Raw genomic sequence first — 45,612 nt, 5'->3', positions numbered from 1 at the left:
CCGCTTTCCGCGCTGGACAGCTTTCTCAGATGGAAGCTCGAGATACGCCTCTCGCGGCTTTTGCGCGAGTTTTCGGGCACTACGCTCTTTGTCTCGCACAACCGCGACGAGGTCTACAGGCTATGCGACAAGGTATGCGTGATAAACGAAGGGCGTTCGGAGCAGGTGCGCTGCGTAAAGGAATTTTTTGAGCGTCCGACAACGATAGCCTCGGCCATTCTTTCTGGCTGCAAGAACTATTCGCGCGTAGAACCGCGTGCAGACGGCCTGCTGCGCGCGCTGGACTGGGGCGCCGATTTCAGATATGACGGGACGGCGCCGCAAGAGACGCGGTATATAGGCGTGCGCGCGCATAATTTCGTCATCGAACACGGCCATGAATATGGTTTGAATATCATAAGAGGAGAGATATCAGAGATACACGAGGATCTTTTTTCTGCGGTGATAAACGTGACGCCGTCCCGCGAAGGCGGAAACGACGTCTATTCTGTGATACGCGCGGAGACTGCGAAAAAGACCGCGGCACAATTCCGCGAGGGAGAGAGCGTCTCCCTCACGGCGCCGGAGCATGCGGTGATGCCGTTATTGGGGTAGTTCCTGAACTATCTCCAGTTCTTCCTGTACGGTCTGGTTGATAGAGGCGTCAGACCATTTCTGCGCGGTCGATGAGAGGTATCCGCTGAAGGCCGAGTCGATAGAGGAGAGGCCCCTGCGGTTCGCTGTCGAGAGCGTCTGGACGTTGACCATCATCACTATCACGGAAACGATCATCAAAAGAGTAAAATGCACCTTATCTTCGTTAGACATAAAAATAAAACCTCCAAATAAAGCGAATAGGATAAATTTGTCGAAGCATAAATTATAAAATAGGTAATAATACTGATTGCTGACGACGTGTCTATTTTATCATCCTTTACTTCTATTCACAACCGTAACCGCACGGCATTTTTGCGCGGGCGGCGCAAAAAGCTCCCGAAGCTCGCGCGGTTGACGCGCGGAGCTCGGGAGCTTTTTTAATTGCTGCAAATGGCGGGAAGAACTACTCTTCGTTAAGCATCTGCGAGATGCTGTCGCTGTAGGCCTTTGTTCTGAGGAAGCCCTCTTCGTAGCATTCCTTGACCGTCGCTTTGAAGGCGTTCTGCTCGAGGTTGTAGAGCTGGCGCACGGAGATGCCGCCGGGGGTGCTTGTCTCTGCAAGCAGGCCGCCGATGTTGTCCTTGTTGTTCTCCCAGACTTTGAGGCATCCTTCGATTGTGCCGAAGGCCATCTTAGCGGCGTTCTTGTGGTCTATGCCAAGAAGCAGCGCGGATTCCACGATGCCCTGGAAGAAGGCGTAGACGGGCGCCGGGCCTGTGAGAGAGGTGATGGCGTTGATCTTGTCTTCGCCGAGCGCGACGCAGACGCCCATGCTCTCAAAGATCGTCATGAGGTCGGCCTTCTGGGCGTCGGATATTTTGTTGTTGAAGGCGACGGCTACGACGCCGTGTCCGATGCGGCTGGGCGGGTTCGGCAGCGCGCGCGCTACCGCGGCTCCCGGGACGTTCTTCTCATAGAGCGCCATGGGAATGCCGGAGGAAATCGAGACTATCGCCTTGCCGGAGAAGTCGTAGGCGGACAGTGTGCGCGCCATTTCGATGGCGTTGTCAGAGCGGACGCACATAAAGACATAATCCGCCGCCGCAACCATGTCGCCCGGCTTCGCGCAGGTCGAAAGGCCGTACTTCTCGTTCATATAGGCAAGACGTTCCGTGCTTACGTCATAGAGGAAAATATCTTTCGCCTTGGCGGCTCCGCTTGCCGTGATCTTCTGGCTCAAAATCTCCGCGATGGCGCCTGAACCCATGAATCCTATCTTCATAATAACCACTCCTGTTTTTAGATTTTAATTTGATCTATAAACCCTCGCGCTCACTGGAACGAGTGCTGAGGATATTACGAACACCGATAAATATAAGAGCCTGTAGGCGGGCCCTGCGCCGCCGGTCAGCTTTATCAAAAATTCCATCGCCACCGGCGTAAGGAAGAAAAGTCCCGAATAGATGAGGCCGAATATGACCGCAAGCCGCGTCACGTTTTTTCTGCCGCCCAAATCAAGCGTCATGCACATAAAGGCGGGGTAGCCGAAGCCCATCCCAACGCCGAAGAGGAAGCCGCATATCATAAGCGCGGCTGGCGTAGAGGCGAATGTCATCGTAAACATCATAGCCGCCGTAAGAGCGCATGCGCCCGAGGCGCATATCTTTCGCGGAAGCAGGTCTATCAGCCGTCCGCAGAAGATCCTGAAGATGAGCGCCGTAGCCGCAGATACGCTGAAAAAATATGAGGCGGCCATCCCTATCTCCTTCGCCAGTTGGACGAACGTGAGCTGGCCCGCGTCCGTCAGGGCAAAGAGCGCGGCGGAGAGCGCAAAAAGCTGTATCTTCGGCTCTTTGAGCAGCGCGGCGTAGGAGAGCGCCTTTTCCTCATTTTCCTGCGCGCCGCCGCCTTTTATGCCGGGCAGCCTCAGAACCGCCCAAAAGCCAACTGCTACGAGAAGCGGGAAAAAGAAGATATATGTCTTAAAAAAGCCGTGTCCTATCAAATATTCCATCGGAGGCACGACGACGAGCGACGGCAGGCTGTACGCGGTGGTGATGAGCGCGATGCTGTAGCCCCTTATGTGCTCCGGTATAAATTCTCTCTCATAGGCGGTGAGCGAGACGCCCACCATGCTCAGCCCTAGGCCCGCAAGCCCCCGCCAAAAAATAACCTGATTTATCGAAACAGCGGCGGCTGCCACGCCTGCGGCGCTTATAAAAAAGCAGATATAGCCGCAGCGCAGCATCCATTCGTCCCCGATCCTCTGTTCCACCGCAGGTATAAACGGACGGATGACGAAAGAGACGCCGTAACAGACCCCCATCGCAGCGCCTCCAAGAAGCCCCGCCGCTATCCCGCTGCCTTCAAGGTACGGCAGCAGAAAGTAGTAGCCGCTCTCCAAAGAGGCGCTAATGAAGGTGATGAGGAAAAATATCAGTATATATTTATAAGCTCTTCGGATATCTCCGAAGTTGTCCGTCATTTTGCCATTTCCCAGATGGCGTAGGCCATGAGCCGCGTGCTCTCCATCAGGTTTGTTATGAGCAGACGTTCGTTCGCGCCGTGCGCGCGGTCGTCCTCGTCGTCAAAGGTGGCGCCGTAGGGGACCATGTTCGGCATTCTCTTTGAATACGTGCCGCCGCACATGCTGACCAGCGTCGCCTCTTTGCCCGTGGCGTTGGAATAGCCCGCCTGGAGCGTCTTTATGAGCGGATGGTTCGGCGAGTAGTACATAGGCGCGGTCTCGGCGAACGGTTCAAAGCTCGCGCCGGCCTGCGTAAAATTATCGCACATGACGGTGCGCACCTGGTCGAAGGTAATGGTCTCCGCGGGGATGTATATGCCGCAGGTGACGGTCATGCCGGAGGCGTCGCCCTCGATCATGGCGAGGTTCACCGTGATGTTGCCGCAGTGCAGATGCGAGGCCTTGATGCCTAAAGAGGCGCCGTCGGACTCAACGCCGAACTTTGTGGCGAGAAATTCGATGAAAGCGCCCGCTTCGCCTTCAAGCTTCGCTTTGTTAAGCAGAACAAGGAGCCTGCCCGCGGCGTTTGCCCCAAGTGACGGAAGCGTCGCGTGTGCCGCTTTGCCGGCGACTGCAAGAGTGAGGCGCCCCTCTTCTGAACGCAGCGAGATTTCCCAGCCCTTTGTGCGCGCCGCCTTGGCAAGAATGGCCGCCGCCGCGTCAAGCGCGGAGCGCGCGCCAACAAGCACCGCCTCCGCGTGCGCGGGAACGGAGCCAAGGGATTCTCCACCCGAGACGCTCTCTAGCCGAAGCGGCGCCTCGGTTCCGTCTGAAAAGCTGGCGCGGCCTTTGAACTTTATAGTTCCCTTTTCGGTGTTGACGACGGGGTAGGCCCCGTCCGGCGTAAAGGCGTAGAGGGGCGGCTTTTCCGACGCGAGATAGGCCGCGACGTCGCGCATCTTGCCGCTTTCCTCGTCCATGCCGAAAATTATACGCACCCTCTTTGAAAGGGGGACGCCAAGCTCAGCCACCGCCTTCAAGGCAAAGAGCGTTGAAAAAAGCGGCCCTTTGTCGTCCTGCGTGCCGCGGCCCAGAATGTAGCCGTTCTTCACCTGGCCGCAGAAAGGATCGAAGACCCAGCCCTCTCCCGGGGGTACGACGTCGAGATGGCCCATCGCCGCCACGTATTCGTCGCCCTCTCCGTACTCGGCCCAGCAGACTTTGCCGTCAAGGTCGCGCACGGTAAAGCCTAAGTGTTGCGCGCAGCCCATCGCGTGGTCGGCGGCGCGCGCTATTTCAAGCCCGTAGGGAAAGCCGCTTGCGTCCTCTTTATAGAGGCTAGCTATCTGCGTGCTTTCGCAGACGCATTGAACCAGCTTCGGAAGATATGACTTTACCAGTCTGTCCAGTTTGGCGTCCATTTTTTTCTACAGGAAATCGCAGACGTATTCCGATATTTCGGAGCAGCGCACCTTAAATACTGTGTTTTCTGGAACGTCGTAGGATTCGCCGGTCTTCACAAGACGCCAGCAGTTCTCCTGCGGGAAAAATACTTCGACCGCGCCCGCCGTCATGACGACGGTTTCCGCGCCGTCCGAATGGAACTCAAACTCGCCAGGAAGATATACGCCCAGCGTCTGGAGCCTGCCGTCGGGGTATCTCAGAGTGCGGCTCTGCACCTTGCCCTCACAATAAATATTAACCAGCGTCTTTACGTCAACAGATTTAACAAACTCACTCATAGTCATTCTCCTTTGCAAAAATGAGGAGAAGAAAAATCCTCTCCCCATTGAAATTATATTTTCTTAAAATTCTTCGCCTATTCTTCCGGCAGCGCGTCTTTGGCGCCTGAAAGTTTCGCAGCCTTGCGGGCGGTCTTTTCAGGGTCAAGATAGTTCGTTTCAAATTCGCGTACAAGCTTGAAGATGATCGGCGAAAGCAGCGTCAGCGCTATCACGTTTACGTAGACGGGAAGAGCTGACTGTATGTCGAGCATCATCCACACCACCGAAGGAACCGTTCCGTGATAGAAGAAGAACATGGAGACGCAGAGGGGTACCAGCGGGCCGGTGTAGCGGACAAACTTCACATACTTCATGCGCTCCTCGTGCGACTTTTTGGAGACGCAGTAGACGATGAGCGATTCAAGATATGAGAACCAGCCCGTAGTCGTCGTCAGCGAGAAGATTATCATGAAGAAGGCGAGCATGTGGGGAGCGTATCCGCCGAAGGCCATTCCAAGAGCTTCGCCGACAGAGCCCGCGCCGCCGCGTCCCGTTTGCCACGCGCCTGTGATGATGACCATGAGCCCCGTCACCGTGCAGACGACCATCGTGTCCATGAATACTTCCATCGCGCCCCAAAGTCCCTGACGTCCGGGATGGTCTACGTCAACCGCCGCGTGGATGATGGGCGAGCTGCCCCAGCCGGCTTCGTTGCTGTAAACGCTTCTTGCGACGCCGACCTGCACTACCTTCATGACCGTGACTCCAGCAAATCCGCCGATTGCCGCGTATGGGTTAAAGGCATAGTAGAAGATGGATTTTATCGCGATGATCGTTTCCGGGATATTTTTGAAGATGATGAAAAGTCCGGCTGCGAGATAGGCGAGCACCATTGCGGGGACCGCGCTTTCTGCGAACTTTACGATGCGCGGGATGCCTCCGAGGACGATTATGTAGCATACGCCCGTGTAGGCGATGGCGCAGCAGATCGCCGCGGTGCCGGAGAGCTTAAAGGCGCTCTGCAAAGCTTCGACTATCGTGTAGGGGCCAGGCGCGAAATAGAAGGAGCCTATCATCGTGGCTGTGAAGAGTCCTGAGAGTATCTTGCACCATTTCCAGCCCTTGCCTTCGATGAGAGCCTTCTGTATATAGAAGGCGGCGCTGCCGTAGGAGGTGCCGTCTTCATAACGCTGTTTGTACTGCTGAGCCAGGATTATTTCGCTCATCTTCGTAACCATGCCGACGACTGCCGCCATCCACATCCAAAAGAGAGCGCCGGGGCCGCCGATCGCGATAGCGCTTGCTACGCCCGCGATGTTGCCGTTGCCGACCGTTCCGCCAAGAGCTGTGGCGAATGCGCCGAATGATGAAACCTTGCTTACCTTTGCGTTTGGATCTTTTTTACGGAAAAGTCCGCCGAGTGTGTTTGAAAAAATGTCTCCGAACCTTCTGATCTGAAAAAAACGAGTTCCGATAGTAAGATAAAGGCCGAGCAAAAGGAACATTATCGCAAAATATTTATTCCATAATACCGTCCATGCCACGTACTCCAGTGCTGCTTCTATCTGCTTTGCTACAGTTGCATCCATGCCGTTCAGACCTCCTAGATTTTTGAAGAAGAAAAGAAAAGATGTTCCTACGCATTTCAGTAAATAATTTGTAAAACAATTACCAGGGACAGAAGTTACAATTTATTACACTTACATTATTAATAATGTGATATAGTAGAGACGCAAACGTTACTGCTTTATTAACAAAGCGCAGACGAGAAGTTGCCTCTTCCCGTCTGCGCGTCGTTTATTCTATTTTTCCCAGAGAGCTACGTTCTTTTCGACTTCGACCTTTTCTTTGTAGAAAATGCCGCGCTTTGCCTGCTCCGCCATGACCCAGTTGTAGAACTCGTCATCCTTCGCAAGATGCTCTGCGGAGAGCATTCCCTTGCCGGTCAGCTTGCCTTCGACCATCGCGCGCGCGAATATTCCGCAGGTGCAGGCCGTCGTCCATGCCATTGAGGTGTAACCGGTCTCGGGGATCTCTTTCTGCGCGATCTCCCATGTGTAGGTGACGCGGTCGCCGTCTTTGATGCCCTTTACGACGATCTTCATGACAGACATGTCGACTTCGCCGGGCTGACGCTCATAGGCCTTTGAGAATACGTCGATGAGGATGTCGCGGGGGACCTGCTTCACTTTGCCGAGCATTCTCTCTTCCTTGTCGAAGAGGTTCAGCTCGTTGAGGAGGCGCATCTGCGCGGCGAGTCCGGGCCAGCGTACGGTGTAGGCCGCCATCTCGGGCACGTCGTGGAAGCTGCGGAAGAGGCTGCCCAGTCCGTTGCTGGTGAAGCACTCAAGGTGCTTGAAATCTTCTATTGCAAAGTCCATAACTTCGCTGAGCGCGGGGATGACCATCTCTTTGCCTTCGCGCACAACTGTTGTGGGCTGGTTGAACTGGTTGAGGTTGTCAGAGATCGACCATGTTGTGAAGTAGTTGAACGGGGGGCGCGGATCAACGGGAAGACCGCCGCCGACATATACGTACATCTCTTCGCATTTGTCGAGCTTGTAGTAGCCGCGGCCGCCGAAGAAGTTGCTCATTCCGGGCTCGAAGCCTATCATGGAAATGCCAAGTCCGCCCGTTTCCAGTCCGATCTCATGGAAGGGGGCGTCAGCGCGGCCGTGCATGCTGGAGACGTTGGCAAGTTTCTTTCCAAGCTCCATAGCGATCTGCGTCACTTTGTAGCCAACGGTGCCGGGCATTGCCGCTGTGATGATGTCGCAGTCCTCAGAAAGTTTAGCAATAAGTTCCTTATCGGTGGCGGAACCCTGTACAGTCTGGACTCCCGGGAAAAGACGTCTTGCCTCCGCAAGATTGTCCTCGCTCATATCCAGTACAACGAAATCAAAATCGCTGATCATATCATGGATGATGCAGCGTCCTACCATACCCGCGCCGATCTGTAGTGCCTTTTTCTTTGATGCCATGTGAACTCCCCCTATTTGAGTAATAGATTATAAATACAGAGCTTTATGGATACGCTGTATACCTTTTGCTGAAATTTGGTAGTACCATAGGTTCAGCCAGCGTGGATAGAATATAGCATCTGATTCAACGGACGTCAAGTATTTAAATTTTGAGTTGAAACTGTACAATTTATTTATATAGACAGAGGTGACATTCTTATTTAAAAGTGATATAAACCTACTGGTATTGCCACTGGCTTGTTTTTAAAATTCAGCTATACTTATATGGCAACAATTATGCTTTACTGGAAAAAATTAGCGGATAATCTTTCCCTGAAACGGGATGAGCGGGGGGCGCCATGTTCAATATCAACGCTGCGGAGAAAAAAGATAGCAAAAAGACGATCGTTCTGGAAAAACTGCGCGAACTGATAGATTCCAACACTCTTAAAGAGGGCGACAAGCTCCCCTCGGAGAGGGAGCTGGCTCAGATGCTCAGCGTGAGCAGAAACGTTCTGCGCGAAGCGGTCATCTCTCTTGCGGCGGAGGGCATCATCGAGGTGCGCGAACGTCAGGGCATCTTCATAAGGAGCCTCAAGGAATTTGGGATGCTGGACTCCCTTCAGAGCCTGCAAATGCTGCCGGCGGATTTTGTGTCGTATCAGCTTGAGGTGAGGACGATAATCTCCGTGCCGGCGGCGCGCCTTGCAGCGCAGCGCAGGACGGACGAGGATATCGTAAAACTGCATGAATGCTACGAGAATTTTGCCGCCTGCCCGTACGGCACGCCGGAGGAGCTTACGCAGAACGGAAAGTGGGAGGCGCTCCTTCACAACCTCGTCACAGAGGCGGCGCACAATCCGATTCTTTCGCGCCTCAACGAAAGCATCAACAGCCTCGTCGAGCGCAACAACATGCTGGTCCACCCAAACCTTATGCACGAAGCGGGCTGGATGCAGAAGCTTCAGTCCGACCACGCGGTCATAATAAAGGCCATTGAGGATAAAAATTCCGCACTGGCCGGAGATACTTTGCAGAGGCACATGCTTGAGTCTGTCCAGGTGATGATAAAAAAACATCCCGAGATGATCAAGGCAATTTCCAGCCCCTATTGGTCTATGGTAAAAGAGTAGGCCGCAGGCCACAGCCTCCATTTGTTTTATGAGCTGCCGCATTCGGGCGCAAAGGCGTTTTGACAAGCGCATTTCGCAGCCGCGCGGCAGCTTTTTTGATTCTTTTTTGCTCCCTGCGCGCGGCGTCGAGGCACGACCCGGCCTTCCGTGCTGAAAAGGCGGTTTAAGGTCATACACAGACGGCCCGTTTACGCTTTTTCTTCTTGTCGTTATTGCTTGACAATCCAAACGATTGTTTTATAATGATTTTATAAAACGCTGGTAGTGCCTATGGTACTACCAAAAAAGAAAAGAGGGAAGCTAATGGCGGAAGGGTTGATCTTTAATATTGCTCGATATGCCGTCCACGACGGGCCGGGCATAAGGACCACGGTATTCCTCAAAGGCTGCCCCATGCGGTGCCTCTGGTGCTGCAGCCCTCAATCTCAAAGTTTTGAAATAGAAAAATCAAAAAGTGGGAAGGTCTTTGGAAGCGTCGTCTCTGCGGACGAACTTTTTTCAAAGGTGAGTCGCGACGCTCCGTTTTGGCGGCGCTCTGGCGGCGGTATTACGCTGTCAGGCGGAGAGGTCTTCTCTCAGCCTGAATTTGCCGCTGAGTTTCTTGATATATGCCGCGCGCATTACGTGCACACGGCTATAGAAAGCTGCCTCTGCGCGCCGCTCGCTGACTTAAAGCGCGTCGCGCAAAAGGCCGACCTCATCCAGTTGGACATAAAGGCGATGGACCCGTCGCTTCATAAAAAGCTGACTGGGTTTGACAACGAGGGGATACTGAGCGGCGCGGAATATATTTTGAAGAGCGACGCCGCGGCGCTGCTTCGTTTTCCGCTTGTGCCAGGGTGCAATGACGCGAAGGAGGAGCTTGAACGCCTTGGTGCCTTCGCAGCGGCTGCGCGTCCCGGCGCGTCGGTTGAAATATTGCGTTATCACCGCCTCGGCGTCGGGCTTTATGAGGAGCTGGGCAGGAACTACGCGCTCGCCGACACGCTGCCCCCAAGCGACGCTCAGTACAACGACGCGGTAACTATCCTAAAAAAATACGACCTTAATATAATTGAACAAAAATAGTGGGAGGATGCAGCATGAGAGCCAGCAGAGAAGAAACCATATCACGTATTTCCGGCATGAAAAAGAGAATGATAACGGAGCGCCCGACGGAGCTTTTGCCGGAACGCGCTCTGCTTGTCACAGAGGCCTACAAGCTCTGGGCAGCGGAACCGCCTGTTTTGAAACGCGCCTATACGCTGCGTCATGTGCTCGAAAATATGACGCTCTTCATCGACGAGCAGGAGCTTTTCGTCGGGCACAATTCGCCTAAGCCGCGTTCGCCCATCGCCTGCCCTGAGCTTGGCGCGCGCTGGATTCTGGCGGACCTCGACAATTTCGCAAACCGTCCCGCGGACTCAATAGGGCTTACAGATGAAAATAAGGAGATACTGCGCAAGTGCCTCGAGGGCTGGCAGGACGCTTCGCTTGACTCAGTGACCAACGGCCTCGTTTCCGATGAGACGAAAGAGGCCATCGCCGACCACATGATCACGGTGGGCGCGCAGGGAACGGCGCACGGCAATATTGCGATAAACAATAAAAAGCTGCTTGAAAAGGGGCTTCGCGGCATCATTGAAGAGGCTGACGCAAAGCTTTCCACGTTCCGTCCCGCCTGCGCGGCGGACGGCGCGAAGGTGGATTTCTGGCGCGCGGCTAAGATCTCATGCGAAGCGGTCATCGCCTTTGCGCATCGTTACGCGGACGAGGCGGAAAAGCTCGCCGCCGAATGTGCGGACGACAAGCGCCGCACGGAGCTTGCCGACATTGCGGCTATGCTGCGCCGCGTGCCCGAGCATCCCGCGCGCAGTTTCCGCGAGGCGCTGCAAAGCGTATGGCTCATCTATGTCGTCACTCAGATAGAAGCGGACCCGCACGCCATGCTGCTGGGGCGTTTTGACCAGTATATGTATCCGTTCTATAAAAAGGACAAAGAAGACGGCGTCCTCACTGATGAAGAGGCTGTGGAGCTTCTCGCGCATATATGGATAAAATGCACTGCGATAATAAAGCTGATGGATTCAGTGACGACGCGCACCTTCGCCGGTTTTCCGCTATTTCAGAATATAACGCTGGGCGGTCAGGGGCCGCGCGGCGAGGACGTCTGCAACGAGCTTACGCAGCTCGTCATGGAGGCGGCGGGCATCGCGCGCGTTCCGCAGCCGTCGCTTTCGTTCCGCTACCACAACAAGGTCGACCAGGGCGCGCTCATCAAGGCCTGCGAGACGATAAAGCTGGGGCTCGGCTATCCGGCGGTGATGAACGACAACTGCATCATCCCAAAACACCTCATCCGCGGCGCTACTCTCGAAGAGGCGCGCGGCTACTGCATGAACTGCGTGGAGTCGGACATAGAGGGCGCCTGCGACTCGCGCTCAAACGGCGGCTACGTGAACCTGCCCAAGGCATTCCTGCTTGCTTTGAACGACGGCGCGGACCCCGAGAGCGGAAAGCAGGTTGGGCCGCATACGGGACGCCTTGAAGATTTCAAGGATTTCGACGGGTTGTTTGGCGCCTTTGAAAAACAGGTGGCGCACTTCGTCGAGCTTATAGTACGCGCCTATGACCTAATAGACGGGGCGCACGCCTCGCACGCGCCGGAACCCTTCACCTCCGCGATGCTGGACGACTGCATCGCGACTGGCGTAACGCGCCAGGCGGGCGGCGTCCGTTACAACTTCTCCGGCATCTTCGGAGTAGGCCTGGCCTCGCTTGCGGACGCGATGGCCGCCGTGAGAAAGACCGTCTTTGACGACGAAAGCGTCGGCCCCAAGGCGATGCTTGCCGCGCTCAAAAATAATTTCGCGGGAGCGGAGGCCGTTAAAAAACTCTGCGAAGCCGCGCCAAAGTTCGGCAACGACGACGATTACGCAGACCTGCTTGCGCGGGACGCGTCGCATATCTTCTGCCGCGAAGTGACGCAGTATCCCTGTATGCGCGGAGGCTTCTACATACCGGAGCTGCATTCAGTCTCTACGCACGTCTATTTCGGCGAGCTGACTGGAGCCACGCCCGACGGAAGAGAGGCGGCCATTCCCTTCTCGGACGGAGCCTCTCCGGCTGGCGGACGCGACACAAACGGCCCTACCGCGGCTGTGCTTTCCATGAGCAAGATAGACCACATGGAGGTGCTCCAGGGCGTCCTTTATAATCAGAAATTCTCGCCGTCGCTTCTGTCCGCACCAAACTCCGCCGCCATCCTCGCGGATTACGTGCGCACATGGTGCGATTTGGGCGGCCATCATATACAATTCAACATAGTCTCGTCCGAAGATCTTCGTGAGGCGCAGAGCCGCCCCGAGGAGCACAGAGACCTCATCGTTCGCGTCGCAGGCTACAGCGCCTATTTCGCGGAGCTCAACGAAAACACTCAGAACGAGATAATTTCAAGAACAGAATACGAAGAGATGAACTAGGGAGGCTGACTGTGATGGAAAATATGGAAGAAAAAAGCCCGAAATACATGGAACGCATAAACAGGCTAAAGGCGAAAGTCTTTGAGACCTATCCCGAAATAGACCTTGAGGACGCGAAGCTGCTGACGCAGAGCTTTGTAGAAACTCAGGGGGAGAACCTCGTCACGCGCAAGGCGAAGGCCTTCCTGAAGCAGTGCCGCGAAAAGAGCGTCAAAATATGGGACGACGAGCTGATCGTTGGAAACGCCGGCAGCAAGATACGCGGCGGCATACTTTCCGCGGACGTCTGCTGGTCGGTGCTCGACCGCGAGCTTGAAACTATAAATACGCGCAGCTACGACAAGTTCAAACTGCTGCCCGAGGATAAAAAAGACTTTGAAGAGATAATCCGTCCCTATTGGAAGGGGCGTTCCAACTACGAAGAGTGGCTTGCGCGCATCCCGCAGGACGTGGCGGCGCTTCGCGACAACGGAGCGCTCTACATCGACAAAAAGGCCGTGCGCGGCTGGGGCGAGGTGACGGCGGGCTACGAATGGTTCATCAACAACGGCGTGGAAGGCCTGCGCAAGAGGATACTTGATCGCAAAGCGAAGCTGGACGCCACCATTCCAGGAGACTACGAAAAAGAGGTCTATCTTGACGCGCTGCTTGTCGTCTGCGAAGGCATGGAGACGCTTGCCGAACGCTACGCCGCTGAAGCCGACAGACTTGCCGCGGCGGAACCCGTGGCCGCGCGCAGAGCGGAGCTTCGCGAAATAGCGCGGATATGCCGCCGCGTGCCAGCCTACCCTGCGCGCACCTTCCGCGAGGCGATGCAGTCATTCTATTTCTATCAGATATGCATATTCATGGAACAGAACGCCGCCGCCTACAATCCGGGGCGCATGGACCAGTACCTCTATCCGTTTTACAAGGCGGACGTAGCGGCGGGACGCCTTACGCCAGAACAGGCGCAGGAACTTTTCGGCTGCCTCTGGGTAAAATTCTCCGAGCCGTGCCTCTTCCAGGATGAAAAGTCCGCGGAATACGCCTCTGGATACCCGATGTTCCAGAACCTCTGCGCCGGCGGCGTAGACAAGATGGGACGAGACGCGGTAAACGACCTTTCATACATGATACTTCAGGCCACGATGGATACGCAGCTTTACCAGCCCTCGCTTTCCGTGCGCTACAACATGGCCAAGAACCCCAACTCCTTCCTGCGCAAGATAGTAGAACTCATGGCGATGGGAACGGGCTTCCCCGCCTTCCACAACGACGAGGTTGGCATCCGTATGCTGATGAACAAGGGCATCCCCATCCGCGAGGCGCTTGACTGGAACCCCGGCGGCTGCGTCGAGACGAACCTCGCAGGAAAAGTGCGCGGATATTCGGCGCTTGCGGACATAAACCTCGGCAGCGTCGTAGAATTTGTGCTGCTTAACGGAAAATGCAGAAAGAGCGGAAAACTGGCTGGCGCGCAGACGGGCGACCCCACGAGCTTTGGAACATTTGAAGACTTTATGGCGGCGCTCAAAGCGCAGCTCCATTACGTGATAAAGGTCGTCGTCAAGGCAAGCCACATCATCGACGAAATATGCCTTGAACGCCCCGTGCCCGCGCTCTCTGTAAGCTTCGAAGAATGTATCGAAAACGCGAAAGACTACGCCTGGGGCGGTGCGAAATACAACACCGGAAACGGCATAATCTGCATCGGCGTATCTGACCTCATAAACAGCGTGGCCGCGATAAAACATCTCGTCTACGATACGAAGAGCGTCACGATGGCGGGCCTTCTGAACGCGCTCTCCTGCGATTTCGAGGACTCCCCCGAAGTGCTCAAAGCCTGCTGTGAAGCGCCGAAATTCGGCAACGACGACACAGCCGTCGACGGCCTTGCGGCGGAGCTCTTCTCCTATATTGCGGACGAGATAGAAAGCTACAGGAGCAAATTCGGCGTCATGACCCCAGGCATCCTGCCAGTCTCCGGCAACACCCCATTTGGCGTCGAAGTTGGGGCGCTCCCGTCGGGACGCCGCGCTGGAAAGCCGCTCGCCGACGGCGTAAGCCCAAGCGGCGGCACGGACCTCAACGGCCCCACCGCTGTGCTGAAATCGGTGGCCAACATCCCGCACGACCGCTTTGTGCAGGGCACGCTTCTTAACATGAAGCTCGACCCGGAGATGATAAACAACGAAAACGGCATTCGTCAGGTAATGGCGATGCTCAAAAGCCTCTGCTCGCTTGGCGTCTATCACGTGCAGTTCAACGTCGTAGACCAGAAGAAACTGCTTGAGGCTCAGGCGCGCCCGGAAGAATACAGAAATCTCCTCGTCCGCGTCGCCGGCTACACTGCCTTCTTCGTAGAGCTTGGCAAAGAGGTGCAGGATGACATAATAGCGAGGACCGTCCAGCACGACAACTGCGTCAGCTGCGGCTAAGGCGATGGCGTCAAAGGGAAGCGTCCTAAGAATAGAAAAAAGCTCAATATACGACGGGGACGGTCTTCGCACCGTCCTCTTCCTGAAGGGCTGCCCGCTGCGCTGCCTCTGGTGCTCGACGCCGGAGTCTCAGCGCGTGGAGCCGGAGCGAGGCATAAACCGTGACAAATGCACCGGCTGCGGCAAATGCGCGCAAAGCTGCGCACGCGCGGCTATAACGATGCGCGGCGGACGCCCTGAAATTGACGCTGCGAAGTGCGTCGGCTGCCTTGAATGCGTCAAAATTTGTCCGTCGGCCGCGGTCGCCGGATACGGTTTTCAGATGACGGCGGACGAGGCCGTGCGCGAAATAGCAAAAGACGAGCTTTTTTACTTCCACTCAGGCGGCGGCGTCACAATAAGCGGCGGTGAGCCGCTTATGCAGAGCGCCTTCGTGCGCGAAGTCTTTGAAGGCTGCGCAAAACGCGGCATCGACTGCGCGATGGAAAGCAGCTTTCACGCGCCGTGGAGCGAGATAGAACCGCTTCTGCCGCTTCTGTCGCTTCTGCACGTTGACATCAAACACCCAAACAACGCCCGCCACAAAGAACTGACAGGCATAGGCAACGGCCTTATTTTAGAAAACATCCGCCGCGCGGACGCCTCCAAAAATAACATAGGCATTGTGACGCGCACCCCGCTCATCCCAGGAATAAACGACGCGGACGAAGATATCGCGGAGCTTGCCGAAATAGTAAAAGGCATAAAAAAACTGCGCTTCATGGAATTTCTGGCATATCACAAACTAGGCGCCGAAACCTACAAACGCCTCGAAAAAACCTACCTCCTGCCCGACGTAAAGACCCCCGAGGCCCACCACATGCGCCAAAAAGCGCAGCTATTCAAAAAATTGTCCGGAGTAGAGGTGAAGGTGAACGGGGAGAGGGTGTAGGAAGGCGTTGAGTTGGGTATAATGGAGTAATAAACAAGCGGCGCTCAATGAGCGCCGCGATTTGTCTTTAGCATTGTTCCCGCAGCAACAGAATTGCAAAACTCCAAATAGTGCAGCGTGTAAATGTCTTTTCAAATAACGTCTATGTATTATAATACAGCGGATGCGAGGGACAGGCCAATAGAAACTTCGCTGTCGCGGCCCGTATGGACTGCGTGGATTAAAATATATAATGTTGAAGATGTATTAAATCTTAAATGAAGAGCGCGCGCCTACTATTGTAGGTGCGCGCTCTTCATTTAAAATGCGGTATTTATAAGGTCCTACAACATTAAAGATAATTAAATTATAATAGTCATATAATGTTGAAGTTTATTAATCTTATTGACGAGGAGCCGTTCTTGTGTTATATTGACCTCGTCAATCAACGAATCATTTTTTGAAGGCAGGAGCCCCCGTCGTCTTGCCTTTAAAAAATAAATAATATGTAGAAAGGAGGCATTTACACAATGCAAAAAATCTACGAGATCTCTTGCGAAATCAGCGGCCCCTGTGCTATGTTTACGCGCCCTGACACGGGAGATGTTCCTGTCAGCTACACTGTCCCTACTGCGTCTGCGGTGCGCGGAATATTCGAATCAATAAATTGGGGGCCTGCTGTAACCATTATACCGCAGAGGGTCGAAATATGCTCGCCAATTAGGTTTGAAAATTACATTACCAACTATGGCGGCCCGCTGAGACATTCCAGCGCAATATCCAGCGGCTCAAACTATCAGCTGCTGGCGACCATTCTTGTCGACGTCTGTTATAAATTGTACGCCGAGGCGCGCCCTCTAGCTTGCGGCAGGGAAAAAATGACGGACAAGGCAAAGCAATGGGACGCCAATACGACGTCGCCCGGACACGCTTACAAAGCGATATTTGAACGCAGGCTGAAGAGAGGCCAGTTATATCGGATGCCATCGCTTGGGTGGAACGAATTTGCGCCGGACTATCTGGGGCCGTTGCGGAGTGAGACTCATCGCTGCCGCGATATCAATATGGTCATTCCCAGCCTTCTTATGGAAGTTTTTCCCGACGGATTTGATTCGCAGCCGCGTTTCTGCTTTGCTCAGAACGTCCCGATCAAAGAGGGAGCACTAAGTTATCCACAGCGAGAAGGTGACAGCTATGCTCAATGAACTTTATCCAGCCGGAGTCAATCCGGCGTTCAAAAACATCGCAACGCAGGAGTGGGATCAGAGGCTGAAACCGATGGCAAAGGGCGACCTGTATAAAATCACGCTCTGCGTCGGGTCGCCCTGCGTTGACGGCATCACTCGAATAAAGGCAGAAAACGCCGCCGGTCTGAGAAAATATGAAGAATCAAACGGATTTTCGTTCCCGGGGTTCAATCTGCCGCCCAGCGTCCCGTTGGAGATCAACGAATTTATTAGAGGATATATACTGGCCCGGTTCCCTGAAGAAAACGCAATGCTGAATACGATCCCAGAAAAACAGCGTCCAAAATATTTGCTGCAAAAATTTAAAACGACCTTCGACGCCCAGTCTCTTCGTCAGGCTATATATAACGCGCCATCAGGCGCGGATGCTGCGATGCCGCAATACCGTGAAAAGGTAACTGCCAAGGTCAAAAAATGTATCAAGGATACCGCCGCAAATCTTTGGCAGCAAATCAAGCCAGAAGATGCTGAGGGCAGATGTTCCAGTTATTGCACGCTGCATGAACGCATCGAAAAAATAAATGCGGAACAATTCATGGACGCGGTCTTTACTTTTGCACTGTCAAGAATCGAGAGCTTCGAAGACTGGGAGTTCTATTCGCCGTTATTATTTTTGACGAAACCGATCAGCTCAACCATTCCCAGTGAGATGGTCTATCTGGATATTATGGACTACGGCCCGGAGGGCAACTCTGTTGCGCATCGAAATACCGTAGGCTGGATCAACCGCCGCCTGCTCGCGGCTTCAAAGGCGCCGGAAGCGGACGAGCTGCCCAAGGCGCGGGACGCCTTCAATAATCCTGCGTATAAGATGAATGAAAAAATGCCCAGCGTAAGAGTGCCGGTGCTCGGTGATGTTATCCTTCGTTCAATGGTGAAGGAGGCCCCGTGCCAGCTGCGTTACGGGGTAGCCGATTATGAGTCATTTCCAATGGGGGACGAGAGCCGCCGCAGCGCTAAACTTGCTTTGGAGTCGCTCTCTCAGGATGACCTCAAGGGAAAAACGTGGGACGTCATGGGCGACAAAGAACTCCTCTTTGCTTATCCTCGCCTTATTCCCAAAGAGGTGGTAGACGAAGATGAATATGACGAAGTTATGTCGTTTGATGCGTCGCCTACCACCGCCGCGATGACGGGCAACGATTTTGAGACAGATCGAGCCACCTTTGAAGAACTCTCAAAACAGGTGATAGAGACGCTGCAGGGACGCTGCCGAAGTATCTCTGAGATAGAGATACTTATATTCGCGATCAAAAAAATGGACAAGGCGCGCACTAAGGTCGTTTATTACACCAACTTTTCCGCCGAACAGTTTATGCACGCAGCCGAGGAATGGACGGCGGCCTGCAAAAACCTCCCGGATAAACTGCTTGTAATGCGGGACTGGGGCGACAGCAAAGGCGAGGTGGTAATATCGCACATGAGAGCCATTTTCCCCAAAGAATTCGCTCTGTACGCAAATAAGGTGTGGCGTCAGAATGGCACAGAATATTCTCCGTCGAAGAGGGTAGACCCACTTGAGGGGCTTGTCCTGCTGCTCAAAGAAAAAGAGACGGGATACCTGAACAATCTGCTTTCAATTTTTATGTCAAACACTGCGCCCTTTTTTGCGCATTTGGGAGAATCGATGCACCGAGGCGTCATACTCTCCGGAAAAAAGGGCGGAGACAAGATAGCAAATCCGGCCATTCTTGCGCTGCTTCTTTACAAGCTTGGCTGTAAAAAGGAGGATTACATGAACAGTTCAATATTTAAGATAGGGACGCTTCTGGCGTTGGCGGACAGTCTTCAGTATCAGTACTGCAAATATATTAGGACGCCCAAGGACGCTAGATCAAAGACCGTTAATGTGCCCATGCAGCTGGTGGGAAACGCCATGCTTGCCGAAGCGGAGCTTCATCCGAGGGAGGTCATAGGTACGCTGGGGCAGCGTATCAGGCCATACCTGACATGGAGTAAAACAGACCAGGACGAAGACTGGCGGCTCAGCCGCTGGTTGGACCGGCAGTTTAACACAATAAGTAAAGAATTGGATTATGATTCTCTTCCCACCAGCCGTCTGAATCCGGAGGAGACGGCACAGCTCTATTTAGGATACATGGCAGGCTGCTCAGTAAAGAGTGAAAAAGAAAACGACACGTCAGATCCGCAGGTCAATCTGGAAGCAAACATATCAAAGGGAGGACTGGAAAATGAGTAGTGAATTTCTCAACCGCGTTACCGGACTTTTAGTGCTGGAGGTAATAAATTCAAATCCCAATGGAGATCCTGATGTGGATGGCGCCCCACGCAGGCGGTATGACGGACGCGGGGAGATCTCCCCTGTCTCTTTTAAGAGGAAGCTCCGCGATCTTGTCGAGGATAAAGAGGGGCCAGTCTGGAATTATATGAAGGCAAAGCTGAAGCTTGAGGACGAGAAGTTTATGATCCTTGAGTCCAGGGGCCGCAACAGAAAAGAGATACAAAAGGAAATCGCTGACGGTTCTTTTAAGGATAAATACTGGGACGGCAGAATTTTTGGAAATACCTTCCTTGAGGATAATATGGACAAAGCCAGCATCAAAACCGGCGTCGTTCAGTTCGGCATGGGCATCTCCCTCTCTCCGATCCAGTATGAGGCGCAGACGAACACAAATAAGGCGGGCGTCCAGGAGGGTAAAAATCAGGGAATGGCTCCAATGGCCTATAAAATAGTGACTCACGGCCTCTATGTCATGCCGTTTTTTGTCAATCCAAACTGTGCGCATAAATCTGGATGCACGGCGATGGATATTGAGGTGATGAAGGCGCTTATCCCTTACGCCTATTCGCACAATCGTTCCGCCATACGTCCATTTGTGGAGGTGCGTCAGGCGTGGTTCTGCGAACATAAAAACCCGCTTGGCAGCTGTTCCGACTTTGCGCTTATTGATGCCCTTACGCCGAAAAGAAAGGGTGATATCGCCGCGCCCTCTTCGGCGCTTACAGATTACGAACTTGCTGCTGGACTGCCTTCAGAGCTGAAGGATAAAGTCACATGCACGGACCTGATTGCCCAGTAAGCACCTTTCTTGCGCACAGCGCGCGTCCTGAGCAGGATATTCCTGCTCAGGACTATTGCGTCCATGTCCTCAATGTCTGTGAGCGATGCTCACGCTTTGCTCTCGCAATAAAGCCGGTGAAAGGGGAGCGGCCGCGCTACAAGTTTATGACCGCACGGCTTATGCTTGCCGCTGAATTTCATGATTTAGGAAAACTGAATGCTTTAAATCAGGATGTTCTTAATGGACGTCGTGCTGCAAGGAGCCTGCCTATAAAACATTGGGATGCGGGCGCACTTTACATGACGCAGAAAAAAGCTCCCTTAAGCGCCCTTATGATATATGCTCATCATAAAGGGCTGCCCAACTTGCCTGCCATGCCTACGGCGCAGGATCTTAAATATCGTTCTGAAGATGAAAATAGCTGTGCCGACAGCGAACGCAACCTTGAACAATATCTCACCTTCCACGACACCGCGTTGCAAAGAGAGCGAAAAAATATTCTAAAACAGCGTTGCGAAGATGAAGTCAAGCTTCCCGTGACGATGCGTCTCTTGTTCTCGTGTCTTGTGGACGCGGATCACTCGGATACGGCGGTAAATTATAACGATTTGGAGGAAAAGGAATTTCCTCCCCTGCGCGCTAGAGAAAGACTTGAGGCGCTTGATCGGTATATCGCGTCACTTCAATCTCCGGGGACGAAGCACTCTGAAAGAAATGAAAATAGAAACCAAATGTATGTACATTGCCGTAGTGCGGATACAGACCACGAAATCACCTTCTGCGACAGCCCAGTGGGAACGGGAAAAACTACCGCGTTAGCGGCCTGTCAGCTTAAAACGGCGGCGGATAGGAACCTTCGGCATCTTTTTATCGTTCTGCCCTTTACCAACATACTAAACCAAACAGTCGACATTTTGAGGGAAGCTCTTCGCCTGCCGGGTGAAAGTGAAGCGGAGATGAAGCGTGTAGTCAGCGCCATACACCATAAGGCTGAATTTGAAGACGAAAACAGCAGAAAGCTCTCAGTGCTGTGGCGCGCTCCAATAGTGGTGACTACCGCTGTTCAGTTTTTTGAAACGATGGCCGCGGCGTCGCCTTCCGCGCTTCGCAAACTTCATGAGCTTACAAACAGCAGCGTCTTTATTGATGAGGCCCATACGGCGCTTCCCATAAAATTGTGGCCGCTTGCATGGAAATGGATCAAAGAATATTCCAGTATATGGAATTGCCATTTTATACTTGCTTCCGGTTCCCTTTATAAATTATGGAAACTGAAGGAGATAGACGAAGGGCAGCCCGATATCCCCTCTTTACTGCCCGAGGATTTTCGCAGGGGGCTTTATAACGCAGAAAAGCGCCGTATACGTTATCGCTGTATGAGGGGAAAAATGAAAGAAGAAGAGCTGTGTGACTGGCTGCTCTCTTTGGAAGGCCCCAGATTAGTCATTCTCAACACTGTCCAATCCGCCGCAGTCATCGCGCAGATGTTGAAGGAACGGTGTGGCGCGGATGCCGTGGAACATATCTCGACGGCGCTCGCTCCTGTCGACAGAGAACATTTGGTGGATAAAATAAAAGACCGCCTCAATGATAAAAAAGACACGAACTGGACGCTGGTCGCGACCTCCTGTGTTGAGGCCGGCGTCAACTTTTCTTTCAGAACTGGCGTTAGAGAGGCTGCCGGCTTGGTCAACCTGCTGCAGCTTGCAGGACGGATACGGCGAAACGACGAGCAAGAATACACTGATTCGACCGTCTGGACAATAGAGCTCAATTTTGACGGACTGCTCAAACGCCATCCCAGCTTCGACACATCTTCACAAATATTGATGGAACTCTTTTCTAAAAATGAAAATCTATGCGAAGAAAATGCAGATCTTTCAAAGATGTGCACAGACGCATTGAGGCGTGAACTGAACGAGTTGAACCAAACGGCAAGTTTGGAAAATGATCTTGTCAAACATGAGGGAGCGCTTGAATTTAAAACAGTCGAAGAGAAGTTCAAAGTAATTGACACGCAGACTGTTACCGTTATCGTTGACGCTCAGCTTAAAGAACGGCTTGAAAACCATGAACCTGTAGACTGGAGGGAGCTTCAGGAATATAGCGTGCAGATTTTTTGTCGTTCTGCCTCAAAATTGGGAGTGGAAAAGTTAAAGAGCCATCCTGATATATTCTTCTGGCCCTATAGGTATGATAAGTTTATAGGTTACATGGCAGGTGTGTTAGACAATAGGAGGATCGACATGGCAGGCGGAGCCTTCATTTAAGACGGCTTAACTCACGCGTGGAGGGAAATAAAAATGTATGACGAAGAAGAACTTGTCTCCATTTCGCTGCTTCAGCATTACACTTTTTGTAAAAGACGTGCCGCCCTTATAGGCATAGAACAGCATTGGGATGAAAATGCAGCCACTGTAGACGGAGAGATAATGCACGAAAGGGCTCATTCAGAGTCTGCCGAAAACCGAAGAGATCTTAAAATCAGAATGTCGCTTCGTTTGCACTCCTTTGCCCTCGGGCTTTCCGGGACTTCAGATATTGTAGAATTTCACCGGTCCGCCGATTCTGGAATCGTTATCCCCGGCGCGGAGGGGCTCTGGGTCCCGTACCCTGTCGAATACAAGCGCGGAAGTACGCATGAGGAGCTTCCGTATATGATCCAGCTCTGCGCACAATGTATGTGCCTTGAAGAGATGCTGAAAACGCAAATCGACATGGGGGCTATCTACTGGGGAGAAAGTAGGCGCCGGCAGGAGATAACGTTCGATTATTGCCTCAGAGAACAGACAGTGGAGACGGCGGAATCCGTACATAAATTTCTAGCGGAAGGTAAAACGCCACCCCCCAGGTATGACAAAAAATGCAAAGGCTGCTCTCTGTATGATATCTGTATGCCCAAAGCGATCAAAAGAATAGACGCCAACCAATATTTTGAGAGCTTTTTCTGTGAATCTGACGAGGGGGGCCTGTAATGAAAAAACTACAAAACAGTCTTTACATTCTCACACAGGGATCTTATCTGTGCAAAGAAGGAGAGACGATAGCCGTCTACGTCGATAAAGAGCTGAAGCAGCGTTTTCCGATCCACAACCAGTCTAATATTTTATGCTTTGGCAATGTCATGTGTTCGCCGGCTCTTCTTGGAATGTGTGGAGAAAACGGTGTCGGTGTCTCCTTCTTTACGGAAAACGGCAAATTTCTCGCTAGAGTAAATGGCGGCGTCTCCGGCAATGTCCTTGTTAGGCGCAAGCAATACAGGATTGCCGATGACGAAAAACAAAGAGCTGAGATTGCGCGACGTTTCGTCGCGGCAAAAATTGCAAACTGCCGGACGGTATTATCACGGGCGCTTCGGGAATACCCTGGCAGCTCCGGCGCGGCAAGGCTGCAGAAGGCCATTGTAAACCTCGGCGAAGTCCTTACACACCTGAAAACTTGGCTTCCGCTCGAGACGGTAAGAGGCATCGAAGGAGATGCCGCGAGGAGCTATTTCGCCGTTTTTGACGATCTTATCGTGGCTAGAAAAGATCATTTTAATTTTCATGGACGAAGCCGTCGGCCGCCAATGGATAATGTTAATGCTATGCTCTCATTCATATATACTGTAATCACACATGACATTGCTTCTGCTCTTGAGGGTGTTGGGCTGGATCCGGCCGTGGGTTTTCTTCATGCGGACAGGCCTGGGCGGCCGAGCCTTGCCTTAGACATCATAGAGGAGTTCCGCCCCATGATAGCGGATCGGCTTGTGTTGAGCCTTATCAACAGAAAACAGGTAAAACCCGGGAACTTTACGCGAGCGGAGACCGGCGGCGTTACAATGGATGACGCCTGCCGCAAGGAGATTTTGAAAAATTATCAGGAACGCAAAAGGGACGAACTGATCCATCCATTCCTCAACGAAAAAATTCCGTTAGGCTTGATGTACCATACGCAGGCGATGTTATTTTCAGCCTACCTTCGCGGCGACCTTGACGGATATCCGCCTTTTCATTGGAAATGAGGATATGATAAAATGTTGTTGCTGATAACATATGATGTCAACACGCAAACTGCAGATGGCCGTAAGCGGCTTAGGCGAGTTGCTAAAATCTGTGAAGATTACGGCCAAAGGGTTCAGAACTCTGTCTTTGAATGTCTTGTTGATCAGGCCCAAAGACTTGAACTGTGCCATAAATTGGAAAAGATAATAGACACGGAAACGGACAGCCTGCGGTATTATCAATTGGGGAATAATTGGAAAAAACGAGTAGAACATATCGGAGCTAAGCAGACCTTCGATCCCGAAGGAGTGCATATCCTGTAGCGCGAACCAGAAGCTCACATAAAAACCTTATAACTCCGCAGATAAGGCTATAACTAAGCAAAACACAAAAATGCTAAAATTTTATGAATTTTGGGAACGCTAATCGGATGGTGCGCGCGTGACATCCGATTAGCTGTTGCAATTCCTAAGAGAAAAGATAGAACAGTCGCGATCCGCAAGGACCGCGTGGATTAAAAGGGTGTTGCGATTTTATTTATCTCACCGGCCTGTGCCGTCGCGATCCGCAAGGACCGCGTGGATTAAAAGTGCAATGAAGAGGACATGGCACCTTCTGAACTGCCCGTCGCGATCCGCAAGGACCGCGTGGATTAAAAGAACATCGAAATGTGGGAAAAAGCATTCGGAGGCTGTCGCGATCCGCAAGGACCGCGTGGATTAAAAGCGCACGGGCCTGCAATATGCCCGGACGAATTATGTCGCGATCCGCAAGGACCGCGTGGATTAAAAGGTATTGGCCCTGCTGTTTGCCTAGGGCGGCCAAACGTCGCGATCCGCAAGGACCGCGTGGATTAAAAGTCTGGGATATCTGGACACGTGTGAGGCTCCCATGGTCGCGATCCGCAAGGACCGCGTGGATTAAAAGCGGTGCAAAGCATTCCTTTAAGATGTACGAGCTGGTCGCGATCCGCAAGGACCGCGTGGATTAAAAGCCAAAGTTCTGCAATCTCATCTGTGAGCAGGTTCGTCGCGATCCGCAAGGACCGCGTGGATTAAAAGCATCTCCGACCTTGCAGACCGTAATCGTTTTATGTCGCGATCCGCAAGGACCGCGTGGATTAAAAGTGCGGTATGATATGCGATAACTGCGAAAAGTTGGTCGCGATCCGCAAGGACCGCGTGGATTAAAAGCTTTACGATATTTCCCATGCCGAAGCACTGCACGTCGCGATCCGCAAGGACCGCGTGGATTAAAAGCGCACGCACTCGCCCCACCGCTGTATTTGCATTGGTCGCGATCCGCAAGGACCGCGTGGATTAAAAGTAAATTCCAGCGGGTCTACTACGTCCGCGACATCTGTCGCGATCCGCAAGGACCGCGTGGATTAAAAGCAATGTAAGCGGCATCCTCATACTCAAAAACAGGGTCGCGATCCGCAAGGACCGCGTGGATTAAAAGTACCATGAGTTTGTAGAAGCGGCTGGCCCATTTCGTCGCGATCCGCAAGGACCGCGTGGATTAAAAGGTCACCAATGGGCAATCTACTGGATGATGGAGCGGCGTCGCGATCCGCAAGGACCGCGTGGATTAAAAGATTGACCGCAGGATGATGACTGACGCTTATGGCGTCGCGATCCGCAAGGACCGCGTGGATTAAAAGTATCTGTGAGCAGCTGACTGAGGCCGACTGGAAGTGTCGCGATCCGCAAGGACCGCGTGGATTAAAAGTTCGACATCGAAACAGACGGACTTCTTGATGCCGTCGCGATCCGCAAGGACCGCGTGGATTAAAAGGAAGCTGATTTTGCTGTTGCGCTGGCCGTTTTTTGGTCGCGATCCGCAAGGACCGCGTGGATTAAAAGAGCAATGAGTCCATTGTTTATACCTTCCTCACAGTCGCGATCCGCAAGGACCGCGTGGATTAAAAGCGCGCGAGAGCGAGATACTGCGGAGGGTGGGAATGTCGCGATCCGCAAGGACCGCGTGGATTAAAAGGCCTATTTGGAACCGCGGGGGTGGCGCCTGTCAATGTCGCGATCCGCAAGGACCGCGTGGATTAAAAGCTTCCTCGACTATGGCAACGTGGTTGCCGAAGGTAGTCGCGATCCGCAAGGACCGCGTGGATTAAAAGCATTCATCATCAGCGTGAATCACGGATACGACTGCGTCGCGATCCGCAAGGACCGCGTGGATTAAAAGGTGGCCGCATTTCTCACGCAGTACCACGGTGAAGTCGCGATCCGCAAGGACCGCGTGGATTAAAAGATAGAAATCTTGTTTCTGAATGGATAGAAATTGAGTCGCGATCCGCAAGGACCGCGTGGATTAAAAGTAAATCGAAATGGCGGTTTCTTGAATTGCTAGCGTCGCGATCCGCAAGGACCGCGTGGATTAAAAGCCAGCCCTTGACCGAGAGCGTGCATTTGCTCCGCGTCGCGATCCGCAAGGACCGCGTGGATTAAAAGGGCCCATTTAATATACCGCCCGTTTGCATTATTGGTCGCGATCCGCAAGGACCGCGTGGATTAAAAGCAGCTGCCAGTTTCCCATGTTCGTTCAGTCCATTGTCGCGATCCGCAAGGACCGCGTGGATTAAAAGGCGTCCGCGTCGGCAAATTGAGTATTTATTTTTGTCGCGATCCGCAAGGACCGCGTGGATTAAAAGTTGTACCTGTTGTTGAGCTAAAGCTTCAGCAGCGCGTCGCGATCCGCAAGGACCGCGTGGATTAAAAGATTGCTGTTGATAATGAGCTTCTTCAAGTGGCTCGGTCGCGATCCGCAAGGACCGCGTGGATTAAAAGGTCACGGTTATCACTGCATGGCCAGGTGCTCTTGCGTCGCGATCCGCAAGGACCGCGTGGATTAAAAGAAGACTTGTATACTCATAAATATGATGAGGATTTGTCGCGATCCGCAAGGACCGCGTGGATTAAAAGCATTTATAACACTTTTAAAAGCTCAAAAGGACTCGTCGCGATCCGCAAGGACCGCGTGGATTAAAAGATGCGCAAATCCGCTGCATAAGTATGTGATTAAAGTCGCGATCCGCAAGGACCGCGTGGATTAAAAGATAACGCAGCACATGACACTAATGTAGGCAAATAGTCGCGATCCGCAAGGACCGCGTGGATTAAAAGGCCAGTACGACGACGGACGCGGCTGGAGCAAAAGTCGCGATCCGCAAGGACCGCGTGGATTAAAAGCTTGGACGCCGCCCGACTGCCACCATCCGTCAATACGTCGCGATCCGCAAGGACCGCGTGGATTAAAAGGTAGTACCCGTGGGCACAGCAACATTGCAAGGCAGTCGCGATCCGCAAGGACCGCGTGGATTAAAAGAAGCTTACTGCCGACAAAAACGAGATGAACATCACGTCGCGATCCGCAAGGACCGCGTGGATTAAAAGATACATAAAGTAGGCTAACAGACAGCACAATGGAGTCGCGATCCGCAAGGACCGCGTGGATTAAAAGGAGGACGTTGCTACCCTCGGTGATCGGTAGCTCGCGTCGCGATCCGCAAGGACCGCGTGGATTAAAAGCTATTTGGGCGTTGCGTATCCAGTAGGCGGGGGGTCGCGATCCGCAAGGACCGCGTGGATTAAAAGGTTATCGCCAACGATTACTATTTCCTGCACAGGGTCGCGATCCGCAAGGACCGCGTGGATTAAAAGTATTTTCTCTTTCACGATACCACCGCCTTTATGCCGTCGCGATCCGCAAGGACCGCGTGGATTAAAAGTTGTGGGAGGTTTGAGTCCGGGGCTGGGACGGCAGGTCGCGATCCGCAAGGACCGCGTGGATTAAAAGCAATCGTTTCATACGTATGATGACGGAAAAAGAGGTCGCGATCCGCAAGGACCGCGTGGATTAAAAGGCATGTCTAACGCTGCTTGCTCTCCCATTCTTTAGTCGCGATCCGCAAGGACCGCGTGGATTAAAAGACCGGACTTATAGAAAAACCACGCAACTCCCACGGTCGCGATCCGCAAGGACCGCGTGGATTAAAAGTCCCTTGACAAAGACCTCAAAACAATCCCCGGTAAGTCGCGATCCGCAAGGACCGCGTGGATTAAAAGCCGCCAGTCTTGCGGCTATGTCTGTAGCGGACATGTCGCGATCCGCAAGGACCGCGTGGATTAAAAGGCGCTCAGCGTATTTCTTTGCACCGTAGGTGAGGGTCGCGATCCACAAGGACCGCGTGGATTAAAAGTGAGAGGCTTGTGTCTAGCATGAACTGGAGGGCAAGTCGCGATCCGCAAGGACCGCGTGGATTAAAAGTTGTGCTATTTCCGGTTTATTCACCCCGGACGGCGTCGCGATCCGCAAGGACCGCGTGGATTAAAAGCGCTCTCGTTCAGCATTGCGCTTGCATGCGCCATCGTCGCGATCCGCAAGGACCGCGTGGATTAAAAGGTTACCCTACGGACGGGATCGTGGAAAGTGTCGCGTCGCGATCCGCAAGGACCGCGTGGATTAAAAAGTTTGCGACTTGCAGGGCGGCAAGTTCGGCATGTGTCGCGATCCGCAAGGACCGCGTGGATTAAAAAAATATCCATTCTTTGCAGATTTAACCCGTATCGGGTCGCGATCCGCAAGGACCGCGTGGATTAAAAATCTATCGCCAAAGGTAAATGGCGCAGTGCAGTTATGTCGCGATCCGCAAGGACCGCGTGGATTAAAAAGTTATGCTCATCCAATCACCCCCACCTGCGAAAACGTCGCGATCCGCAAGGACCGCGTGGATTAAAAACATAATGATTATCCCCCTAGAGAGACTGGCAACCAGTCGCGATCCGCAAGGACCGCGTGGATTAAAATGAAGCAAGCTCCAAGCGGACTGGCAGATATTTCTTGCGTCGCGATCCGCAAGGACCGCGTGGATTAAAATATACAATCCTTTATCAAGGTAAATATATATCTAGTCGCGATCCGCAAGGACCGCGTGGATTAAAATCGTACCATAGCGTTCTTTCTCCAGCTTGGTCACTCGTCGCGATCCGCAAGGACCGCGTGGATTAAAATCTCATACCCATTTTGTTTGTACTTATGGCATTTAGTCGCGATCCGCAAGGACCGCGTGGATTAAAATAAGGCCAGCGTCACCATTCGCGAGGCATCTGGCCGTCGCGATCCGCAAGGACCGCGTGGATTAAAATGCCCTCGAATATACGCCGGCCATTTTTATCTACGTCGCGATCCGCAAGGACCGCGTGGATTAAAATTTCATGAATGGCATAGAGGCTGCGAACCTCTATCATCGCGATCCGCAAGGACTGCGTGGATTAAAATTAAATATAGTGTTAGTTTTTGTTGTTACATAACACATACATAAAATAACATCCACAGGAAAAACAATACAATCGCCGAAAAAAACAACCATATTATCAAACCGCATATACCCTCAAGGATCCTAAAAAATGCTCTTACATAAGCCAATACTAAGGTGATGCGATATTGCCATGAGCCGGGGCTTCCTTTTACCCCATATATTTCTTCAAGAATATCTGCGTTGGGATGGCGTGAGGAAGCAGCATTCTCGTACACTTCTTCTTTATTCTGCATCTCATCATCTCCCGGCTGTAGTTGGTGACTCTGTGTGTTTTTATATCATATCGTATTATATCGAGCTGTAAATCGGTTGTTTGTGCGGCGTCGCGATCCGCGCGGGTCAAGAATTATTTATTATACCAATATTACAGACGAATAACATTTATTTGCTAAGGGGTAGCAAAATTTCCCATAAAAGCTTAGAATAATCCGGCGGCGTGTGGGATTATGATGCCGCTGCCTCTTTTTCGCCGGCTTTTGGCGGGCGGTCTGTGGCATAATTTACAAACTTCCGGAGGATGTCCTACGAAGGGCTCTCTGCCGCAGAAGCGGCTTTTCGGCGTATTTTCATATCATTATCGTAAACTGGACTTTTGAAACGGCGGCTGCCACGAAGGCGGCCTTTGAACGAACGCCTCTTGCGCTCGCTTGTGCGCAGTGCTGGCTTTCGTTTGTCGAAGGAGGGAAAAAATGTCGGATCTGCGCAGCAGCATATATGAGATATATTCATTGGAACAGGCCTCAGGCGGCGATTCTCCCATACACCGGCTGCACCCGGCTGTGAAGATCGCGGCCACGCTCTTTTACATCATTCTCGTCGTTTCCTTCGGCCGCTATGAACTTTCGGCTCTTGCGCCGTTTGTGCTCTATCCCGTCGCCGCGTCGTCGTTTGCTGGAGTCCCGTGCTCTATGATATTCAAGAGGACGCTCACAGCGCTGCCTTTCTGTCTTTTTGCCGGCGTGTCGAATGTCTTTTTCGACGTTTCCGCCGCGTTTACAGTAGGTGCTGTCACGGTGAGCGCGGGCTGGCTTTCTTTTGCCGCCATTGTATTCCGCACGCTGCTTTGCGTCTCCGCTGTCCTAGTGCTTGTCGCTGTCACGCCGTTTACGGAGCTTACGCGCGAGCTTCGCGCCATGCGGCTGCCTTCTGTATTTATTTCGCTTTTTGAGATGACCTACCGTTATGTCGGGGCGCTTGCGGCGGAGGCATTTTCGATGTATACGGCCTATTCGCTGCGCGGCAAAAATAAGCGCGGCATTGAGATGAAAGACATGGGCAGCTTTGCGGGGCAGCTGCTCATCAGGAGCTTTGACCGCGCGGAACGCGTCTATCAGGCGATGCGCTGTCGCGGCTACCCTGCGGCGGCAGGCGGGATGCAGGCGCGCCCACTTTCGGTGCGTGACCTTTTATTTCTCGTAGCCGTCTGCGCTTCGTCGCTTTTTTTTCGTTTTGTAAATGTACCTGTGCTCATTGGGAGGCTCTTTTGATGCTTGAAATAGAACAATTCTCCGCAGCCTATCCTGATGGGACTAAGGGCGTGGCTGATATAAGCCTGCGGATCGCGGACGGTGAGAACGCAGCTCTCATAGGAGCCAACGGCGCGGGGAAGACCTCGCTCATCATGGCGCTTGTTGGGGTGCTGCCATCGTCAGGGACGGCGGTCATAGGCGGCGTGCGCCTCACGAAGGCCACTGTGGCCGAGGTGCGCGCAAGGGCCGGCGTCGTCTTTCAAAACCCAGACGACCAGCTTTTCATGGCCTCGATATACGACGACATCGCCTTTGGCCCGCGCAACATGGGGCTTTGCGAGGACGAGGTCAAAATGCGTGTTGGCGAGGTGCTTTCGCTGCTAAAGATAGAGCATCTGGCGAAAAAGACGGCGCTTAAGATGTCCGGCGGAGAAAAACGCATGGCGGCGCTTGCTTCGGTTCTGGCAATGGAGCCGCAGGTGACGCTCTTTGACGAGCCGACCGCTTTTCTCGACCCGAGGGCGCGGCGCAACCTCATAAACGTTCTGCGCGGTCTGCCTCACACAAAGCTGATAGCGACGCACGACCTCGCTTTTGCGGAGGAGCTGTGCGAGCGTTCCATACTGCTGAAAGAGGGGCGGGTATTTGCCGACGGCCCGTCGAAAGAACTTTTGCGCGACGCGGCGCTGATGGAAGAATGCGGCGTAGAGGCGATAGGCGCCTGATATGCGCAAGTCGGCGCCGGAAATTTGATAAATTTGAGAAAGTCACGTTATAGCAGTTACAACAAGGTTTTTAGGATGTGGAGGTTAGGCTACGGGGATGGATAAAAAAGAGATAAGGGAAATGCTGGAGAAGCTTTCCACAGGCTCCGCCACTGTGGACGAGGTGATGCTGAAACTCAAAACGGAGCCCTTTGAGGACCTGGGCTTTGCAAAGCTCGACCGCCACAGGGCGCTTAGGCAGGGCGCGGCGGAGGTGATCTACGGCGCTGGCAAAAGGCCGGAGCAGATAGCGGAGATAACGGCCGCGATGCTCGCGGATGGACAAAAAACCGTCCTCATAACGCGCATGAGCGAAGAGGCCGCGGCCGTTGTGGGGCGCTCATCGCCGCTGCGCTATTACGAGGTGGGCAGAATAGGCGTCGCGGGCGAAATGCCAATCCCTGACGGCAGAGGGAAAATCGTCGTAGCCACTGGCGGCACAAGCGACATTCCCGTAGCGGAGGAGGCGGCGCTTACGGCGGAAGCTTTGGGAAACGAAGTGACTCGCCTTTACGACGTAGGAGTTGCAGGCATCCACAGGCTGCTTGCGCACAACGACGACATCATGAGCGCCTCCGCCATAATCGCCATAGCGGGCATGGAAGGCGCGCTTGCAAGCGTAGTAGGCGGGCTTGCGGACTGCCCCGTCATAGCCGTTCCAACCAGCGTAGGATACGGCGCCTCCTTCGGAGGGCTTTCCGCGCTGCTTTCCATGCTCAACTCATGCGCAAGCGGCGTCTCCGTCGTGAACATTGACAACGGCTTCGGCGCCGGCTACCTTGCCGGCATGATAAACCACATTGGAGTGAAATAATAATGAAGACGCTTTACATTGACTGCGGCATGGGCGCCGCGGGCGACATGCTCATGGCGGCGCTGCTTGAGCTGCACCCGGCCCCTGAAACATTTATTGAAAAAATGAACGCGCTTGGCATTCCGGGCGTTGCAATATCGGCCGCGCCATGCGTAAAATGCGGCATAACGGGAACTCATGTCACCGTCACGGTAGGCGGCGCGGAGGAAGAAAGCGCCGACGCCTCCTGTCACCACCACCACCACCATCATCACCATCACCACGACGCGCATAGCCACGCGCACGAACACGCGGGGATGCACGAGATAGAACATCTTATCTCGCACCTTGAGCTGCCGGAGGCGGTGCGCTCCGACGTGCTGTCCGTCTATTCCCTTATCGCCTGCGCTGAGAGTCTTGTACACGGCAGGCCCGTAGCCGAGGTGCATTTCCACGAGGTGGGCGCGATGGACGCAATAGCCGACATCGTTGGAGTATCCCTGCTGCTGAGTGAGATAGCGCCTGAGCGGATAATTGCCTCGCCCATCCATGTAGGAAGCGGCCACGTTCACTGCGCGCACGGCGTGCTGCCGGTGCCGGCTCCCGCCACGGCGCAGATACTGCGCGGCGTGCCCATATACGGCGGCGCTCTGCGCGGCGAGCTCTGCACGCCGACGGGGGCCGCGCTCCTAAAACATTTTGTAGCGGCTTTTGCGCCGATGCCAGTCATAAAAATTGCAAAGATAGGCTATGGCATGGGCAAAAAAGATTTTGAATGGGCAAACTGCGTAAGGGCGATGCTGGGCGAGACTGACTAGCGCGTCGCGTGCCAGCCTGCGCCGCGCGCGTTGTCCGATATAAAAAAAGTCCCGTTCCAATCGACGCGCGTCTGCTGGAACGGGATTTTTTATTTAGATGGGGCGGCCTCTTTGGTGGTTCGTCCCTACAGGACCTCGGCTAGCCTCTTAATTCCCTCGCGGATAACTTCGGGGGTCGAGTTCGTGTAGTTGAGCCTAAAGGTGTTGACGTCATGCTTGTTTGCGTAGAAGGGGTCTCCCGGTACGAAGGCCACTTTTTTCTCCATAGCCTTGTGGAATATATCAAGCGACGAGACGCCTTCGGGAAGCGTCACCCAGATGAACATGCCGCCCTCCGGCTCTGTGAACTTGACGTTGTCAGGGAAAAATTCCTTCATCGCGGCGAGCATCGCGTCGGCCTGCGTGCGGTAGAGCTTTGTTATCTTTTCCACGTGGCTCTGGTATTCGTTGTGCGCCAGGTAGTCCTCTATCAGGTACTGCGCGAAAATGTTTGAATGCAGGTCGCTGGATTGTTTTGCCGTGACAAGATGGTGCATAAGCTCGCCGTCCTGCGTGATGATGTAGCCAAGCCGCATCCCCGGCGTCACAGTCTTTGAGAAGGTGCCGAGAACGACGCTGTGCGCCAGCTTGCCCGCGCCTATATAAGGCAGATGTGTGCCTTTGAAGCGCAGTTCCCCGTACGGGTCGTCCTCAACGAGCACGGTGTCGTATTTTTCAAATAGCGCGCATATTTTTTCGCGGCGCTCCTTCGAGTAGGTGAGGCCCGAGGGGTTCTGGAAGTTCGGCACGACGTAGGCGAATTTTACGCGCTCTTGTTTCAGAGCATCCTCTAATTTTTCAAGGTCAAGGCCGTCCTCTTCCAGCGTCACGGGGAGGAACTCCGGCTCGAACATGCAAAAAGCCTGTATTGCGCCAAGGTAGCCCGGCTCCTCGATGATCAGGCGGTCGCCCTTGTTGAGCAGCACTTTAGCTATGAGGTCGAGCGCCTGCTGGGAACCTGTTGTGATAAGCACGTCGTCCGTCTTGATATTCAGGCCGAAATTTTTGTTGTACTTGTCGGCGATATACTGGCGAAGCGGCAGAAGCCCCTCCGTTGTCGAATATTGAAAAACCTTCCCTCCGTTTTCATCAATAATACGGCAGGCGGACTCTTTAAGCGCCTCTTCGGGGAAAGAGATGGGGTTTGGCAGGCCGCCCGCGAAAGAGATGACCGTCGGGTCCTGTGTCACCTTCAAAATATCGCGTATAAACGAAGAAGGCGTAGTTAAAATTCTGTCTGAATAGCGCATGATGCATCACTCCTTGGATTATTAAAGCTGTATCTCCTGCTAAGACGCGGGCGCGGCAGACGCCGCGCCTTATGCCTCTCAAAAGTCTTATGTGAAAAAAATACGAGACCGCGTGCCGGCCCTATATGGATTTTTCCTTTTTTTCGCGCATCTCGTCGACTATCTCCGCAAAGACGGCAAGCGCCTTGCTGAAGTCGCGGCGGCCCAAGCCAACGCGGAAATGGTTCGTGTCGAGGCCGAAGGCGCGTTCGCCTATTATCAGAAGTTCTTTTTCCGTCATAGCCTTTTCGCACATCTCCGTCACGTCAAACGGCGGCAGAAGACGCGGGAAGGCGGTGGCGCCTCCATTTGGCTGTATCCACTGGAAGAGGTCGCGGTTCTTCTTGAAGAAGCCCTCCGCTATATTGAGGTTTTCCAGCACGATCTTGTGGTTGCGCTGCAGCAGGTCGGGCGCGTTGCGCATCGCTATCGTGGCCAGCACCTCGCCGGGGGCGTTGTTGCAGAGCGTCGTGTAGTCCTTGTATCCCGCGCACTCTTCTATCATCTGGCGGTTCTTTGAAATGAGCCATCCCATGCGCGTGCCGGGAAGTCCATATTTATTGAGGCCGCCCACCGCTACGCCGCGCGGATAAATGTCGGCTATCGACGGCAGCACCGCCGCCGGGTCGTGCTCCATGCCGCGGTAAGTCTCTTCGTTGAATATCCACGTGCCGTTTCTGTCAGCGAGGTTCAGTATCCTGTCCATCTCGGTGCGCACCGGGATATATCCCGTGGGGTTGTTCGGCACGTTCATGACGATAAGCTTTGTCTTCGGCGAAAGGTTGTCCGCAAGGAAATTCACGTCAAGGCGCCAGCCCCAGCTAGTCACTTCAAGAGGCCACTTGATCACCTTGCATCCCAGCGCACGCGGAAGCTCATAAAGCGACGGCAGCGTCGGGTGCATGACGATCACCTCGTCGCCCTGATCCAGCATATTGTTCATAAAGATGAAAATGCCCTCTTCGGGCGTCAGCTCAAGGATGTCGGAGGGACGTATTGAGTGGTACCGCGCGGCTATCGCTTCGCGCAGCAGCGGAAAGCCCTGCGGCCTTGTGTAGCCGAGGCTGAGATTGTCCCAAAGCGCCAGACACTCAGGGTCCGCCATCTCAAGGACCTCGTTCATTGTGATGCCCTCGCATGAAGACTGGCTCAGCATATACTTTGCCATTGCCGAGTAGCGGGCGAATAATCTTTCGAGCTTGAATGTTTTAATTTTCATTAAGGTTTCCCCTTTCACTCATAGGTCTCTGCCGCTGTGATAATTTGCAGAAATTCAGTTGTATTGGCATAGTATAACCTTTTTTTGTAAAGCTGTAATCCCTGATAATAACCAAAATTTCCCACAACTGAAGTAAGCTGTAATATAATATAAGGCGCTGGAAGATTATTAAATAAACATGCTGAAATAAATAGAAAAATATCACGATAATATAAAGCGAAAAGGCAGTTGAACTTGTAATGACGGGATTATTCAAAATGCCAAGATTTTATATTGAAAATATTTTAAAAATTTATTTGCAATCTGATATATCTGTGCTACAATTATTTCATGAGAGGGGAATATAGAATGACGTGTGAATCGCATTTTACATTAAAATCGCTCAGAGAACAGGTTTACGATTATCTTCGTATCCAGATGAACGAGGGGAAGATACGCCCCGGCTCGTTCCTCAACCTGAACGACATCAGCCGCGAGCTTGGAATGAGCCGCACGCCTCTTCGCGACGCGCTTTTCCAGCTAGAGTCGGAGGGATTCATCACCATCTTCCCAAGGCGCGGCGTCGTCGTAAACGCCCTTTCCCTCGAAAAGATCCGCAACATCTACGAGATGCTGGGCGCGCTTGAATCTGCCGTGCTCGTGCTGGTCGCCGTGCGTTTTCGCGACCCCGATGCGGAACTTATGGAAAAATATAACCAGCAGATGCGCAAGGCGCTGGACCAGAATAATTTTACGCTGTTCTACGACACCAATCTGAAATTTCACAACGTCTATCTTGACTTAGCGGACAACCCTGAGATGACCCATTCGATAAAAATCCACAAAGAACGTCTCTACGATTTTCCGCGCAACAAATCATTTGTAAAAGAATGGGAGCTTCATTCGCTCGACGAGCACAACATCATCATAGAACTTATGCGCGCGCACGACTTCAACGGCGCCGCCGACTACGTCCGCGACGTTCACTGGTCCTTCGCGGTCCAGGAACGCTTCATACGCAAATATTATTTCGCAAAGCATCTAGACCTTGACATATCGTCGGAAGAGGAGACTGTTTCTGTTGAGTAAAAAAGGCGTTATTTTCGACATCAAAAGATATTCCATACACGACGGGCCGGGCACGCGCACCACGGTGCATTTAAAAGGCTGCCCGCTCGTCTGCCAGTGGTGCCATAACCCGGAGAGCCAGTCGGTAATGCCCGTGGTGCTCTTTCGCGCCGAACGCTGCATCGCCTGCGGTTCCTGCGTCAAAGCCTGTCCAAACGGCGCCGTCTCTGTGACGGGCGGCGCACTCGTCACAGACGACGCCCTCTGCAACGGCTGCGGCGCCTGCTGCGACGCCTGCCCTGCTGAAGCGCGCGAAATATGCGGGCGCCCCTACACTGTGGAGCAGCTCATGGAACAGCTTCACAAAGATGAGATATTTTTCCGCGATGGCGGGGGAGTAACCTTCTCAGGCGGCGAACCCTTCATGCAGCCCGAGTTCCTCTTTGACGCGCTTGACTCCTGCGGCGCGGCCGGCTTCCACAGAGCGCTTGATACCTGCGGCTTCGTCCAGAAAAGCATCATAATGGACTCCGTCAAACGCGCAGAGCTCTACCTTTACGACATAAAGCACATGGACCCGGAAAAACACAAAGAATACACCGGAGTGGACAACGTCGTCATCCTTGAGAACCTGGCGGCGATCGCCGAAGCGGGCGCAAAGATAAACATCCGCGTTCCGTTCATGCCCGGGCTAAACAGCGGCGACGAAAACATGCACGCGCTTGGCAAATTCGTGCGTCCGCTTTCCGGCATAACCGCCGTAAACATCCTGCCCTACCACACCGTAGCAAAAGGCAAGCACGACCGCTGGCACATGGAGTACAAACTCGAAGAGCTTCTTCCGCCGACAGAGAACCAGACGCGGCACGCGGCGGCCATCCTTGAGGGCTACGGACTAAAAGTACATATCGGCGGTTAGCTTCCCGCCGTTTACGCGACGCCATACAGAAACAGATAAACTATTACATCATAAAACGGGAGGCAATTAGAGATGAACGAAAGAATCAAAAAAATGCGCGATGAGAGCTTCGAGACCCACCCGACTATCGACATTGAAAGAGCGGTGCTTGAGACGGAATTTTACAGCCAGCACGAGGGCAAGCTTCCTATGCCGGTGCTCCGCGCCTCAAACTTCAAATATCTTTGCGAAAACAAGACCATCTACATCGGCCCTGAAGAGCTTATCGTAGCGGAACGCGGCCCCAAGCCCCGCGCGGTATCCACCTTCCCCGAACTCACCTGCCACAGCCGCCACGACTTTGAGGTGCTCACCACGCGCGCCCAGCAGAACTACACGGTAGACCCCAAAGACATGGACGTCTACGAAGAAAAGGTGGAGCCGTACTGGCGCGGCCGCTGCATGAGAGACCGCCTCTTTGAGCGTATGCCAAAGAAGTGGACCGATCTCTACGAAGCGGGCACCTTCACCGAATTTGGCGAGCAGCGCGCGCTTGGACATACCATGCTTGACGGCCTCGTCTATGAAAAAGGCATGCTCGACCTCAAAAAAGACATCGCGGAAGCCCGCGCGAAACTTGACTTCATAAACGACCCCGAAGCCACCTCAAAAGACGAACAGCTTCAGGGCATGGACATCTCCTGCGACGCCATGATAATCTTCGCAGAGCGTCACGCGGAGCTTGCCGAAAAAATGGCGGCCGAATGCACGGACGAAAAGCGCCGCGCCGAGCTGCTCAAAATAGCCGAAGTCTGCCGCTGGGTACCGGCCCACGCGCCGCGCACCTTCTGGGAGGCCGTCCAGATGTACTGGTTCGTCCACCTCGGCACCATCACAGAGCTCAACGGATGGGACGCCATGAACCCCGGACACATCGACCAGCACCTCGGCCGCTTCTACGAGACCGAGACCAAAGCCGGCTCCCTTTCCCGCGACGAGGCAAAAGAGCTGCTCTCCTGCCTTTGGATCAAAATCAACAACACCCCTGCGCCTCCGAAAGTCGGTGTCACGGCAAAAGAAAGCGGCACCTACAACGACTTCACCAACATCAACCTGGCAGGCCTCACGCGCGACGGCCGCGACGGCTCAAACGACGTCACCTACATCTGCCTTGAGATATTCGACGAACTTCGCCTTCTCCAGCCGCAGGGCAACGTACAGGTGAGCGAACGCACGCCCGACAGCGTACTCCGCGCCGCCGCCCGCGTATTCCGCAACGGCATGGGATACCCCTCGATGTTCAACTGCGACATGGTCATCCAGGAACAGATGCTCGCCGGCAAAACGCTTGAAGACGCACGCGAAGGCGGAAACTCAGGCTGCATCGAAACAGGCTGCGCCGGCAAAGAGGCCTACCTGCTCCACGGCTACCTCAACGTGCCCAAGCTCCTTGAATATACGCTCTCAAACGGCGTAGACCTCCTGACGGGCAAACAGGTCAGCATCAAGACCGGCGAACTCTCAGAGTTCAAAACCTTCGACGACCTCTACAACGCCTTCGAGAAGCAGATGGAATACGCGGTAGAGACAAAGGTCGGAGTAGACAACTACCTGCGCTACCAGTACGCCACAAAAATGGCGGCCACATTCCTCTCATGCGTCATTCGCGACTGCATTGAAAACGGCAAAGACTACTACAACGGCGGCCCGCGCTACAACACAGACTACATCCAGTGCTGCGGCATAGGCACCATCACAGACAGCCTCTCCGCCATAAAGAAGCACGTTTTTGACGACGGCAGATACACGCTCGAACAGATTGTCGACGCGATAAAGAAGAACTGGGAAGGCTGCGAAGAGATGCGCCTCACCCTCTGGAACAAGACCCCCTTCTTCGGCAACGACGACGACTACGCCGACGACATAATGAGAATGGTATACGAGAGCCTCTACAAGACGATAAACGGCAAACACAGCATCTTAGGCCCCACCTACCACCTGAACATGCTCTCCACCACCTGCCACAACTACTTCGGACAGAAGCTGGCGGCCACTCCGAACGGACGCTTCAGCGGAATGCCAGAGTCTGACGGCACATCACCGAGCCACGGCGCAGACCGCCACGGCCCCACCGCCGTAGTCAAGTCGCTTGCCAAAATGGATCAGGTAAAGTCCGGCGGCACGCTGCTCAACCAGCGCTTCCTGCCCTCTGTGCTTGCGGGCGAAGAAGGCATAGAAGGAGTAAAGAACCTCATCCGCTCCTACTTCAAGCTTGGCGGCCACCACATCCAGTTCAACGTAGTAGACCAGGAAACGCTCCGCGACGCCCAGACCAACCCCGACAACTACCGCGGCCTCCTCGTCCGTGTAGCCGGCTACAGCGATTACTTCGTAGACCTTGACAACTACCAGCAGGAAGAAATAATCGCAAGAAACGCACAGGAAGGCTTCTAGATTTTAGGCTTTTCTGAAGCATAGCAGCTATTGACGCCGCCCCGCGAACTGTTTGACCAACCAAAGTCAGACAGTTCGCGGGGCGGATTTTATTATTCACGTTAGGTTTGGGGCTTCGCCGCCGCTACTATTCTTCCTCATCGGGCGCCTCTGTCTCGCAGCGGCCTTTTTCCAGTTTTTTTATCAGGCGCTCTTCGCGGTAGAGGAGGTTTTCACGGTCGGTTTGCCAGCGTTTGTCTTTGAATATGCGGTGGCCTTCAAGCCAGCGGAGGGCGGCGCGAGTGTGGGCCAGGGCCTCTTCGCAGCGTTTTAGTTTGTGCTCTTCGAGCTTTGCCATCGCCTCCAGTGTGGGGACTGGGCGGCGGTCGGTCTCTAGCGCCTCCGCGTAGCAGGCGTGGGCTGCTTCGTAGTTGCCGGCGGCGCGTTCTGTCTCGGCGAGCCGCAGCAGCGCAAGATGTCTGTCCTGCGGGAAATCGAGCGCGGCGCGCCACAGTTCGCGCGCCTTTTCGTAAAAGCCTTTTGCGGCCCAGAGGTCGCCCGCGCGCAGCATCTCCGCGGCGCAGGAGCACTGGCCGCAGGCCATCTCTGCTACCTGAAGCTGCAAGGCGGCGAGCGATACTATGTCTAGCGTGTTGTGGTAGAAGATGCCGCGCAGCGGAGCCGCGTCCTGGTCGCGGAGGAACTGAGTGTACATCCACGGGATCTCGCTTCCGGGGACGTCCTCTCCGCTTCGGTTCAGCCCAAGCACGTTGCGTTCTATGGAGCCAAGCGAGCAGGAGGAAAGCCGCTCTCTGTAGAAGTGGCGCGCAAGCGTCAGCAGGTCTATGTGCGGCGCCGTGTTCCATGATGGCACGGCGCGGGAGAGCGTGTAGCGCGTGCGCAGCAGCGGCAGGTCGAAGGCGCGCCCGTTGTAGGTGACGAGGCCGCAGTCCGCGGGGAGTTCGTCCTCTATTGCGGCAAGCCACGCGCGTTCCCACGCCGGGCCGGCAAGAAAGAGCTGGACTACGCTGAAAAAATCTTCATGGCAGAGGCCAAGCCCGATGAGAAAGGCGTATGTACCTGTGCCGCCGGAAAGCCCCGTCGTCTCCGTGTCAAGAAATACGGAAACGGGCGTGCCGCCCCAGTGCGAAAGCGTCTCTCCGCTTTTGCGCAGGGGGGCGAGCTGGCGCTTGCCGTAGTATCTGCCGTAGGCGAAGCGCCGTTCCATGCGGTAGACGCCGCGCGCCGTCCACGCGCCATCCGGGAGGCCGGGGATGTCCAGCTCCTTTGGCAGTGTTTCGCGCGGCGCGCTTATTTTGCCCTTTGCCTCAGGCAGAAGGCCGTCTAGACGGCCAAATTTTTCCTGGTCGAAATTCCGCGGGCGCGCCAATTTTATTCCTTTTCCTTTTGCACGAGGTCGATAACCACGACCTCCGGCGGCGCCATGAGGCGCACGGGCGGCCCTACGTAGCCCGCGCCGTTGCTTGTGTAGAGAGTGCTGCCGTTTTTGAGTTTTTTAAGCCCGCGAGAATGGCCCGCAATGAGAAGCCGCGAGGTGGGCAGGGGTATCATCTGCCCGCCGTGCGTGTGCCCCGACAGCTGCAGGTCGAACATCCCCTCCGTGCCTATTTCAACGACGGGGCGGTGGCGCAGAAGGAGCGTAAAAAGCCCCTCATGCTCGCAGCGCGCGTTTACGATGGCGGTCTCGGAGCGAGAAAGCCCCCATTTCGCCTTTTGCAGGTGGGCCGCGTCGTCTACGCCGATGACGCAGAGGCCGCCCGCCTCGACCCATTCGTTGTGCAGCACGCGCATACCGGAACGCTCCATGAAATCAACGGCTTTGTCGATGTCGTCGTAGTAATCGTGGTTGCCCGTGACGGCGAAAAAGCCGTACTTTGGACGTATGCGGCGGAACATTGAGGCTTCGCGGCCGCGCCCTTCAAGGCAGCCGTCCGCCACGTCGCCCGTGACCACCACCATGTCGGGGCGCGCTTCGCGGACGCGCCGCAGGACGGCCGCCAGCAGTTTCACGCCGGTGTAGGGGCCGAGATGCAGGTCGGTAAGCTGCACGATGCGCAGCCGCTTCGTATGCTTCGGCAGTTTGTCGGTGGGCAGCGTCATGTAGGTGCTGTGTATCGTGTGGGCCTCTCTTATGCCGAAGGCAATGACCGCCGCGGCCGCCGCCATCGCAAGCGCCGCTTCGGAGGCCGGCTGCGCCGCGGCCTCCAGCATGTAGTTTACTAGGTCGAAAAAGATCATGAGGAAAAACGAAAATAGAACAAATAACAGCCAGACGCTGCCTGCGCGGTCCGTCCAGCGGCGAAGAGCCGCGCTGCGCAGGCGCTTTGTGCGCCGTGCCAGGTAGGAGAGCCCCGTCATTGCGACGCAGGCCATTATCCAGACAACGCCCGCCGTGCCGCGTGCGTCCGCCGCGGCAAGCCTGTTGTATATATATAAATAGATGAAACAGAGAACGACGCCGCAGACGAGCCAGAAGGCTGAATGTTCGGAAAAGCGCCGTTCAAATACCCTGTCCGTCATTAAATCTGCGCCGAATAGAGCCTGCCGAATGATTCAAGTATCTTCTGCCACAGAGGGCGCTTTTCCCATTCGGAAAGCTTTATCTCGCAGGCGTCGAGCATATCTTTTTCAAACTGGCGTCCAAACTCTTCCGCTATATTTTTGTCGTAGATGAAGAGCTGGTCTTCAAAGTTTATATCAAGGCTGCGCACGTCCATGTTGCAGGTGCCGACTGAGGCTATGCTTGAGTCGCAGAGCACGGATTTCGTGTGTATGAAGCCCTTTTTGTACATGAAGACGCGGACTCCGGCGCGCAGAAGCGGTTCGACGTTGCTGCGGCTGCCCCAGTAGACGAGGAAATGGTCTTTTGTCGAAGGCATCATGATGCGCACGTCTACGCCGGCAAGCGATGATGCGACGAAGGCTCCCATAAGCTCCGGCCCGGGGACGAGGTAGGGCGTCGTCACCCAAACGCGCCGCTGCGCGCGCGAGATCATGCCGTAATAACCCTTAGCGATGGAGTGCCACACGCTGTCGATGCCGCTTGCCACAACCTGAAGCGGGACGACTGGAAAGTCGGAATAGTCGCGTTCGATGGGACGGCCGTCTACGAGAAGTTCAAGTTCCTCGCAGATGGCGACCGGTTCTCCGGTGTCGCGTACGCACCAGTCGTGCAGGAATATCTTATGCAGCGCGGGCACAGCCTCGCCTTCAAGCCGCACGAAGGTATCGCGCCAGAAGCCAAGATGACCCTTTCCCTCGTACTCCTCTCCGATATTGAGGCCGCCCGTGAAGCCCACGGCGTCATCTACTACGAGTATTTTTCTGTGGTTGCGGAAGTTCATCTTGCGCCGAAAAAGCGGAAGCGCCACCGGCAGAAAGGCGCGGCACTCTACGCCGCCCGCCGTGAGGTCTTTCACGAAGGCCGGCTTCAGCCCCCAGCTTCCGACCGCGTCGTAAAGCAGGCGCACCTTGACGCCGCGGGCGGCGGCCTCCTTAAGCAGCGCGCCGATGCGGGCGCCGAGCGCGTCTCCCCGCACCACGAAGAATTCCATGTGGATGAAGCTTTGCGCCTGACGGAGCGCCTCTTCAATGGCGGGGAAGGTCTCGTCGCCGTTCAGCAGTATTTTCACGCGGTTGCGCATCAAGAGGTCGGCGCCGCTTGCCGCGTGCAGCAGTCGGCCTATCAAAAACTCTGATTCCTTATGCTGGGGGAACGGCGAATGGTCGAAGTCGTAATTTTTCGCGGGGCGGAACTGCCTGCGGTTCGTGATGCTCTTTAGATCCGGCCCCATGATGAGATAGATAAAAAATCCAAGCACCGGCACGAAGATGAGCACGAGAAGCCAGAGGATGGTCCTGTCCGGGTTCTGCCCCTCCATGAAAATGACGGCGGCTACAAGCATCGAATAGAGGATTATAAAATGCCAGGCGTAGCTTTTGAGGATGCGGCAGAAAGAGCCAGTCATCTTTGTGAAATGCGGCGTTACGTCAAGGCCCTTTTCCGTATAGACGAAAAGCTCCTGCGCAAGTGAAACAATGGAGGGCAAGAGCCCTATCATAAAGGCCGCAAATACCGCCCAGAGAAACCACTTCGCAAATTTATTCAAAACATCATCCCATCCTTTTATATACGCCTTAGTCCGTCAATCTTATATTTGATGCTCTCCTCTGTCAAACGAAAGAGCGCCTAAGCCGACTGCTGCGTGAATTTCGGTATGCGCGGGCTTGAAAAAATCGCGCAAAGGACTATAGTAATAATTACAGATAAGTGAATCATTGCACGAAAGGCAAAAACTAAACTTATAAAGGAGAGATAACAATGGCAAATCGCATGGTATGGAACCCAACGGCATATTTTGGAGCGGGAGCTGTAAAAAACATCCCGGATGAGGTGAAGCGCCGCGGCTTCAAAAAGGCGCTCGTCGTAACGGACAAGGATCTTATAAAATTCGGCGTGGCAAAGCGTGTCTTTGACGTGCTGGATGCGGCCGGCCTCCCATACGAGGTCTTTGACGGGCTGAAGCAGAACCCGACGATAAAGAACGTGCAGGACAGCGTAGCCGCCTTCAAAAAGGCCGGCGCGGATTATCTCATAGCAATTGGCGGAGGCTCTTCGATGGATACCGCAAAGGGCACCGGCATCATCATAAACAACCCGGAGTTCGCCGACGTCCGCTCGCTTGAGGGCGTCGCCCCCACAAAAAAGCCGGCGGTGCCTATCTTCGCCGTGCCCACAACGGCCGGTACGGCGGCTGAGACCACCATCAACTACGTCATCACAGACGAAGAGAAAAAGCGCAAGTTCGTCTGCGTAGACCCGCACGACATCCCGCAGATAGCGGTCGTCGACTCCGACATGATGAGCTCGATGCCGAAGGGGCTTGCCGCGGCCACCGGCATGGACGCGCTTACGCACGCCATCGAAGGCTATGTCACGCCGGGCGCATGGGAACTCTCCGACATGTTCAGCTTAAAGTCCATCCAGATAATCGCGGACAACCTGCGCGCCGCGGTAAACGACGGAGATGCCGCCGCGCGCGAGAAGATGGCCCTTGGCCAGTACGTGACCGGCATGGCCTACTCAAACGTCGGCCTCGGCCTCGTCCACGGAATGGCGCATCCTCTTGGCGCCTTCTACGACACGCCGCACGGCGTAGCAAACGCGCTGCTTCTGCCCTTCATCATGGAATACAACGCCGAGTACACAGGCGAAAAATTCCGCGAGATCGCGCGCGCCTTCCACGTCGCGGGCGTAGACGAAATGAGTCCGGAGCAGTACCGCAAAGCCGCGGTCGACGCTGTGCGCCAGCTTGCGCTCGACGTCCACATCCCGCAGAAGCTTTCGGAGCTTGGCGTCAAAGAAGAGGACTTGCAGTTCCTGACGGATTCCGCCTTCGCCGACGTCTGCACCCCGGGCAACCCGCGCAAAACGAACAAAGACGAGATAATGGAGCTCTATAAGAAGGCCATGTAAACTAAAAAATAATTTACAGAGGCGTGGGGGGCCGGGGCCGGGGGGGGGGCGGCCCCCCCGCTGGTTTTTTGGGGGCCCGGGTTTTTTTTTTTTTTTTTTTTTTA

General features: G+C 54.1%; 34 protein-coding genes and 1 CRISPR repeat array. Of the genes, 21 read left to right on the top strand and 13 right to left on the bottom strand.

The genetic code is table 11. The features are described from left to right. On the top strand, positions 1–594 hold a 594-nt coding region (locus RRY12_02710; GenBank protein MEG2183565.1), incomplete at its 5' end, for an ABC transporter. Here the strand turns inward: RRY12_02710 and RRY12_02705 are convergent. The 7 genes from RRY12_02705 to RRY12_02675 form a co-directional block, all read right to left on the bottom strand. Continuing rightward, positions 583–807, bottom strand: a complete 225-nt coding sequence (locus RRY12_02705) for a hypothetical protein (protein MEG2183564.1) — start codon at positions 805–807, stop codon at positions 583–585. The genes RRY12_02710 and RRY12_02705 overlap by 12 nt on opposite strands. 232 nt (positions 808–1,039) lie before the next feature. Further along, on the bottom strand, positions 1,040–1,858 hold the full coding sequence (locus tag RRY12_02700) for an NAD(P)-binding domain-containing protein (GenBank protein MEG2183563.1): 819 nt from the start codon (positions 1,856–1,858) through the stop codon (positions 1,040–1,042). A gap of 24 nt (positions 1,859–1,882) precedes the next feature. Continuing rightward, a complete protein-coding gene (locus RRY12_02695) occupies positions 1,883–3,061 on the bottom strand; it encodes an MFS transporter (protein MEG2183562.1) in 1,179 nt (392 codons plus the stop codon). Beyond that, on the bottom strand, positions 3,058–4,464 hold the full coding sequence (locus RRY12_02690; GenBank protein ID MEG2183561.1) for a Sapep family Mn(2+)-dependent dipeptidase: 1,407 nt from the start codon (positions 4,462–4,464) through the stop codon (positions 3,058–3,060). Before RRY12_02690 ends, RRY12_02695 begins: the two co-directional genes overlap by 4 nt. Positions 4,465–4,470: 6 nt before the next feature. Beyond that, the gene (locus tag RRY12_02685; GenBank protein ID MEG2183560.1) at positions 4,471–4,785 is read right to left on the bottom strand and encodes a pyrimidine/purine nucleoside phosphorylase; all 315 of its coding nucleotides are present in this window, start codon (positions 4,783–4,785) and stop codon (positions 4,471–4,473) included. Positions 4,786–4,862: 77 nt separating this feature from the next. After that, a complete protein-coding gene (locus RRY12_02680; GenBank protein MEG2183559.1) occupies positions 4,863–6,356 on the bottom strand; it encodes an amino acid carrier protein in 1,494 nt (497 codons plus the stop codon). 213 nt (positions 6,357–6,569) lie between these two features. Next, entirely contained in the window at positions 6,570–7,748 is a 1,179-nt protein-coding gene (locus RRY12_02675; GenBank protein MEG2183558.1) for a saccharopine dehydrogenase C-terminal domain-containing protein, read from the bottom strand. A gap of 338 nt (positions 7,749–8,086) precedes the next feature. Between RRY12_02675 and RRY12_02670 the strand changes: the two genes are divergently transcribed. From RRY12_02670 to cas2, 12 genes are all read left to right on the top strand, one after another. Beyond that, complete coding sequence (locus RRY12_02670; GenBank protein MEG2183557.1) at positions 8,087–8,860, top strand: FadR/GntR family transcriptional regulator; 774 nt, start codon at positions 8,087–8,089, stop codon at positions 8,858–8,860. Between the two features lie 303 nt (positions 8,861–9,163). Further along, entirely contained in the window at positions 9,164–9,928 is a 765-nt protein-coding gene (locus tag RRY12_02665) for a radical SAM protein (protein MEG2183556.1), read from the top strand. A gap of 14 nt (positions 9,929–9,942) precedes the next feature. After that, positions 9,943–12,321, top strand: a complete 2,379-nt coding sequence (locus RRY12_02660; GenBank protein ID MEG2183555.1) for a formate C-acetyltransferase/glycerol dehydratase family glycyl radical enzyme — start codon at positions 9,943–9,945, stop codon at positions 12,319–12,321. A 14-nt stretch (positions 12,322–12,335) separates the two neighbouring features. Then, a complete protein-coding gene (locus RRY12_02655; protein ID MEG2183554.1) occupies positions 12,336–14,741 on the top strand; it encodes a pyruvate formate lyase family protein in 2,406 nt (801 codons plus the stop codon). Between the two features lie 4 nt (positions 14,742–14,745). After that, complete coding sequence (locus tag RRY12_02650) at positions 14,746–15,672, top strand: glycyl-radical enzyme activating protein (protein ID MEG2183553.1); 927 nt, start codon at positions 14,746–14,748, stop codon at positions 15,670–15,672. Positions 15,673–16,181: 509 nt separating this feature from the next. Beyond that, positions 16,182–16,856: a CRISPR-associated protein Cas5 gene (gene cas5 / locus RRY12_02645; protein ID MEG2183552.1), complete on the top strand. Its 675-nt coding sequence runs from the start codon at positions 16,182–16,184 to the stop codon at positions 16,854–16,856. Further along, on the top strand, positions 16,846–19,098 hold the full coding sequence (locus RRY12_02640; GenBank protein ID MEG2183551.1) for a hypothetical protein: 2,253 nt from the start codon (positions 16,846–16,848) through the stop codon (positions 19,096–19,098). The genes cas5 and RRY12_02640 overlap by 11 nt, the downstream gene beginning before the upstream one ends. Beyond that, the gene (locus tag RRY12_02635) at positions 19,091–19,939 is read left to right on the top strand and encodes a type I CRISPR-associated protein Cas7 (protein MEG2183550.1); all 849 of its coding nucleotides are present in this window, start codon (positions 19,091–19,093) and stop codon (positions 19,937–19,939) included. Before RRY12_02640 ends, RRY12_02635 begins: the two co-directional genes overlap by 8 nt. Continuing rightward, on the top strand, positions 19,915–22,191 hold the full coding sequence (locus RRY12_02630; GenBank protein MEG2183549.1) for a CRISPR-associated endonuclease Cas3'': 2,277 nt from the start codon (positions 19,915–19,917) through the stop codon (positions 22,189–22,191). Before RRY12_02635 ends, RRY12_02630 begins: the two co-directional genes overlap by 25 nt. Positions 22,192–22,224: 33 nt before the next feature. Next, positions 22,225–22,896, top strand: coding sequence for a CRISPR-associated protein Cas4 (cas4, locus tag RRY12_02625; protein ID MEG2183548.1), 672 nt, complete (start codon positions 22,225–22,227; stop codon positions 22,894–22,896). Next, the gene (gene cas1c, locus RRY12_02620) at positions 22,896–23,927 is read left to right on the top strand and encodes a type I-C CRISPR-associated endonuclease Cas1c (protein ID MEG2183547.1); all 1,032 of its coding nucleotides are present in this window, start codon (positions 22,896–22,898) and stop codon (positions 23,925–23,927) included. The genes cas4 and cas1c overlap by 1 nt, the downstream gene beginning before the upstream one ends. Before the next feature lie 12 nt (positions 23,928–23,939). After that, positions 23,940–24,230: a CRISPR-associated endonuclease Cas2 gene (gene cas2 / locus RRY12_02615; GenBank protein MEG2183546.1), complete on the top strand. Its 291-nt coding sequence runs from the start codon at positions 23,940–23,942 to the stop codon at positions 24,228–24,230. A 165-nt stretch (positions 24,231–24,395) separates the two neighbouring features. After that, positions 24,396–29,203: direct repeats of the CRISPR family, unit length 32 nt; unit sequence GTCGCGATCCGCAAGGACCGCGTGGATTAAAA. Between the two features lie 23 nt (positions 29,204–29,226). Here the strand turns inward: cas2 and RRY12_02610 are convergent. Beyond that, positions 29,227–29,475, bottom strand: coding sequence for a hypothetical protein (locus tag RRY12_02610; protein ID MEG2183545.1), 249 nt, complete (start codon positions 29,473–29,475; stop codon positions 29,227–29,229). 456 nt (positions 29,476–29,931) lie between these two features. Between RRY12_02610 and cbiQ the strand changes: the two genes are divergently transcribed. The 4 genes from cbiQ (at position 29,932) to RRY12_02590 (ending at position 33,086) form a co-directional block, all read left to right on the top strand. Then, entirely contained in the window at positions 29,932–30,729 is a 798-nt protein-coding gene (gene cbiQ, locus RRY12_02605; protein MEG2183544.1) for a cobalt ECF transporter T component CbiQ, read from the top strand. Next, positions 30,729–31,436 carry an ABC transporter ATP-binding protein gene (locus RRY12_02600; GenBank protein MEG2183543.1) on the top strand — a complete coding sequence of 236 codons (708 nt, stop codon included), beginning with the start codon at positions 30,729–30,731 and terminating at the stop codon, positions 31,434–31,436. Before cbiQ ends, RRY12_02600 begins: the two co-directional genes overlap by 1 nt. A gap of 97 nt (positions 31,437–31,533) precedes the next feature. After that, entirely contained in the window at positions 31,534–32,289 is a 756-nt protein-coding gene (gene larB, locus RRY12_02595) for a nickel pincer cofactor biosynthesis protein LarB (GenBank protein MEG2183542.1), read from the top strand. A gap of 2 nt (positions 32,290–32,291) precedes the next feature. Next, positions 32,292–33,086: a LarC family nickel insertion protein gene (locus RRY12_02590; protein ID MEG2183541.1), complete on the top strand. Its 795-nt coding sequence runs from the start codon at positions 32,292–32,294 to the stop codon at positions 33,084–33,086. Between the two features lie 125 nt (positions 33,087–33,211). On the opposite strand, the gene RRY12_02585 is transcribed toward RRY12_02590, so the two are convergent. Together RRY12_02585 and RRY12_02580 are read right to left on the bottom strand one after the other, a co-directional pair. Continuing rightward, entirely contained in the window at positions 33,212–34,375 is a 1,164-nt protein-coding gene (locus RRY12_02585) for a PLP-dependent aminotransferase family protein (protein MEG2183540.1), read from the bottom strand. Between the two features lie 121 nt (positions 34,376–34,496). After that, positions 34,497–35,633, bottom strand: a complete 1,137-nt coding sequence (locus tag RRY12_02580) for an aminotransferase class I/II-fold pyridoxal phosphate-dependent enzyme (GenBank protein MEG2183539.1) — start codon at positions 35,631–35,633, stop codon at positions 34,497–34,499. A 348-nt stretch (positions 35,634–35,981) separates the two neighbouring features. On the opposite strand from RRY12_02580, the gene RRY12_02575 reads away from it, so the two are divergent. From RRY12_02575 to RRY12_02565, 3 genes are all read left to right on the top strand, one after another. After that, a complete protein-coding gene (locus RRY12_02575; protein ID MEG2183538.1) occupies positions 35,982–36,701 on the top strand; it encodes a GntR family transcriptional regulator in 720 nt (239 codons plus the stop codon). After that, a complete protein-coding gene (locus tag RRY12_02570) occupies positions 36,694–37,599 on the top strand; it encodes a glycyl-radical enzyme activating protein (GenBank protein ID MEG2183537.1) in 906 nt (301 codons plus the stop codon). The genes RRY12_02575 and RRY12_02570 overlap by 8 nt, the downstream gene beginning before the upstream one ends. Positions 37,600–37,671: 72 nt before the next feature. Beyond that, positions 37,672–40,032, top strand: coding sequence for a glycyl radical protein (locus RRY12_02565; GenBank protein ID MEG2183536.1), 2,361 nt, complete (start codon positions 37,672–37,674; stop codon positions 40,030–40,032). Between the two features lie 127 nt (positions 40,033–40,159). Here the strand turns inward: RRY12_02565 and RRY12_02560 are convergent, their stop codons facing one another. Genes RRY12_02560 through cls form a run of 3 tightly spaced genes read right to left on the bottom strand, consistent with a single transcriptional unit; the run spans position 40,160 to position 44,141 of the window. Next, positions 40,160–41,401 (bottom strand): ribonuclease H-like domain-containing protein, encoded by a 1,242-nt coding sequence (locus RRY12_02560; GenBank protein MEG2183535.1) that lies wholly within the window; start codon positions 41,399–41,401, stop codon positions 40,160–40,162. A 2-nt stretch (positions 41,402–41,403) separates the two neighbouring features. After that, a complete protein-coding gene (locus RRY12_02555; GenBank protein MEG2183534.1) occupies positions 41,404–42,552 on the bottom strand; it encodes a metallophosphoesterase in 1,149 nt (382 codons plus the stop codon). Then, positions 42,552–44,141 (bottom strand): cardiolipin synthase, encoded by a 1,590-nt coding sequence (cls, locus tag RRY12_02550; GenBank protein MEG2183533.1) that lies wholly within the window; start codon positions 44,139–44,141, stop codon positions 42,552–42,554. Before cls ends, RRY12_02555 begins: the two co-directional genes overlap by 1 nt. Before the next feature lie 212 nt (positions 44,142–44,353). Between cls and fucO the strand changes: the two genes are divergently transcribed. Then, positions 44,354–45,508 (top strand): lactaldehyde reductase, encoded by a 1,155-nt coding sequence (fucO, locus tag RRY12_02545; protein ID MEG2183532.1) that lies wholly within the window; start codon positions 44,354–44,356, stop codon positions 45,506–45,508. Positions 45,509–45,612 lie beyond the last annotated feature (104 nt).

Source organism: Cloacibacillus sp., assembly GCA_036655895.1.
GTDB lineage: Bacteria > Synergistota > Synergistia > Synergistales > Synergistaceae > JAVVPF01.
Note: the sequence above shows the minus strand (reverse complement) of the source record. Positions and strands in the feature narration are given on the sequence as shown.

Coding starts and splice junctions, on each gene's coding strand:
- RRY12_02565 (MEG2183536.1), top strand. CDS start 37,672: ATGAACGAAAGAATCAAAAAAATGCGCGATGAGAGCTTCGAGACCCAC.
- cas2 (MEG2183546.1), top strand. CDS start 23,940: ATGTTGTTGCTGATAACATATGATGTCAACACGCAAACTGCAGATGGC.
- fucO (MEG2183532.1), top strand. CDS start 44,354: ATGGCAAATCGCATGGTATGGAACCCAACGGCATATTTTGGAGCGGGA.
- RRY12_02600 (MEG2183543.1), top strand. CDS start 30,729: ATGCTTGAAATAGAACAATTCTCCGCAGCCTATCCTGATGGGACTAAG.
- RRY12_02685 (MEG2183560.1), bottom strand. CDS start 4,785: ATGAGTGAGTTTGTTAAATCTGTTGACGTAAAGACGCTGGTTAATATT.
- RRY12_02585 (MEG2183540.1), bottom strand. CDS start 34,375: ATGCGCTATTCAGACAGAATTTTAACTACGCCTTCTTCGTTTATACGC.
- RRY12_02640 (MEG2183551.1), top strand. CDS start 16,846: ATGCTCAATGAACTTTATCCAGCCGGAGTCAATCCGGCGTTCAAAAAC.
- RRY12_02670 (MEG2183557.1), top strand. CDS start 8,087: ATGTTCAATATCAACGCTGCGGAGAAAAAAGATAGCAAAAAGACGATC.
- cas5 (MEG2183552.1), top strand. CDS start 16,182: ATGCAAAAAATCTACGAGATCTCTTGCGAAATCAGCGGCCCCTGTGCT.
- RRY12_02665 (MEG2183556.1), top strand. CDS start 9,164: ATGGCGGAAGGGTTGATCTTTAATATTGCTCGATATGCCGTCCACGAC.
- RRY12_02705 (MEG2183564.1), bottom strand. CDS start 807: ATGTCTAACGAAGATAAGGTGCATTTTACTCTTTTGATGATCGTTTCC.
- cas4 (MEG2183548.1), top strand. CDS start 22,225: ATGTATGACGAAGAAGAACTTGTCTCCATTTCGCTGCTTCAGCATTAC.
- RRY12_02655 (MEG2183554.1), top strand. CDS start 12,336: ATGGAAAATATGGAAGAAAAAAGCCCGAAATACATGGAACGCATAAAC.
- RRY12_02610 (MEG2183545.1), bottom strand. CDS start 29,475: ATGCAGAATAAAGAAGAAGTGTACGAGAATGCTGCTTCCTCACGCCAT.
- RRY12_02575 (MEG2183538.1), top strand. CDS start 35,982: ATGACGTGTGAATCGCATTTTACATTAAAATCGCTCAGAGAACAGGTT.
- cas1c (MEG2183547.1), top strand. CDS start 22,896: ATGAAAAAACTACAAAACAGTCTTTACATTCTCACACAGGGATCTTAT.
- RRY12_02700 (MEG2183563.1), bottom strand. CDS start 1,858: ATGAAGATAGGATTCATGGGTTCAGGCGCCATCGCGGAGATTTTGAGC.
- RRY12_02555 (MEG2183534.1), bottom strand. CDS start 42,552: ATGACGGACAGGGTATTTGAACGGCGCTTTTCCGAACATTCAGCCTTC.
- RRY12_02590 (MEG2183541.1), top strand. CDS start 32,292: ATGAAGACGCTTTACATTGACTGCGGCATGGGCGCCGCGGGCGACATG.
- RRY12_02660 (MEG2183555.1), top strand. CDS start 9,943: ATGAGAGCCAGCAGAGAAGAAACCATATCACGTATTTCCGGCATGAAA.
- larB (MEG2183542.1), top strand. CDS start 31,534: ATGGATAAAAAAGAGATAAGGGAAATGCTGGAGAAGCTTTCCACAGGC.
- RRY12_02630 (MEG2183549.1), top strand. CDS start 19,915: ATGCACGGACCTGATTGCCCAGTAAGCACCTTTCTTGCGCACAGCGCG.
- RRY12_02680 (MEG2183559.1), bottom strand. CDS start 6,356: ATGGATGCAACTGTAGCAAAGCAGATAGAAGCAGCACTGGAGTACGTG.
- cbiQ (MEG2183544.1), top strand. CDS start 29,932: ATGTCGGATCTGCGCAGCAGCATATATGAGATATATTCATTGGAACAG.
- RRY12_02695 (MEG2183562.1), bottom strand. CDS start 3,061: ATGACGGACAACTTCGGAGATATCCGAAGAGCTTATAAATATATACTG.
- RRY12_02635 (MEG2183550.1), top strand. CDS start 19,091: ATGAGTAGTGAATTTCTCAACCGCGTTACCGGACTTTTAGTGCTGGAG.
- RRY12_02580 (MEG2183539.1), bottom strand. CDS start 35,633: ATGAAAATTAAAACATTCAAGCTCGAAAGATTATTCGCCCGCTACTCG.
- RRY12_02690 (MEG2183561.1), bottom strand. CDS start 4,464: ATGGACGCCAAACTGGACAGACTGGTAAAGTCATATCTTCCGAAGCTG.
- RRY12_02650 (MEG2183553.1), top strand. CDS start 14,746: ATGGCGTCAAAGGGAAGCGTCCTAAGAATAGAAAAAAGCTCAATATAC.
- RRY12_02675 (MEG2183558.1), bottom strand. CDS start 7,748: ATGGCATCAAAGAAAAAGGCACTACAGATCGGCGCGGGTATGGTAGGA.